Here is a 57,671-nt window from a genome sequence, read left to right as displayed (position 1 = left end):
CCTTATTGACGGTATGAAGGTTAATTCCTACATCCGAAGCGAGCTGGCGGACAGAGGGCAGCAGTTCTCCCGGCTGCAGCTTGCCTGCGGCAATACCTTCGACAATCTGGTGTTCAAGCTGCGTGTAAATGGGAACCTCCGATTGCATATCTAAATGGATGATCAATGATCGCCACCTCCTTGTTATAACTGTTATACTTATAATATAACAGTTACTCTATGTAGTTGTAAAGAGAGTTCTGCATAACAAGGAGCGGTCAAGGAAACCGGAGGCAAGCCATCCGAGAGGTCAATACAAGGCGAAACATCGATGAAACCAAGTATCCGGTAAGTCTCATTAATGGTATATTTATACGTAAAGTAGTGTTAGCCCTACAAGTGCAGCTTGGACACTTTGCCTCAAAAGGAGAGGAGTCGATCATGAAATTGGCCGGATTGGGGGCAGCTATCCCCAGGGAGAAAGTATTGCTGGACAAAAGATATCCTCTTTATATTGCAGAAACGGTGGGTGTGAACACCCACTACCAGAAGCTGCATTGGCATGACGTGCTGGAGATTAACTATATTTCCTCCGGTTGTGGCTACTACATCATTAATGGGAAGTCCTTTGAATTCAAGGAGGGTGATATTCTCCTGATCAATTCCAATGATCTGCATTGTGCCTACGAAATGCGCGATCTGGTCATTCAGGTCATTGAGTTTGATATGGCCTGGTTCGCCGGAAACCTTCGGTACGATCCGGAGATTTTGGCCCCGTTTAAAGAGATGGGCATTCATTTTACAAATCTGCTGGATCGAAATTCGCCGTACATCGGTGAACTGCGTAATTTGCTGCAAGCCGTGCTGAAGGAACATGAGCAGGAGCAACGTTCCTACATTTCAATGGTTCATGCCTTGCTGCTGCAATTCTTGTCCTGCGTAAATCGCTATTTTCGTTCAGATGTGGCGAATCAAAGCCGTTCGGAGATTGGCTCTATGCAGTTGGAGAAGGTGAGACAGATCATTCATGTCATGGAGGAGAAGCTGGCTCATCCCTGGACGCTGGAAGAGTTGGCCGCTTCCGCCTATCTTAGTCCCTCCCGCTTTAGCGATATTTTTCGCCGGGCCGTGGGAAGGCCTCCCCTGGAATACCTCATTCAGCTTCGTCTGGAGCATGCGCTTCGGCTGCTGGAAACTACCCCGCACAAAATTAGCGACATTGCGATGGAATGTGGCTTTCGTAGTTTATCCAACTTTAATCACTTATTCCGCAAGCATTTCGATATGTCTCCCAAGCACGCTCGGGTTCATAGAACTTCAAAATAGAGAAGAGCGCTTTCAATTCCCATGAAAATAACATAAACATAACACTGCAAGTTTCATATTTATGGATTTAACATTACCCCTCCAATTTTCAGTAAAATATCGTTGCTTTTCAGACATTTAACGGGAGAATATAGCCAGATAAGCTTATAAAATAGTCTCAAATGGAAGAAAACCTTACGCGAGAGATAGACGCGTAAGGTCTTTTCTTCAAAAAAAGGAGGGGACGCTGCTGCAACCCAGTATACACAAAGAGCAAAAAGCTTTGAAACGGCTCGGCCGGGGCCGTAATCCCAAGTTGGCGGAGAATTTCCTTAGACAGTGGGATGTTCAGCTAATGGTCTTGCCGGCACTGCTGTTCATCCTGGTATTCAGCTATATCCCCATGTACGGAGTACTGATGGCTTTTCAGGATTACAACATTTTTACGGGCTTCATGTCAAGTCCGTGGGTGGGCTTCAAGCATTTCGAAAGATTCTTTCATGCTCCTGAGTTCTGGAGTGTGATTCGCAACACGGTGGTCATCAGTTTGCTCAAGCTGTTTATCGGATTTCCGGCCCCGATCCTGCTCGCGTTGATGCTGAACGAGGTGCATAACCGAGTGTTCAAACGAACCATTCAGACAATCAGTTATTTACCACATTTTATTTCCTGGGTTATTGTTTCCGGCTTTGTTACCTCGTTGCTGTCAACGGATAATGGAAGCTTCAATATTTTGTTGCAGCAGCTTAACCTGATTGACGAGCCTATCAATTTCTTATCCGTTCCGGAGTATTTCTGGACCATTCTTGTGACGACAGGGGTATGGAAGGAGATTGGCTTCTCTTCCATCGTGTATCTGGCCGCGATTGCCGGCATAGATCCTCAACTGTATGAAGCGGGAGCGATGGATGGAGCCAGCCGGCTGCGGCAAATGTTCTCTATTACGCTGCCTTCCATCTTACCGGTCATTATCATTTTTCTCATTCTGAACATTGGCAATTTGCTGAATGCGGGCTTTGAGGACATCCTGCTGCTGGGCGCCAATCCGGTGTTGCGGGATGTTGCGGATGTAATTGACACTTATGTGTATCGCGTAGGGATTCAGAACAACAGATATTCTTATGCCACGGCTGTCGGATTGTTTAAGGGAGTGCTTAGTGTGGCGCTGCTGGCCGGGGCTAACTATGCAGCCCGCCGGTCGGGGAACAGCCTATGGTAGCCGCCGTTTATCCTGACAAGCACGCCAATCGGAAGAGAGGGAAGACGCAATGAAGCTGACTCAGGGCGACAAGACGCTGTCCGCGGTCATTTATATTCTACTGTTCTTGCTGGGGTTTGCCGCTTTTTATCCCTTCTGGAATGCTGCTGTAATCTCCTTCAATAGCGGGAATGACACGATGCGAGGAGGCATCACCTTCTGGCCCAGGGAGCTTACCTTGGAGAACTATGCAGTGGTATTCAAGGACGACCGGCTGCTGGGCGGCTTTGGCGTATCTGTGTTAAGAACGGTGGTAGGAACCTTTCTGTCGATTCTGGCTACAGCTATTTTTGCCTATGGGATGACCAAAACCTGGTTGATTGGACGCAAGCTCTATATGGTGGTGTGCATCGTCACTATGTTCTTTAGCGGCGGACTCATTCCTACGTACCTGCTGATTCGTGAACTGCAATTGATTGATACGTTTTGGGTCATGATCGTGCCGGGACTGATCAGTGTGTGGAATATGATTATATTCCGTACGTTCTTCAAAGGCATGCCAGCCGGTCTGGACGAATCAGCCCGCATCGATGGTTGCTCCAACTGGGGGGTGCTGTTCCGGATTATCTTGCCGCTGTCCGGACCCGTGCTGGCGACGTTGGCCTTGTTCACAGCGGTGTATCACTGGAATGACTGGTTTGCCCCTAGCATTTATATCTCCAACGTTGATTTGCTGCCAATACAAACGAAGCTACAGCAGATATTGAATTCGAACATCATGCTGGAGCAGATGTCGCAGATGGACTCAGCCGCTGCCAGCCATTTGAACCGGATGAAGACAGTAACCACCAAGTCGTTGTCCATGGCAACGATGATGGTCGCGACAGTACCCATTTTGTGCGTGTATCCGTTTGTTCAGAAGTATTTTGTGAAGGGCGTTATGATCGGGTCTTTGAAGGAATAGTTCCGCAAATGAGGGGGAGTCTTGTATGAAGCATCGGATCCATTGGAAAATCACGAAAAGGCTGGTGCTGCCAGCCATGTTGGCCGCCGTGCTGGCGTTGACCGCTTGCTCGGGCGGAGGCGGAGGAGCAGACAACAAAGCTAATGAAGGGTCGCCGCAAGGCGGAGGAGAAGCTGCGGGAGAATCGGGGCCGCTCACCTTCACCTTCTATGGTCACTATGATTGGTATACGATGCCCAACTGGGGAGAGGACCTGTCCACCAAGTGGATTAAAGAGAACAAACAAGTCACGGTGGAGCCTATCAGTTCCGGCGGTAATGCGAAGCAGAAGCTGAGCACCATGATTGTGTCCGGAGAACTGCCGGATGTGATCTGGATGGAACGGGGAGCGGATGTGGAGAAGCTGCGCTCGGCGGGCATGCTGGTTCCTTTTGATGACTATTTGGAGAAGTACCCCAATTTGAAGAAATGGGCCGGGGACTCGACGCTTGATATGCTCCGGTCACCGGACGGGAAGCTCTACCAGTTCCCTAACTGGTATACGACGCAGCCTAACGGCAATGCAGGGTATCTGGTCAATAAGAAGATCTACAACGAGCTTGGCGCCCCGCCTTTGGAGACCACCGATGATCTCTATGCTTATCTGAAGCAGGTGAAGGCCAATTATCCGGGTGTCGTACCTTTGGAAGTGGGCCAGGGAGGTTCCGGTATAGAGATACTAACCTCGGCGTTTGGCGAGAACTATCCTTATACCTTTACCGCTATGAAGGGTGTCCCTTCGGGGAATCAATTGAATTCGCTTTTTACTGACCCCGTGTTCAGAGAAGGCATCGGATATGCGAATAAGCTGTACCGTGAAGGCTTGATTTCGCAGGATGCATTCACACAAAAGCTGGAGCAGGTCGAGCAGAAGGTGCGGAATGGACAAATCGCGGTGTATGTAGCCTCAAGTCCAACAGAGTATGGGGCTATCGGCAATGCCCTGCTGTCCGCAGAAGATCCGGAGGCCGGCTATATCATGGTATGGCCTATCCATAAGGCAGGGCTGGATAAGAACAAAATTTATCCCGGCGATTACAAGCAACAGGGCTGGAACGTTAATGTGATTACCCGCTCCGCCAAGAACCCGGAAGCAATCTTCGCCTTCCTCGATTGGATGACGGGTCCTGAGGGACAACGAATCATCATGTGGGGACCGGAGGGTTTGTATTGGGACGGCGTGGATGAAGAAGATGCTCCTAAGTTCACGGAGAAGTTCACTTCAGATCCGAAAGGCCGCGATGAATTGATGAATGCTACGGTCAACTTTCAATGGGTGGGCAATACCGTATACGTGGATAATTCAAAGATGAAGTTTGAATCCACACTTCCTCCAGAAAAGCAGAACTGGGAATCAAGATGGCAATCGGAAATTACTTGGAAGACACAATATAACACGACGGAATTTACCAATCTGGATCCGGCGGGGGACAGTGAGGAAGGAATTGTGGCTCAAAGTGTGCTTGATATCTATACCAAGGCCCTGGCCTCGGCCGTTATGAATGCGAAGTCTGAGGAAGAGGTGGCTGCGACGCTCGATAAGGCTGAAGCGGACGCACAGCAGGCGGGATATGCCAAATTGCTGAAATATAAGACAGAGAGATGGCAGGAGAACTTAAGTAAGCTGAAATAGGAGAGAACAGCGTTGAACTACTATTTGGGAATAGACGGCGGCGGAAGCAAAACCTTGGCCGTCGTCACCGATGAACAGGGCACAATTATGGGGCGCGGGCTGAGCGGGTGCGGCAATCACCAGGTTCAGGCGGAGCTGGCACGACACAGTATTCAACAGGCGACAGACGAAGCTATCAAACAAGCAGGTATTACTCGTAATCAGCTTAGCTATGCCATGTTTGGCCTGGCTGGTGCCGACCGGGAGGCAGATTTTCGGGTGCTGAGACCGATGATTGCAGATATGCAATTTCCACAGCATGGCATCGTATGCGATACAGAGATCGGCTTGCGGGCAGGCACACGGCAAGCGGATGGCGTTGTCCTGGTTTGCGGCAGCGGCACCAACTGCTATGGAATGAACAAGCAGGGTGAATCCCTGCAGGTTGGAGGCTTTGGATACATGTTCGGTGACTTCGGCGGTGGCAGCGAGCTGGCGGTGGAGGTATTCCGCACGGTAATTCGCGCTTGGGAGGGGAGGGAGAACTCGACCCTCCTCACCGAAGCCGTTCTGCAAACGCTGGAGTATCCCTCGGTGGAGCGTTTGTTCCATAATTATCTCGACCGTGGCGCAAAGGCTCCGAGACATCTAACCAAGCTGTTGTTCCAGGTGGCAGAGCAAGATGAAGCAGCGAGGGCGATTCTTCAGCGGCAAGGCCGCGAGCTTGGCAAGACTGCAGCCGCCGTTATTCGCAGGCTGGGCATGATGCAGGATCACTTCGACCTTGTTCTGGTTGGTAGCGTACTGACCCGAAGCGATCACAGATTCATCACACCTCAGATCGAGGAGATGATCAAGCCGTTAGCTCCCGGGTGCCGCTTGCGGCGGTTAACGATGGAACCGGTGGCGGGTGCTATTCTGCTAGCTATGGAGAAGTCCGAGCATCCCGTGGAGGATGGGGTGTATGACCGACTAAATGAAGGGTTGTCAGTAAAGGAGGAGCAAGCATGAAGCGGGAACTGAAGATCGCAGTCATCGGAGGAGGCTCGTCGTATACACCCGAGCTAATTGAAGGCTTCATTCAAAATTATGAGACTTTGCCGGTCAGCGAAATTGTACTTGTGGATATTCCGGAAGGAGCGCACAAGCTGAAGATCGTTGGGCAGCTGGCGGGGCGTATGATTGCAGCATCAGGACTGCCCATTAAGCTGGAGATGACAATGGATCGACGCTCTGCACTGATCGGAGCGACATTCGTCACCACCCAGATGCGGGTGGGGCTGCTGCAAGCACGGGCCTGGGATGAGACAATTCCGTTGAAATACGGCATGATCGGTCAGGAGACAACGGGACCAGGCGGGATGATGAAGGCTTTGCGGACGATCCCTGTGCTTCTGGATATCTGCAAAGACATAGAAGAGCTCTGCCCGGATGCCTGGATGCTTAACTTCACGAATCCGGCGGGGATGGTGACCGAGGCGATTCAGAAGTATTCCCGTGTTCGTTCCATCGGCCTGTGCAATTCACCGATTGCGGCCTATAAATGGCTGTCCTCCTTGTACGAAGTACCAATTGAGCGTATCCACTGCGAGTTTGTGGGTCTTAATCACCTGCATTGGATCAGTCAGATTACTATTGATGGCAAGTCCAAGCTGGCGGAGCTGCTGGCCAACAAGGAAGGGTACTCCGCGCGCAATGTTCCGCAGTTTGCCTGGAACGGCACTTTGCTCCAATCCCTGAAGGCTATTCCATCTTACTATCTGAAGTATTTCTATTTGCAGCGAGAAATGCTGGAGGAACAGCAGCAGGCAGCCTCCCGTGGGGAGACGCGCGCCGAGACGGTTCAACATCTGGAGGATGAATTGTTCGAGATCTATAAGGACCCTGAGTTGAAGGAAAAGCCAAAACAATTGGAGCAGCGGGGAGGAGCCTACTACTCTGAGGCTGCTGTAAAATTAATGAATTCTCTGTACAATAATTCCAGGGACATCCAGACACTGAATGTCGCTAATGGAAATACCTTGGATTTTCTCCCGAAGGATGCCTTTATTGAGGTGAATTGCCAAGTAACGAGTGAGGGGCCTCTGGTTCAGCCGGTCCAGGTTGTTCCAGAAGCGGCAAAGGGGTTGATTCGATCTGTAAAAACCTATGAGCAATTGGCTATCGAAGCGGCCGTTACCGGGGACCGGGGAATGGCACTACTGGCTTTGACACATCATCCGTTGACCTATTCCGTAAATGATGTTGAGAGAATGCTGGATGAAATGCTGGAGCAGAACCGGCGTTATCTCCCGCAGTTTTTCGCCAGAATCCATTAGGAGGGATAATTAAGATGAAGAAGATGATGTCCAAGAAGATTCGCGGTATGTTGAGTGCAATGATGCTAGGCGTAAGCTTGCTATTGGTCATTCCTGCTTCGGCGGCAACCGGGTTCACAGAAAATTTGAATGCCTTTGATTCCAGTAAGTTCTATCGTTCAGACTGGTCGAACGGCTCGGACTTTGGCGTACGCTGGAAGCCGGGCAACATTGAGTTTAACAATGGAATTATGGCCCTTCGTCTTGATAATGCAGGGTGTCCCTCTACCTGTGACGGCAAGCCCTTTGCCTCCGGGGAATATGTTGCCCAGGAACGCTACGGTTATGGACGTGTTGAAGCGCGGATGAAAGTAGCGAAGGGAACAGGACTTGTAACTTCCTTATTTACTTACTACAATCCTAGTCCAGATCCTAATATCTCGTTGGCCCATGAAATTGATATTGAGATTCTTGGCAAGGATACGACGAAACTGGAAACGAACTATTTCACGGACGGTGTTGGCGGACACAGCACAATTATTGATCTTGGGTTTGATGCTTCCCTTGATTTCCATGATTATGCCTTTGAGTGGTCGCCAAGCTACATTAAATGGTATGTGGACGGACAGCTGGTCCATACGGAAAATGGCTCTCGCGGGCCGCTACCTTCCCTTCCTGGACGTATCATGGTGAACATGTGGGCGGGAGCAAATGCTGCAGAGCAATACTGGACAGGTAAATTTATTTATCCGGGTTCCCCGGTGCGGGCGTATTATGACTGGATCAAGTTCACACCGGCCAGCTAGGATGCAGATCCACTCCCTGAATCGAACGCTGATTCGAAAGATGACTTTCTGAATAGCCTCTTAGAGGTAAATTAAAGCCTCCTCTTTTGGTGACAGGTGAGTACACCGTTTACCAAAGAGGAGGCTTTCTTTGTTGCAGCTTTACTTTTAACTATTGTGAGTTGCTGTCTTTAATCATTTGGCGAAGCACCGTTTGGAGAATACCGCCGTTATGGTAGTAATCTACATCAACCATGCTGTCGAGGCGGGCCGTGACATGGAACTCAAATTGCGTTCCGTTCAGGCGGGTAGCGATAACCGTAAGCTGCTGTCCCGGCTTGACTTCGTTGGACAACCCTACGATATCGAACGTTTCTGTTCCATCGATTCCAAGCGTCTGCCAGCCGTGTCCTTCCTGGAATTGAAGGGGAAGGACGCCCATGCCGACCAGGTTGCTGCGGTGGATCCGTTCGAAGCTTTCGGCAATGACAGCTTTTACGCCCAGCAGGAAGGTTCCCTTGGCTGCCCAGTCTCTGGAGCTGCCTGTTCCATATTCTTTGCCGGCGATGACGATCAGGTTCTGACCGTCGGCCTGATAATTCATCGAAGCATCATAGATCGACATCAGCGTGTCGGTCGGCAAATGCTTCGTGACGCCGCCTTCGGTTCCCGGAGCAACCTGATTCCGAATACGGATATTGGCGAAGGTTCCGCGCATCATGACCTCATGGTTCCCGCGGCGGGAGCCATAGGAGTTAAAGTCTTTGCGAGCTACGCCGCGGTCGCTCAAGTACACTCCGGCCGGGCTTGTCGGCGAAATGTTGCCGGCAGGCGAGATATGGTCGGTTGTAACCGAGTCTCCCAACAAGGCAAGCACACGCGCCTGGCGAACATCTGCAATGTCCTGAAGCCCGTCGCTGATCTGCTCGAAGAAAGGCGGGTTTTGAATATAGGTAGACTTTTCATCCCATTCATACAGCTCGCCTTCCGGCACCGGAATGGAATTCCAACGTTCATTTTGTGTAAATACGTTCTCGTACTTGGAGCGGAACATTTCCGGGCTGACAGACAGGCCGATAGCATCCTTGATCTCCTTGGATGAAGGCCAGATGTCCTTCAAGAATACGGGTTGATCATTCTGGTCATAGCCCAGAGGGTCATTTTGCAGATCAATGTTCACCGTACCTGCAAGGGCATAAGCTACGACGAGAGGAGGAGATGCGAGATAGTTCGCCTTCACTTGAGCATGCACGCGGCCCTCGAAGTTACGGTTACCCGAAAGCACGGCAGCAACGGTCATATCGTTCTCCGCGATTGCTGCGCTGACTTCGTCAGGCAAAGGACCGGAGTTGCCGATACAAGTGGCGCAGCCGTAACCAGCCACATGGAAGCCCAGCGCTTCAAGCGACTCGATCAGCCCGGCTTTCTCCAGATATTCGGTAACAACAAGCGAACCAGGCGTCAAGCTGCTCTTCACATAGCCCGGCTTCTTCAAGCCGCGTTCTACAGCCTTTTTCGCCAGAAGCCCTGCGCCGATCATCACGCTTGGATTCGAGGTGTTCGTACAGCTCGTAATCGCGGCGATAACTACCGCACCTGTCGTCAGTTCGCTGGCAGCTCCGTTCGGATGCTTGACGGTAACCTTCTGCTCGATTTTCTCATCGCTCAGACCATATCCGCCCTTATCTACCGGCGTACGGATAATACTGTTGAAGCTATCCTTCATCTCGGTCAGCTCGATCCGGTCTTGCGGACGCTTCGGTCCGGCAAGGCTCGGCACAACGGAAGCGAGGTCAAGCTCAATCAGATCGCTGAACAGCGGGTCTGGTGTATCGCTTGTGCGGAACATGCCTTGCGCTTTATAGTAAGCTTCCACAAGGGCAATTTGCTCTTCCGAGCGTCCAGTGCTGCGAAGATAAGCAAGCGTCTCTTGGTCAACGGGGAAATAACCGATCGTCGCGCCATACTCTGGCGCCATGTTGGCTACGGTTGCCCGGTCGGCCAGACTGATATTGGCAAGACCAGGTCCATAGAACTCGACGAACTTACCGACAACGCCTTTTTTACGCAGCATTTGTGTGACCGTCAGCGCCAGATCCGTTGCGGTCGCACCCTCTGACAAGCTGCCGGTCAGCTTGAAGCCGATAACCTCAGGCGCAACAAAATAAAGCGGCTGGCCCAGCATTCCTGCCTCGGCCTCGATACCGCCAACGCCCCAGCCTACCACGCCAAGGCCGTTGATCATCGTCGTATGGGAGTCCGTACCTACCAAGGAATCCGGGAATACGACAGTCTCGTCGCCGATCCGCTTGGTTGCGGCAACAGAGGCGAGATACTCCAGGTTCACCTGGTGAACGATCCCGGTGGCAGGAGGAACGGCACGGAAATTGTTGAAAGCCGTCTGCGCCCAACGGAGGAAGCGATAACGCTCTTCATTGCGTTCGAACTCTACCTTCATATTATATTCAAGTGCTTCAGGTGTACCAAAAGCGTCCACCATGACCGAGTGGTCGATAACAAGGTCGACCGGAACGAGCGGATTAATCTGCTTGGGATCCCCGCCGGCCTTCTTCACGGTGTCACGCATCGCAGCAAGGTCAACAACTACGGGCACGCCTGTAAAATCCTGCAGCACGATCCGTGCCGGGATGAAAGGGATCTCCTTGTTGTCGTCTCTTCCTTCGCTCCATCCAGCGATTTGCTTCACATGTTCTTCCGTAATAGCTCTTCCGTCATATTGGCGCACAGCAGCTTCCAGCAGTACTTTAATGGAAAAAGGAAGCTTGCTGACCGGGCCAAGTCCCTGCTCTTCTAATGTGTTCAGATCATAATAGCGGTAGCTTTTTCCGCCGATCTCCAGCTTGCGGCTGCTGGAGAAAAAATCTTGATTGGACATGAAACGAACCTCCTTGTTTCACTGTGTGAAACATGATTTCAAAAAACTCATTAAATTAAGTATACCTGTCGCCAGACGGCTAGTAAAGTGTTTTTTGCCTTAGAATATGCTGTGTTCAGTCTCTCCAAACATACTTGCCGGCCCTGTTTCATATATTAGTTGCAATGGACTTCATGAACGGTGCATCAGGCTCCAGTTTTATTATAAAGGAGGTCAGGACGATGGCAGAGAATTGGATGAGGGCGTTGTCTCAGTATGTGAACCAGCAAAATCAGGACGAAATTGACTTCGGGAGCCGCGTAGAGGAAGGGATCGTTACGGATCTGGATTACTTGCTTAGGCTGGGAGAACGAAAGCGCAGGCTGGCGGATTGGTATGGCGAACGTAAAGCCGTTCCTCTTCGCTGTGAGACGAGAGCAAAGCTGCTCCGTGAGATTGAACATAGAGAGGGAGAAGTAGAGGTTGAACTCCAACTGTTAAGAAAAACCGATTATGAGCGTGGAGGGGTGCAGCATCGGGAGGAAGTGATCCATAAGCAGCGCCTGACGCTTCAACACGAAGATGGCGATTGGATGGTGGCACGAGTGCTTCAGCCCATTCCGGAGCGGAGCTCTCCCCGAAATTCCGACGCCGCCGTGGAGTCGGCCAAGTCCGGTGCCGGGGCCAAGCCTTATTTAAACCGGGAGCTGTTGAAAAGCGGCTTCCGCAGCACCCCTTACCGGAGACAGGATGCCGTATTGTATGCAGATCGCTGGTGGGACGACTTTAATCCGCAATTCGCCGCATTTGAGGTTGATTGCACCAACTATATCTCCCAGTGCCTCTTTGCAGGTGGAGCGCCAATAAATTATACTGGAAAAAGAGATTCAGGCTGGTGGTACAAAGGTTATGTCGGCGGGAAGGAAGCCTGGAGCTACAGTTGGGCAGTCTCCAATGCACTGGAACGTTATTTGAGCGGCAAATCCGGTTTAGCCGAGCCTGTTGATAGGCCGGAACAGCTTGAACTTGGCGACGTCATCATCTACGACTGGGATGGCAATGGCGCTTTTCAGCACAGCACAATTGTAACGGCTTTTGATGCCGGCGGAATGCCGCTGGTGAATGCTCATACTGTACCAAGTAAGCATCGGTACTGGGATTACCGGGATTCCTATGCATGGAGCGACAACACGGTATATCGCTTTTTCCATATTGTTGACCGGTTCTGAGCAGGATAAAAGAGCGGCGTAAGCCGTTTTTTTCTTAATCTTTAAATTGATGAAAAGAGGTTGCGCATGGGACAGGAAAAATTGACGGTAGGTTTGATTTACGGCGGGAAGTCGGGGGAACACGAGGTATCGCTGCAGACCGCCTTTGCGGTGTCCAAAGCTTTTGATTACGATAAATACGAGATTATTCCTTTCTATATTACCAAGCAAGGAACCTGGAAAGTGGGTCAGACAATGACAGCCCCTTTCCGAGCCCTTGATCAACTGGAGCTTGATAACGGGGCGGACGATACAGGAGCCGCGGTTCAGATGCTTTTCCAAGGCTTGACCTCCGGGGAGCGGGCAATCGATATAGCCTTCCCCTTGCTCCATGGGACGAATGGAGAAGACGGAACGATTCAAGGCCTGTTCGAAATGGCCAATTTGCCTTATGTCGGAGCAGGCGTATTAGCCTCGGCAGCTGGGATGGACAAGGTCATCATGAAGAAGCTGTTTGCCGAAGCGGGTCTCGAGCAATGTAAATACTGCTATTTCACCGCTTCGGAATGGGAGAGCAGACAAGAGGTTCTTGTACATGGAATCGAAGAGAAGCTGGGGTATCCTTGCTTCGTTAAGCCGGCCAATCTGGGATCCAGCGTCGGCATCTCCAAAGCCAAGACCCGGGATGAGCTTGTTCAAGCGATTACGTTCGCACTTCGCTACGATGTGAAGGTTATTGTGGAGGAATTCGTGGATGCCCGCGAGGTTGAAGTCGGAATCCTGGGCAACGACGAACCGCTTGCTTCCGTTCCGGGAGAGATTGTCTCCTCCAGTGAATACTATGATTATTCAGCCAAGTACTCCGACGGCAAGTCACAGATGATTATTCCGGCGCAAATCGACACGGAACTGGCTGACCGGATTCGCGAGGTGGGCGTTCAGGCCTTTAAAGCCATCGCAGGCAATGGCTTGTGCCGGGCGGACTTTTTTGTGAAGAAATCCGACAACACCATCTGGATCAATGAAGTGAACACCATGCCAGGCTTTACGCCGTACAGCATGTATCCGCTCTTGTGGCGCGAAACTGGCGTGTCCTATGAAGCGCTTTTGGACCGATTGATCGGGCTTGGACTCGAGCGGTTTGAAGCAAAGCAGAACCTTAACTTTGAGAACGGCATCTAATTCTGGAAAGGCGGATGAGCTTATGGGCTTTCAAACAGAATTCAATTCAGTATGTAAATTCAAAAATGAGCAAGAGCTGTACGAGCTTCTTGAGTATGGACGCGGTAAAATGCTCAAAACCGGGCTGCGCGTATTTCCCACCGGCCAGAAGGTCATTGCTTATACGCCGGAAAACAAGGCGGTAGCTATCGTCAAAATAACTGCCAGTGTGGCGGAGATTAACTTCAATGGAGAGGAAGTTACCTCGGTGGAGCTGCAGCTTGTCCGGCTGCTGACCGAGGAAGAGTCCAAAATTCAGACCGATCTTGCTTATGAAATGTTCTTTGGAGACGCGGAGGGCAAATGATCGTCCGATTCGGCTATGTCGCGATGTCGACGGTCGTAGAGAAGGCATCGCCATCAAGAACAATGACTTACAAGACCTTTAGCGGTCTGCTCGACCGTGAGGCAGCGATTCGCCGATTGGAGGCCCTTGGGGCAGAGAATCTTCATAATACGCTCAGGCTGCTGCGTCATAATGCGGCGAGCGATATTAAGGTGTACCGCTTCTCCTCGAAGCTGATTCCGCTGGCCACGCATAGCGCGCTTGCGGATTGGAATCCTTATGCTGCCCTCCGGGAGCCTTTTGCACAGATCGGGGATTTCGTTCGCAAGCATGAAATGAGGGTGTCATTTCATCCGGATCATTTTACCGTATTCAGTACGCCGCGTCCGGAGGTGCTTCAGAGTTCGATCCGGGATCTGGGCTATCACATCTCGATGCTGGAAGCGATGGGGCTGGATGGCAGGTCCAAGAATAATATCCATGTGGGCGGTGCTTATGGAGACAAGCGCTCGGCGGCAGAACGCTTCATTAGCCATGTATCGGATCTCCCTGAGAGCTGCCGTAAACGGCTGACATTGGAGAACGACGATAAAACCTTTAATGCTCGGGAAACGCTGGAAATTTGCGAGGTGCTGGGGCTTCCGATGGTGCTGGATATCCATCATCAATGGGTGAACAATGAAGGAGAGCTGCCGTCAGAGCTGTGGCCCCGGATTTTAAAGACCTGGTCCGGTCCGCTCGCTCAGGCGGATTCTCCGGAGAATGATCCGCTGCCGCCCAAGATTCATGCGTCGAGTCCGAAGAGTGCGAGTGACCCGCGCGGCCACGCTGATCATGTGATAGCCGCTCCTTTGCTTGAATTTCTTCGCAGTATTGCCGGCATGACGGAGCGAATGGATGTAATGCTTGAGGCCAAGCTGAAGGATGGTGCGCTGTTTGCGCTTATGGAGGATTTGGCCCGTTACCAGGGGGACGGCGTGCGCATTCTGGATCAGGCTTCAGTGGAGATCATGCCTTAAGTTGAATTGAAAAGGCGACGCAGAAAAGGCATAAGTGTGCAGTGTACTGTAGTATTTACTTGCGGCAGGGTTGATATTTCAGGATAATTAAGGTAAGTTGAACAAAACGTAGCAGGGTGCTGTGATGCATCCTCTAGTATATGAAGGAGGCTATATCTGTATGGGAGATTTGTTGAACGGTAAAAATGTAGTTGTCATGGGCGTTGCCAATGATCGGAGTATCGCCTGGGCGATTGCACAGAGTCTGGCGGCTCAAGGAGCACGTCTTGCCTTTACATATGAGAATGAAAGAGTCGAAGGACGGGTGCGCAAGCTGGCCGAGACGATTCCGGGCTCGCTGCTTGTACCGTGCAACGTGACGGTCGATGAGGATATCGACAAGCTGGCGGAGCTGCTGTCCGCTGAGTTCGGTGTACTCCATGGCTTGGTGCACAGTATCGCATTCGCCAAGGCGGAGGACCTTTCCGGAGAGTTCGTGGATACCTCCCGCGAAGGCTTTGCGCTTGCGCATGATATCAGCGCCTATTCGCTGGTTGCTGTATCTCAGCGCCTGTCGAAGCTGATGACCGAAGGCGGAAGCATCATGACCATGACCTACCTGGGTTCGGAACGTGTCATGCGTAATTATAATGTTATGGGCGTAGCCAAGGCGGCGCTGGAGGCATCCGTCCGGTATCTCGCCAATGACCTGGGACCACGGAATATCCGTGTGAACGCCGTCTCGGCAGGACCGATCCGGACGCTGGCAGCGAAGGGGATCAGCGATTTCAATTCCATTTTGAAGCAGGTTGAAGAGAAGGCTCCGCTTCGGAGAACGACGGAAACTGCTGAGGTCGGAGATACCGCGATGTTCCTGATCAGTCACTTGTCCCGCGGAATTACCGGTGAAGTAATCTATGTAGACGGTGGTTATAATTTTATAGGAGCTTAACCTGTTGTTCCCTTGCTTTAAATTATGATGAAGGTAGTGAATAGCTGTGGAATCAAAACCTGTTACTCCCTATGTGGTAGGCAGTAAAAACCCGCTTGCGGTGGCCATTAATTGCGCCGCCAAAGCCGGGGAATGGATCAAGAGCCGATTGGGAGATATTAAAGCTGTTAATGAAAAATTCTCTCCGCAGGATCTGGTGACTGATGTCGATAAAGGTGCTGAGGCGATGATCCGCAAGCTGATCCTGACGCATTTTCCTTCCCATGACATTTTGGGTGAGGAGGGGGTTGCCCCGGGTGCGGCGGCTTCGGCGGCTGCATGGCAAGAGGCGAGCAGCAGTGAGTTTTTGTGGATCATTGATCCGCTGGACGGAACGACTAACTTCGTGCACGGCTTCCCGTTCTTCTGCGTCTCCATCGCCCTTGCTTTCAAGGGTGAAGTCATTATTGGCGTGATTTATGATCCGATCCGTGATGAGATGTTTGTTGCAGAAAAGGGAAAAGGCTCTTATATGCACGGGCATACTAACCGGGTATCTGCAGACGCACGGCTGGAGGAAAGCATTATTGCTGTGGGCTTTAATCCGGACCGGCAGGCGGCTCCGATTAATCTTAAGGGGATAACGGCGTTATCCGGCAAGGCGCGCAGTCTCCGTGCCGGAGGATCGGCCGCCTTGCATTTGGCTTACGTGGCTGCAGGCCGTCTCGGCGGTTATTATGAGGTGAATCTCAATGCCTGGGATACGGCGGCAGGCGCGTTGATGGTGGCGGAATCGGGAGGCAAGGTGACCGATACAGCCGGGAATCCTTACCATGTCGGCGCAAGAAATCTGATTGTCAGCAACGGCACCATTCATCAGGAACTGATGGAGGTCATTGAGGCTGCCGGTGCAACCGGGAATTAACTGATCAGAAAGGGGTATACAGCCATGCAAGACAGAAAGGATCTTGAGAAAGAGCTTGAAAGAGAGCTTAGCGAGATGCTGTCGGATCAAGTGGTTGATAGCGAGGAAGAACGGCGGAAGAAGGAGCGAAGCCGCCTTGCACCCAAGTATGAAGTAAGGATTCAGACCCAGCTTGATCCGATCGTTGAGGAGACCCTCAAATATCGCAGCATGGGCAAGGAAATCGATGGGCGGTATGATGGTTATTTGAAGAGGGCTGGTGTATCAGACAGGAAGGAAGAGAACTAGACAGCTTAGAAGTGTCATAATTTCACTCTGTTTACGGCGCCCCTTTCGGTTTGAAGGGGTGCTTTTTTATTCTGCAGGAGAGGCGGGGAACTGATGAAGAAGAAATCTAAAGTCCATAGCAAAGGCCGCATGTTGCTGACAGGCATGCTGTCGCTGGCACTGCTGGCTGGCGGAGGCACAGCGTCATTTGCCGAGACAGCAGCAAATGCTGCGGAAGCTGGAAGTCAAACAACAATCAGGCAAGGCAGCCTTCAGACTATCGTGGCCGTTGGAGATTCCATTACTGCGGGATACGAGCCGGGGATGACGGAGGGCTCTGCTGTGTATGGTTATGTAGACCGGATCAAGGAGCAGGCCTTGTTCCATAACAGAACGGAAGTCACGAATTACGGTATCCTCGGACTGACAAGCACCGGACTGCTGAATTACCTCAAAGCTATCCAAGAGGGCAGTGCGGTAACCGCAGACACCATCCAGCCGGGGATATCCGATCCGCGTATCAGCGTCTTTGCATCCGGAATACCGGGAACCAAGACCAAGCTTGCCCAAGCGGACACGATTCTGATCACCATCGGCGGAAATGATGTATCGCAGCTGATTGAGCAATCGAAGAGTCTGAGTGCAGAGCAGTTAGAGACAACGGCAAATGAATTACTTACAGTCTATAAGACAAACATTCAAGAAATTCTCTCCGTTCTGACCGTAATTAATCCCGATGCGCAGATTATCCTGGCAGACCAGTATCAGCCGGTTCCGAAGATTGCCGGAGAGAGCCAGTATGTCATGCTGAGCGAGGTTGCTGCCGGCTTCACGCAGGCGGTCGATGAGGCGGTTGCGGCCCTGGCTCAAGAGGGCAAGTCCGTGAAGGCGGCGCATGTTGCAGAAAGGTTTGTTGGCAAGGAACTGTCCTATACACATATCTTCAATGAAGATGTGCACCCCAACCAATCCGGGTACGAGACAATTGCCAAGGTCATGGCGGAGTCCATCTGGGGCTACTACCGTATAACAGAAGCCCAGAAAGGAAAGACGGAGCTTTCAGTAGTTGTCAGTGGCGCAGAATTGCAGACACCCTATAAGCCGATTGTGAAGAACGGTCAGACCTTTATTGTATTGCGGGACATTACAGATGCAATCGGAGGCACTTCGAAATGGGATTCCAAGAGCAGCACGGCAACTGTTTCGTATAACGGTAGCGAGGTTGTGATTCCGATCGGCGCCAAGACAGTCACTGCAAACGGCATCTCATTAGAGACAGCAAGTCCGGCATTTTTGCAAAAGGCAGGTACTGAACAGAAGACTTATGTTCCTCTAGCGCTACTCGTGAAGGGGCTCGGACTCGATGTGCAGTACAGCAGCAAGATGAAGACGGTATTTATTAACTTATAATCTACAGGTGATTGTGCTATATAATTTGAACTAATGACGTACATTGGAGGCAACGTGTAAAGTATTCTTACAGAACACTTTACACTTATGCCTTTTCAGTGTAGCTTCCAATAGTTCAATTTCTACAGCACTCCACTTTACTGCTGCTTTACTGCTACGATCCGCAAACGCACGTAATCCGCGTACCATTCTCCGTCCCGGAATAACTCCGTTTTCGCCAGCTTCGCTACCTTTTGAAGCACATGGCCTTTTTCGGCCTCCTCAAATCCTGCGAGAAACGGACCGGCGGCAAAGCCATTCAGCCAATGAATTAGGCCATCTTCGCCTGCTCCTAACTTGGTGGGCCGGTCGAAATGCGCCGCATAAGCGATTCGGAATCCAAGCTCTTCAAGCAATACGCTGTATTCTCCCAAGCTGGGAAAATACCAAGGGTTAAGCGATCCGGCGTCTATTCCGTAATCTTGTTCCAGGATCGTCCCCAAGCTTTGGACAATCGCAGCTACATTTCCTTTTCCCCCGAATTCGGCAACGAATCGTCCGCCGGGCTTCAAGGCGTTCCAAACTGAAGAGGCTGCGCTCCGGCCATCCTTCATCCAGTGCAAGGCCGCATTCGAGAACACGGCATCAACCGGACTCTCCAATTCAAAATGCTCGGCATTTCCCACTCTAAAGTTCAGATGGGGATACTTATTCCTTGCCTGATGTATCATCGGTTCTGCCAGATCCATGCCCAGCACTTCCGCGCCGGACTTGGAAATCTCTTGAGTCAGATCCCCGGTACCGCAGCCCAGATCGAGAATCCGTTCGCCTGGCTTGGGGCTAAGCAATTCCACGACACCTTTTCCGTATTCCGCTACATATCCCAGTTTTTCATCATACAATCCGGCCTGCCAAATCTGCTTACCGCTCATCTCCGCTTCCTCCCCGGTCATGTCATGTCTCCATTATGCGGCACAGGCATGAATTGGTGAAATATATAGTTCAAATCATTTTGATAGGTTTCTCCTATAGCTGCCGGATTTAGTTGTCATGTTGCTTTTTTCTACTGCAATCCAGAGAAATCCAACTTCGTATGATCGCACATAAGGTCATTAGAGTTGGACATTGGGCCGGTAAGTCCTCTTGGGCTAATCTGTAGAAGTAAACTGTGTAAAGGAGCGGGAGCAGAGCATGCCGAAAATTGCGGACAAATATTTGGTGGTTGATCCCTGGAAAGTAGTGGAGGAAGGCTTTGATCCGGGGCGCAACCGGGTTTCCGAATCGATATTTTCGCTAGGGAATGAATATATGGGCGTCAGAGGATACCCGGAGGAAGGGTATGGCGGGGATACGCTGCTCGGGAGTTATTTTAACGGGCTATATGAAGAGAGTCAGGTGGCGGCCCACTATAAAGGAATCATTAAATCGCTGCGCTTCATGGTCAATGCGGTTGATTGGCTATACACCCGAATTACAGTGGATGGCGAGACACTGGACTTGGCGGCAAGCCGGTTCTCGGATTACCGCAGGGAAGTGGATTTCAGAACAGGAATTTACCGCCGGGAGTTGACCTGGCATCTGCGGAGCGGCAAGAGCCTGAAGCTTGCGTTCGAGCGTCTGGTCAGCATGCGGAACTCGCACCTCGGCGGTCAGCGGATCACGCTGGTACCGGTTGATTTTGACGGGGAGGCAACGATTCGGACGGGGCTGGACTTCTCGGTGCTGCATGAGGATCAGGGCCGGCGTTATTGGTCGGTGCTGAAGCAGGAAGAGGAGCAGGGAATCGCGGCGATCCTGGGTCAGACTGAAAATACGGGGAATCGGTTATTCTCCGGTTTTCGGGCAGTGTCGCTCGACGAGACAGGACGTCAGCCGGTGCTTGAGGACGGGCTGATCGGTTATGATCTGAAGCTCAAGCTAGAGCAAGGCGTCTCAGCCGTGATGGATAAACTCGTCATCAATGTTGCGGAGAAGGATCAAGGGCTGGACGACAATGCGGTATGGCGGCAAGGCATGGACCTGGCTGAGGATATCCGCGGGAAGGGATATGACCATGCGGCTGAGGAACAGCAAGCCTATTGGCAGCATGTTTGGGAGACATCGGATATCGAGATTGCAGGCGATCCGGACAATCAGCAAGGGATCCGCTTCTGTATTTTTCAGATGTATCAGACCTATCACGGCGACAATCCCGGCTTCAATATCGGGGCGAAAGGATTGACAGGCGAGGCCTATCGCGGGCTGGCCTTCTGGGATACGGAGTCGTACTGTCTGCCGTTCTATATTTTCAATAATCCGAAGGCGGCGAAAAGCCTGCTGGAGTTCCGCTACAAATCGCTTCCTCATGCGCTTCAGCGGGCCAAGGAGCTGGATTGCGAAGGGGCGTTTTATCCGATTGCGACGATCGACGGCACCGAGAGCTGCGATCTTTGGCAGCATTCGAATCTCCAGCTTCATGTAGGTACTGCAGTCGCTTACGGGCTGCGCCACTATGTAACAATTACCGGGGACACGAGTTTTCTTCATGATAAAGGAGTCGAAATGCTGATTCAGATCAGCCGCTTCTATGCCACTCGCGGACAATTCGGACAAAAGAGCGGCGAGTATGGATATTTCGGCGTCATGGGTCCGGACGAGTTCCAACTGATGGTCAACAACAATTGCTACATCAACTGGATGGCGAAGAAGCTGTTCGAATATACGCTGGAGTCAATCCAGGGCATGCGGGATTCGGAGCCGGAGAAGTTCGGGCTTCTGGCGGAGAGAATCGGGTTAACGGATGAAGAGCAAGCAGATTGGAGGCATAAAGCCGATCATATGAAAATCCCCCGCGATGAAGTCACTGGCGTGTACGAAGAACACGATGGGTTCTTTGACATGCCGCATCTGGATATTCATTCGATCCCTGTGACGGAGTTCCCGCTGTACTCACACTGGTCTTATGATCGGTTGTACCGGTATGACATGATCAAGCAGCCGGATGTGCTGATGTTCATGTTCCTGTACAGCAGTCAGTTCACGCGGGAAGAGAAGCGTGCCAATTATGATTACTATGAGCCTAGATGCATTCATGAATCTTCCTTGTCGCCATCGATCCATTCGATTCTTGCCGCCGAGATTGGGCGGCCGGAGGAAGCCTACCGGTTCTTTGAATTTGCGACCCGTCTGGATTTGGATAACTATAATCGTAATACGCGGGAAGGTCTTCATACGACCTCGATTGCAGCGGCCTGGATGAACATTGTATACGGCTTTGGAGGCATGCGATCCGACGGCGACAAGCTGCAATTTGCACCGAGTATCCCGGAGCAATGGACTCATTACAGCTTCCCGATCACCTTCCGTGGAAGCAGACTGACCGTTGAAGTGACCAAGGATGAAGCGGTGTTCCAACTCGTGTCAGGAGAACCGATGGACATTGCGGTATATGGCCGGAGCCTAACCGTAAATGGTTCAGAGCTTAGAGTTCCTTTGGACCAAGTAAAGGTGGGGTAGTATGAAGCTTGTAAATCAAGACTGGCTGATTCGGGAGAACGGCTTTGACCGGAACAGGATTGCTGCCGACGGCAACAAGTTTATGATCGGCAACGGCTATATGGGCTGTAGAGGCACGATGGAGGAGTATACACGGGGCGAGCTGGCGGCGGTAACGCTGGCAGGGCTGTATGACCAGGTAGACGGCAAATGGCGCGAACCGGTCAATGCACCGCATCCGCTGTATGCGGTCATTGAATTCGAGGGGCAATCGCTGTCCGTGCTGGACTGCGAGCCTGTGGAGCACGAGCAGGCACTGGATATTCGCAGCGCGGTACATCACCGCCGTACGGTATTTAAGGCGGATAGGGGAGCAGAGCTGGTTGTAGAGTCGGAGCGGTTCTGCAGTGCAGAGCGGCTGAATGTGATTGCGGGACGGTTAAGCGTGACATGCAGCGCTGACGGCCAATTAACGATTCGTACGGGCATCGACGGGGAAGTATGGGATATCAACGGTCCGCACCTTGAGAAGCTTGAGGCAGCGGAGCGTCAGAACAGCCTGCTTGTAACCGCAGTTACCCGTGAGCTGCAGGTGCCGCTTGCGGTGGCGGAGCGGATCAGCTCGAGCATGGAAGCCGAGGGCCGAGAGGCTGTGACAATGGAGGTTCGCTATGACCAGCAATCGGGCTCGGTCTTCCGGACGATCTCTTTTGCATGCCGGGCAGGCAAGACCTATACATTTGATAGATTTGCCGCCGTATGCACAGGTCTGGATGAGGAGGAGCCGGGCGCTGCAGCGCTGCGTCTCTGCCGCGAAGCGGCCGGTACCGGCTATACCGGTCTGCTTGCTGAGCATGAGGCATGCTGGGAGCGGAAGTGGGCTTTGGCGGACGTGGTGATCGAAGGCGATGACGAGGCACAATTAGCGCTTCGCTACAGCTTGTACCAGCTGTTGATTATTGCACCTGAGCATTCAGAGAAGCTGTCGATTCCCGCAAGGGGACTATCGGGGCAAGTGTACAAGGGGGCGGTTTTCTGGGATACGGAAATGTTCATGCTTCCGTTCTTTCTGTACACGCAGCCGGAGACGGCGCGGAATCTGGTGATGTACCGGATTCATACTTTGGACGGAGCGCGGCGCAAAGCGGCCGAATACGGCTATGAAGGCGCGTTCTATGCCTGGGAAAGCCAGGAGACCGGGGACGATGCCTGCACACTTTTCAATGTAAACGATGTGTTTACGGGACGGCCGATGCGTACCTATTTCCGCGATAAACAGGTGCATATCAGCGCGGATGCAGCTTATGGAATTTGGGAGTACTATAAATTTACCGGGGATGAAGGAATCCTGCTGCAGGGCGGGGCGGAGACCGTATGGGAATGTGCGAGGTTCTTCTATTCCTATGCGTACTATAACCCGTTAAAACAAAGATATGAAGTGCTGGATGTCACGGGTCCGGATGAGTATCATGAACGGGTGAATAATAATGCGTTCACCAATGCTATGGTAAAACGGACGCTCTTCATAGCGCTGGAGGCGATGGAGATCCTGCATGCCGCTTGTCCGGAGCAATATGAGGCGTTGGTGCAGAACAGTGCCATCAAGCCGGAGCATATTCGGGATATGCATGACCGTCTGTATGTGCCTGAACCGGATTCCGAGACCGGGCTGATTGAGCAGTTTGATCGCTATTTTACGCTGGAGGATGTCCCGCTTCATGAGCTTAAGGGCAGGGTGCTCAACAAGCATGAATATTGGGGCGGCGGGAACGGATTAGCAACGACAACGCAAATTTTAAAGCAGGCGGATATTGTGCTGATGCTGCATTTATTCAAGGACGCCTACGATACGGTGATTAAAAAAGCGAACTGGGCCTATTACGAGCCGCGCACCGAGCATGGATCGAGCCTTAGCGCATGCATCTATGCGATGGTTGCCGCCGACACGGGCTCTCCCGACTGGGGCTATCCATACTTTATGCGGACGGCAACGATCGACCTGACGGGGGAATCGAAGCAATATGTCGGGGATTTGTACATTGGCGGGACCCATCCGGCTGCGAATGGCGGTGCATGGATGGCTGCTGTCCAAGGGTTCGCCGGTATCCGCTTTGACGGGGAGTGCGCAACGATTTCTCCTTCACTTCCAGAAAAGTGGCAGGCGGTTCAAACCAGGCTGATTTTGCGCGGACAGCAAATCAAGGTACGGGTTGGCAGGCAACAGGTGGAATTGGAGGCCGATGCAGGGAATACAAGCGAGGTTCGTGTTGCTGCGTATGGACAAAGTCTGACGCTTGAACCGGGTGTTTCTGCTGTTCTGCGAATGGGGCAGGAGTAATCCACTGAGCAAGCGCGGAGCAGGATTAGCCGTGGTTAGGATGGAACCTGATAAAGACTGAAAATAGATGGTCCAAGATAAGGAGAGAACAACATGCTGGAATCAATGAAGGGTGCGATCTTTGATCTGGATGGCGTAATCGTGGATACGGCCAAATATCACTACTTGGCCTGGCGAGCACTAGCGAACCGTCTGGGCTTTGAGTTTACAGAAGCGGACAACGAGCGCTTGAAGGGCGTCAGCCGGATGCGGTCACTCCAAATCCTGCTGGAGGTAGGCGGGATGGATCCGGATGAAGCAGAGCGTGAGCAAATGGCAGAGACGAAAAATAAGGAATATGTAGACTATATCTCCCGGCTGGAGCCATCGGAGCTGCTTCCCGGGGCAAAGGAATATTTGATGTTCTTGAGAAGCCGTGGAGTGAGGATCGCCTTGGGCTCAGCGAGCAAGAACGCGGCGTTTATTCTGGAACGCCTCGGGATTACCGAGCTGTTCGATGCCGTTGTTGACGGTACTAAGGTGGCTAAGGCGAAGCCAGATCCTGAGGTGTTCTTGACGGCCAGTGCGGAGCTTGGCCTGGATCCGGCGGACTGCGTCGTGTTTGAAGACGCAGCCGCAGGGGTTGAGGCAGCCAAGGCAGCTGGCTGCCGCGTGGTCGGCATCGGCAGTGCCGACATTCTTGGAGCCGCCGACCAGGTCGTCGGCGGGCTGGACGCGCTGCTGCCATAGGTGGCAGTGCTTGGTGTGTGCTGTGATGGTTTTGAAGGAGGCTGTCCCCAAAGTAAGATTCTGTACACCCTTAATAACAAAATAGAGTGATATTCATATAGAAACCAAGGAACTTAGCGGCCTTCTCTCGCTTAATTCCTTGGTTTCTTGCGTCCACTGCGGCTATAAGGAGCGAGGGAACTCCACCCGACCTCAAAAGCTTACTCTTGGCAAGCCTCGAAGCTTTAGTGACATTCTGCATTAAAATCACTGCTCGACCACCCACGCCAGCAATTTTAGTGACATTGTGCATTAATATCACCGCATGACCACCCACGCCAGCAATTTTAGTGACATTCTGCATTAAAATCACCGCTCGACCACCCACGCCAGCAATTTTAGTGACATTGTGCATTAAAATCACCGCATGACCACCTACGCCAGCAATTTTAGTGACATTCTGCATTAAAATCGCCGCACGACGCCCACACCAGCAATTTTAGTGCTTATCGGCACTTGTTTCGCAACGCATGGCGTAACCTCACATTGAAGAAGGTAAGAACCTTCACACGTTGCCCCTCCCCTGTATGTTCATGAGTTCAGCTTATACACTTCCCCCGCAATTTTTTTACTGGCAAGCCCCGATAAATCGTTTACACTTTAGGAGAATGCCTCGCTGGTCTCCGGGCAGGAGCGGCCATCGGAGAAATAGACATGATGTGCGTAGAAACACGCATATTGACCCTTTTTTATTCTTGCTATAGTTAGATTGCCGGGGGGAAGGAACGTGAGAAGAAAACTGCGAAATCCGTTAAGCAAGCTGAACGTCAAGCAGCAGCTCGTGCTGATGTTTATCGTGCTGACAATTCCTTTATTCGTCCTGAATGCATACGGCAATGACCGGGCAGGGCAAATTCTGAAGCGTCATGTTACCAACGCCTATATCGAGCTAAGCAAGCAAAATTTCCGGCTGATTAACCGGGATATTGAGGCTGTAAACAAAGTAACGTCGACCGTCTTCCAGAATCAGTTGTTGCAACAATTGAATCCGGTTTCATCGGATAAGACCGTGCTTGAGCGCGTGAAAAACTACGAAAAGCTTGAGGATATTCTTACCACGTACTCTCAGGAGACGGATGACCGTGAACCGATCTATTATTCACTCTATGTTTATGATCCGAACAATACATACTTTTTTGCACCATTCTATCCGGGACCGCGAGTGTCAGGGGTGTATTTCTTCTCGGACGAGGAGAAGCCGGAATGGTTTGAGGAAGCGGTAGCCAAGAAGGGGAAGGGCTATTTGCGGATAGTTGAGCATCTGTCGCAGCCTACTGAAGGGCAAAGCAGCCAGAAGACGCTTGCTTATATCAGAGCGATCAACAGCATCTACAAGAACGGGACCATCGGCGTGCTGGTGGTGACCAATCTGGACGCCCGGGTAGGAGAGTCGCTGGAGACGGTAAGCCTGCCGGAAGGAGAGCTTTTTTTCACCGATTGGAACAACCGTATTCTGAGCTCGACCACCGGAGAGTGGGGCTCTGTGCTTGAACTGCCTGAAGAGGCGAAAACGGAGGACATGACATCTGCGGTAAAAGACATCATTACCAAAGACTATATCTATGTAATGAATGTGAATTACGTGCTTCAGCAAAAGCTGGTGTACAAGGTGCCGCTTCAAGCCCTGCTGCAGCAACAGAACGAAATCAAGCGGCTGATCCAGCTTATCTCCATTGTGTATTTTGTAGCAAGCCTGGTCTTCTTGCTCTATTTCTGGCGCTCTCTGATGACGCCGATCCAGCGGCTGGTCTATTTCGTCAGACGTTATGAACCTGGAAATGTGGTGCCCGAGACCCCGCGCAGAGGGAGAACGGATGAGGTCAGTGTGCTGATTTCGACGATCTATGAGATGGCGCGCCGCCTGAACTCACTGGTGCATTACAAATACACGATGGATCTGAAGCAGAAGGAGTCGCAGCTTCAATTGCTGTATCAGCAGATCAATCCCCATTTACTGTACAACACGCTGGAGAGCATCTATTGGAAGAGCAAGCTTGAAGGAAATACAGCCTCAGCCGAAATGATCAAGGAGCTGTCCAAGCTGATGAAGATCAGCCTGAGCCGAGGGCGCGAGCTCATTACGCTTGAAGAGGAAATGGAGCATGCCACAGCCTATATCAAGCTTCAGCAGCATCGGCATGACTATCAGTTCCGGGTTAGCATCGACATTCCGGAGGAGTATCGGCAGGTTTTGATCCCTAAAATTACGCTTCAGCCCCTGATCGAGAATTCGATGATTCACGGAGTGCGTCATATGGGAGAAGACGGCATGATCGGCATTACAGTCCGTGGAGATCAGGAGGACATATTCGTAACGATTGAAGACAATGGCTACAGGCCCGTTGATCTGGAGAAAATTTCACGCTTATTGGAGGAGGAGACACCCGACCCGTCACTCGGATATGGTATTCGCAATATTCATCAACGCATTCGTCTTCATTTTGGCGAGGGGTACGGTCTTGGCTACGCTATACGCTCCGGAGGAGGTTTGCTCGCCACACTGCATATTCCACGAACCCTGCCAGAGGAAGAGTAGACAGACAGGAGGGAACACACATGTACAATATTTTGGTAGTAGATGACGAGCCCTTGATTTGCAAAGGCCTTGCAGGGCTGCTAACAAGCTCTGGCCTTGCTATAAATACAATATTCACAGCCGGCAGCGGACATGAAGCGCTGGACTATATTCGGATGGAGGTCATCGATCTCTTAATTACCGACATTCAGATGGGGGAGATGAGCGGGATCGAGCTGATGCATCAGGCCAAGATTATTAAGCCTTGGGTGCAGACCATCATTATCTCTGCTCACGAAACGTTCCAGTACGCCCAAATGGCGCTGCGTCTTGGAGCGCGGGACTATTTAATCAAACCGCTGAACAGCGAGCAATTTCTTGATTCGGTTCGCAATGCCTTGCTAAAGATGGATAAACCGGTGCCGGTCATGACTGACTTTCTGGAACGGCCTGCAGAGCATTTTCATGTGGAGGAGCCGGAGGATGGAAAGAATGAAGAGCTTACAGCCTTATTAAACGGTTCCCCAACCAATATATTAATGAACAGGTGGGGGTTAACCGGACCCTATTTTTCATTGATCAAAATCAAAATGGACCTTTCCCGCAGGGCGGAAGAAACGGCTGAGCTGCTGGAGAAGAGCAGGAAGGATTCCGGGCTGTTCCGATATGCTGCGCTCAATGTGGCCAAGGAGCTGCTGTATCAGGAATGGAATGCGGTCGTCTTTTATCCCGCTGATCTGGAGATCGGCATTCTGCTGCAGTGGAGCGAACAGGAATATGCAGAGCTCGATGTCAACAAGATCAGTCAGCTGGAAATGATCGGACGCAGCCTGCACTATCATATCGAGAAATATTTGGGTATCTCCGCCGTGATTGGAATCAGCCAGATTTTGAAGGGAGCAGAGTTCCTGCATATTCTCAATCGTCAGGTTGATAAGGCGATCTCTTGGGGAACCGGCCAGGAAGACTATCATGTGTTCTATTACGGAGACTTTAACTGGAATAATTATGCCCAGGATCCTTCCGCCGAGGAGCTGACTACGCAGAACAATGTCATTGTGGCGCAGGCCAAGCGATATATTGAGGAAAATTATAATCAAAAGGGACTCACGATTCATGAGATGGCGAAGAAGAACCACGTCAGTCCGAACTATTTGAGCTATTTGTTCAAGAAAAATACAGGCTACAACCTGTGGGAATATGTCATTAAGCTGCGTATGGAAGAGAGCAAATCGCTGATACTGCACACCGATCTGCGGCGATATGAGATCGCTGAGCGGGTAGGTTATGAATCTCCGGAGCATTTCAGCAAAATCTTCAAAAAGTACTTCGGTGTCAGCCCAAGCGATATGAAAAAATAGCAGTAAGATCGGTTATACATCACATAGTTTTAGACATGTTCGCAGCCCCTGTCCTTTTCTAAAATGGAAGCTAGACATTATAGAGGAATGAGGGAGCATCATGGAAGAAACGATAATTTCTCCGGGAAGCACGCATCAGGAACCGGAGTACAAGACGAGGACGCGAAAGAAGCGGCTGACTAGCTTGAAGAAGTACATGTGGGGATATTTATTCCTTGCACCGGCTATCGCCATCTTCATCGTCTTCTTGTGGGTCCCTATCATCAAAGGGATGGTGTATAGCTTCTACAATATTGATTTTGTTAATGGCAATATCTTCGTAGGCATGGATAACTATATTAAAATCCTCAATAACCCTGACCTGCTGCTTTCCGTCAGAAATACGCTGTATTACATGCTGCTAACGTTGATTATCGGATTCTGGGTTCCTATTGCCGCATCCATCGCAATTTCTGAATTGAAATTGTTCCAGGGCTTTGCCCGGATCGCGGCATATCTGCCTTACGTTGTGCCGGGCGTTGTGCTATACGGCATGTGGCGCTGGATGTATGATCCGGTCGGTCCAATCAACGCCGTGCTCGGCTGGTTCGGAGCAGATCCGACCTCGTTCATCTCCGATAGCCGCTACTCGATGATCGCGCTTGTCTTCATGGAGACGTGGCAGCAATTCGGCTCAGCCATGCTGATCTACCTGGCCGGGGTGCTTAGCATTCCGCGCGACTGGTATGAAGCAGCTGAGATCGACGGTGCCGGCGTATGGAGCCGGATCAAGTATATAACGCTTCCGTCGATGCGCAGTCTGATTGTGCTTATGCTGATCTTGCAATTAATCGGTACTTCCCAGGCCTATCAATCCCAGCTAGCCATGCTGGATGGCGGGCCGAACAAAGCCACCTTGACTTATGCCCTCCTGACCGTCAAATATGCGTTTACCCAATTGGACTATGGTGCCGGTACGGCGCTCGGCGTGCTGATGTTCGTCGTGTTGAGCGTACTCGGAATTGTTCAATTCAAGCTGACGAAGGAGGACTACTAACATGAAAGAAAGAGGCATCCTGTCGGCTTCGGATTTGCAGAAGCCACTGAATAAAGTTGTATACGGATTTATGGTTCTATGTATTGCTTTTATGTGCTTTACGATGCTGTACCCGATTGCCATGACGATGTTCAATGGACTGAAAAGCAATCAGGAGGTCAACACCTTCCCGCCGCGATTCTTCCCGTCGGTCTGGCATTGGGAGAATTTCTCTAAGGCATGGAATTATATTGAGCTGCCGATGTTTTTGAAGAATACGATGCTCATTTTCGTCGGTTCTCTTCTCGTCACTATTCTGGTGCTGGGCTTGGCAGCCTTCAGTATCTCGCGGATCCGGGCTCCCTATAGCCGGGCGGTCTACTTCTTCATTCTGATGACGCTGTTCATTCCGGCTTCCAGCTATATGATTCCAAACTTCGTTAACCTTAAGGACCTAGGCCTGTTGAACTCGTATTGGGCGTTCTGGCTCCCTGCGGGTGCGAATGCGTTCTACTTTTTGCTGATGAAAAATTTCTTCGATGGGATCCATCCGGAAATATTCGAAGCGGCGCGGATTGACGGGGCATCAGAAGTGACCAGCTACCTGCGGATTGCGGTTCCGCTGTCGATTCCGATTTTTGCGACACTATCGATATTCATCTTTTCCTCCGCATGGAATGACTGGTTCTGGCCATCGTTGGTCATGCATACCGAGGACAAATATACGTTAGCTACGGCCGTCTATAAATATGTCATCAATGCAAGAAGCCTGGATAGCAGCGTTAAATTCGCACTGTTATTCATGGTCATGATTCCGCCGATCTTTGTCTTCCTGGTGTTCCAGAAGTTCATCATGCGAAGTGTCAGTCTATCAGCGGTGAAGGGATAAGCGTATTCATAGATCGTAGCCTTGCACATGATCGCCATATGAATACACATCGTCTAGCGAAGCAATCATCCTTAAGATAAAGATGTAATCAAGAACATCCTATTTGATGAAAAGGGGAGTATCCATGCGCAAGTTTACTACTTTACTGATGTGTCTAATGCTGTTCGGTACGCTGCTCGCCGGCTGTGGCGGCAACAAAAACAATGCGGCCAACAGCCCGGCGAATGATCCGGCGGTAAATTCAGGCGGAAACAGCAACAATTCGGCTCCGGAGCAATCCGCTGAGGAGGACATTACTCAGAAGAAGATTACGATCAAGGTTCACTATCCTCTGCCGGATGAGACCACGCTTCGTGATCAGGAAGACGATAAGATCGCACGTTTCCAAGCCAAGTACCCGAACGTAACGATCGTAAAGGATGATTGGCAATACAGTGTCAATGAAATCGGCGTGAAGATGGCTTCCAATGAAGCACCTACCTTCTATAACACTTGGGCTACTGAAGCGAACTTCCTCGTTGAACGCGGTTGGGTTGCCGATATTACAGACCTGTGGAACAACTGGGAGTACAAGGATCAGATCAACCCGGTTCTGCAAAATCAATTCATTGTAGACGGCAAAGTGTTCGGGGTTACCCAGAACGGCTACATTACTTCCACGGTTGTGAACAAGAAGCTGCTGGAAGGCAAGGGCTTGACTATGCCATCGCTGGACTGGACTTGGGATGATATGTACAATGTTGCCAAGGATGTAGCGGATCCGAAGAAGGGCATTTCCGGTATCGCACCAATGGGTAAAGGGAATGAAGCAGGCTGGAACTGGACGAACTTCCTGTTCGAGGCCGGTGGTGAAATTGAGACAACTGTCGATGGTAAAGTAACAGCTGTGTTCAACTCCGAAGCTGGTGTGAAGGCTCTGGACTTCTACAAGAAGCTGAGATGGGAAGCGAATGCGATCCCTCAAGACTGGGCGCTTGGCTGGGGAGATGCGATTAGTTCATTCCAGCAAGGGCGGACAGCAATGGTTATTGCCGGAGCGTTCGACGTCATTCAAGCAGCTCTGAACGAGGGCGGCATGAAGCCTGAGGATGTAGTGGCTTATCCGATGCCGGCTGCCGAAGCAGGCGGCAAGCATTACGGGATTTTAGGCGGCAATTATCTTGTCATCAACCCGAACGCCACTAAAGATGAACAAGAAATGGCATTCCGTTATATCACGTTCGACTACTTTACCGATGATGCCCTGAAATCTGTTGAAGACACGATTCAAGCGCGCAAAGCGGAAGGCAAATACTTTATTCCTACTCCGCTCGAATACTTTAGCGAGGATTCGGATTACGCCAAGAAAATACAAGCGATTTATGATAAGTACGACAATGTGTACAAATATGATCCAGACCTCTTTGGCCTGCTGGAAGGCAAACCGGAAGCCCAGTATGGCACACAGGACTTCTACGCTACGATGTCCAATGTAGTACAAGAATCCTTCTCCAAGAAAGGCACGGATTCCAAGCAACAATTGGATGTAGCCGCAAAATTTGTGCAAGAGAACTACTTTGACAAGATCGAAGTAAAATAATCGGCGATAACACAAACGAGGCTGCCCCGAATGTCCGATATGGACTCGGGGCAGCCTTGTTGTACTGCAGTTAAACAAAAGAAGGTGCGCTAGGAGGGGCAACGTGTGAAGTGTGCCTTCGATCGCTGTTGTTCGCGGATTTCTTTAATTGGACTAAGTTCCCACAAGGGAGAAATCTGCTCACAAAGGCGAACGCTCCGCTTCTACAGCACACTTCACACTTATGCCCTGACTACTTCGCTTTTGCAGTTTAACTTCAAATACAATGCAGTTTGCACAGGGCTGTGTTGCAAGTTGTGCTGCAATAAGCTTGCCGCTTGCGGCACACAACCAGGCTACTGCATGCAAGCCAAGTCTCCTTCCAACTTCACCCTCCGCCAAGCTCGCCTGGGCAAAGCACGCGAATGGAAGCCTGCGCGATTTATTTTACGCAAGGCTCCGATGACACACTGGACACTTGGAGTTGGCGTCCAGTCGCACGTTGCTTGGGCCCTATGCCTAACTCGCTTGCCTGACCGACACACCAGTCTTCCTCCGAACTTTACTCACCTTACTTGATCAGCCTCATTACAGTCGCGCTCCAGTGAAATTTCTTACCTTAAAATCTTCATTTGACGCTCGAACCCAATTTTAGTGAAAAAATTTACCTTAGATCGCCAGTAACTAGCCAAATTTACGATGTACCCAACTTTAAGCGAAAAAATTTCACTATATCCCCATTTTCACTATATCCCCCGAATTTAAGGTAACTTTTTTCACTGCAAGGGTAAGATCCATATTCTTGCGATCGACCGATTACCGCCATGCTGCGAAACACCGCGTGCTGGAAGCCGCACTCGGTGCGAGGTATTCTTTATGCGTATTTGGTCGGTATTTTGCAGAATCTACTGGAATAGCCCCTGCTCTGTGGACTTGTTAAAATTGGGGTACCCCAATGATGACGAGTTGTTGCATATTTACTTTTTATACTTCAGCATTCGGAGCCTTTTATGCCGGATGCGAGCATGTATATGCATATCGAGGGATACGAGGATGCTGCCATAGCTGCCCTACATCGGGAGCATACACTCGGAGCGGTCGCCTTTGTGAGCGGATTTCTTCCTTGTTATGGCTTATTCAATCAAAGAAATCCGCGAACAACAGCGGTCGAAGGCAAGCTTCACACGTTACCCCTGACACGCAGAACCATTGATTTCCTTAAAGGAAGCTTCCGCAGCCTCAAGCGTGAAGTCGATATCTTCCTCCGTATGGGCCGTAGTCAGGAACCAGGCCTCATACTTGGACGGCGCGAGATTCACGCCCCGGTTCAGCATCGCCCGGAAGAAGGCGGCGAACATCTCGCCGTTCGTGTCCTGGGCTTCGTCGTAATTGGTTACCGGATGATCGCAGAAATGCGTCGAGAAGGAGCCGCGGATCCGGTTAATTGTCAGGGGAATGCCGTATTGGCGGGCAAATCCGGCAAGACCGTCCGTCAGCTTGATCGTCAGGCGCTCCATTTCCTCATACATACCCGGCTGCTGAAGCACCTCCAGGCAGGCGATGCCCGCGGAGATGGAGGCAGGGTTGCCCGCCATAGTTCCAGCCTGATAAGCCGGACCGAGCGGGGCAACCTGCTCCATTACCTCCTTGCTGCCGCCGTACGCGCCAATCGGCAGACCGCCGCCGATGATCTTGCCGAGCGCGGTTAGATCAGGCGCGATCACTTCATGGTTGTCCAGTCCGGCATAGGTCTGAGCCGAGCCGTAATGGAAGCGGAAGGCCGTAATGACCTCATCATAGATGACCAGCGCCCCGTATTGGCGAGTTAAGCGGCAGAGGTCCTCCAGAAATCCCGGCTTCGGCATAACCATGCCGAAGTTGCCGACGATCGGCTCAACCATGACTGCGGCCACATCGTCGCCCCACTTGTCCAGGGCTTCCTTGAGAGCTGGAGCATCATTGAACGGGACCGTAATGACTTCATGGGCAATGCTGGTCGGAATCCCGGCGCTGTCCGGAATGCCAAGGGTGGAAGGTCCCGAGCCTGCGGCGACAAGCACCAGATCGGAATGGCCGTGGTAGCAGCCGGCGAATTTAATGATCTTGTTGCGCTTGGTATAGGCACGGGCAACACGGATCGTAGTCATTACGGCCTCTGTACCGGAATTGACGAATCGAACCTTGTCCATGGACGGAATAACTTGCTTCAGCATTTTGGCCATCTTGATCTCCAACTCGGTAGGTGTTCCGTATAGTGTGCCGTTTGCCGCAGCTTCCTGAATGGCACGGGTTATGTGGGGATGAGCATGGCCGGTAATGATCGGGCCATAAGCCGCCAGATAATCGACATAACGGTTATCGTCCACATCCCAGAAATGGGCTCCCTGGGCCCGTTTCATAAAGACAGGTGCTCCGCCGCCCACCGCTTTGAATGAACGGGAGGGACTGTTGACGCCGCCTACAATATGCTTCAAGGCTTCTTTATATAGTTGCTCAGAATGTATACGGTTCATAGGAATCTTCCTTTCAATAATAGGCTCGGACAGCTGGAATGCCGCTAAGGCATACTCCAAAAGAAACCGGCCCTTTACGGGCCGGTAGAGCTGCCTATTTAAGTCTTCGCTGCTGTCCGAAGATTAATTTGCACTGCTGCTAGAGCCATTGCTGCGATTCGTATCGGCTGTATCTGACTCCGAATCTGAGTCAGTCTCGTCATCCGGGGCAGTTTCGTCGACGGCGGGCTGGAGAGCCTTTTCGAACACTTCTTGCACGTAATCCTTCAGCTTATCTTCATCCCGCACTCCTAGTACTTGCGCCCCGCCAACACGCTTCTCCTCCAACAGCTCCATCGGAGGAATCTGTTCACTGGAGGCCATGCTGCTGTCGTAACCGACGGTGGCCAGCTTCCACATATCATTCACTGTCAGATTTGTATCGATGTAAGGATTGATTTTTTCCAAGATAGAAGGCAGCTTCATGATCGAGGTGGTGGTCTTCAGCTTCTCAGCCACCGCCTTCAGGAAATTGCGCTGACGCTCGGTGCGTGTGAAGTCGGACATCGCATCATGCCGGAAACGAACATACTGTAATGCTGTGTTGCCGTCCAGATGCTGCTGGCCTTCCTTCAGGTTGATATCATATTCATGATTGTCTGCCTTGCTGGTATAGCGCATATCCTTTTCGACATAAAAATCCACGCCGCCAACGGCATCAACAAGCTCAATAAAGCCCTGAAAATCAGTATAGACATAATATTGAATGGGAATCCCTAACAACTCGGATACAGCAGACATCGCAGTATTAGGACCATAGGTAATGGCGGCATTAATCCGATCCGAGCCGTGCTCCGGAATTTTGGTATAGGTATCGCGCATAATGGAAAACAGGTGAATTTGCTTGGCTACAGGGTCGAGGGAAGCAACAAGCATCGTATCGGAACGGGGGACTTCCCCTTTATCCAGCCCGCGGGCATCGACTCCCATAAGCAGAATATTGACTCGTTCTGTTCCTTCCCATTTTGGCGGCTCCGGGATTTTGGTCTCTGTAGGTGTTACCTTATAGAAGGGTGACTCTTCACCCGTCTTTTGAAAATCCTCTACCTGGTTGTAAATCGAAGTAACGTAATAGGCCGCCAATGCGGCGATCGCGACGAATACTCCAACTACGGACCAGAGAATCGCCCTTTTCGTTCGTTTTGTCATTTTGCTCGTCCTTTCAGCGGGAAACGATGAAATCATGCCGATTGCCCTAAATAGTAAAAAAGTTACTCTTCATATCATTACATTATAATTTCTTTTATAATTACAATCAATTTATAAGAAGTTTACAGCAATTTTGTCGAAGGAGAGAGCTACATGTCTGAAGCAGGATTTCAACTGAATGATCCGGTTCCTGATTTTCGTCTGCCAGCTAGCGGAGGGGAAGAGATCTCATTAAGCGATTTTAGAGGAAAGAAAGTTATTATTTATTTTTATCCGAAAAATATGACGCCAGCCTGCACCCAAGAGGCTTGTGATTTCAGGGACCGTACCGGAGAGCTCCATGCCCTGGGGGCAGTGGTGCTGGGGATCAGCACGGATCCGGTGCGCTCGCACGACCGTTTTCGTGAGAAGCAGAAGCTGTCCTTTCCGCTATTGTCCGACGTTGATCATCGGGTCAGCGAGCTCTTCGGAGTATGGCAATGGAAGAAGCTGTACGGGCGGGAATATGAGGGCATTGTCCGCTCGACCTTTCTGATTGATGAAGAGGGGAGACTGATTAAAGAATGGCGGAAGGTGAGGGTGAAGGGGCATGCAGATGAGGTTGTCGAGGCGGTAAAGTCGCTCGGTTAAAAAGGTAGTTCAAAAAGTCATCTTTTGATCACGAAGTGTTCCAAGGGGTTGATTCGACATCGAATCTTACGTTCACCCTCGAAGTCCGAGCGGATGCTTACGAGGTATGCTTCCTTTGGAAGCATTTCACTCATGTAGGTTCTGCCTACACTCCGTTCCTCCATCTTCGGGTTCTCGCAACCTTCTCGGTGCTGAAAAGCTGACTTTTTGAACACGCATTTAAAAAGTAAATTGAAGATTCTATTTTCTTCGCTGCATTCATACAATCTACCAGAAAGTCAAACTATTGCTATAAACGGTGGAGGATGAACGCATGAGAAGAATGTGGATGGCATTTCTGTCTATAGTTATAATCGTTTTAATTTCTGTACCGGGGGTCAGGGAGATGGGCTTCTCTCCTGCATCCGCACAGTCCCGGGCACTGGCTCCGCCTGTAAGTCTAATGGAAGAGAAGCGTGCAACAGCAGTCACCTCCATGGAGGTGAAGACAGAGCCTGCGCCTGCGGCGATGCTTACCGCCGTCTCCTCTTCAAGCCAAGAATCTGTGCCCTCTATCGAGCAAAAAAAGGAGAAGGTTGTCTATCTGACCTTTGATGACGGTCCCAGCAAGCTGACGGATGAGATCCTGGCTATCCTGGAAGAGCAGAAGATTAAGGCGACGTTCTTTGTTTTGGGAGAACATGCCCAAAAATCCCCGGAAATCATCTATCGTACGGCAGAGGCAGGACATGTCATCGGCAATCATACCTATAACCATAAATACAGTGAGATGTATGAAAGCTTCACCGCGTTTTGGAATCAAATCAAACGAACGGAAGAAATACTTAGAGAAATTACCGGTACCCGGACTTCGCTCGTCAGAGCTCCCGGAGGAACGTATGGGCATTTTGATTCCACCTACTTTCAATTAATGGAGCAGGGGGGATATCAGGTGTTCGATTGGAATGTAGATAGCGGCGACTCTAAACGCAAAGGCGTTCCGGCAAGCGAGATCATTGAAAACGTAACCTCAGAGAAGCTGGAGAAGGAAATGATTGTCCTGATGCATGACAGCGCCGGGCATGAAGAGTCGGTCAAGGCGCTCCCGGAAATTATTGATTTTTACAAGCAGAAGGGCTATTCCTTCGAGGTGCTGTCGCCGGAGCAGAAGCCGGTGCAATTCAGTCTGAGCAAGAAAATGACGGACAGAGCGGCACCTGCCCAATCGTGGATCGAGAGCCATGTGCTTCCCAATGCGGCTTTATTCGGGCCAGGCCAGCCTTTGTACGTAGAGGCCGGAGGGGTGCAGACCAAGCTGGCGGCGGGAGAATATAAAGTAGATCAAGGTCAATTGATCGTGCCGCTCCGGACAACGCTTGAACGCCTTGGGGCGAAGGTGAGCTGGAACGCAGACAGCCGGAATGTGATTGTGGTCTGGGGAGAGCTTCATCTGACGCTGGACCCGGAACGCGGAACGGCGCGCCGGGAAAGCGCAGAAGTCCCGCTGGAGATTGGAACAGACAGGTTCCGAAATCAAGGAGGAGCCCTGTGGATGTCGCTTCGCTCTCTGCTGGAGCTGACGGACCATCCTATTATTTCCGTTACCAATACGGCTGAAGAAAGAAGAGTACAATCGCTATAGAGCAGAAAGACTCTTTTCATATAAACCTCTCTCCTGACAGGTCTATGAAGACTAGTTGTTGGTCACACTGGTTAATAGATTTGTCTTGTTGGAGGGATGAGGAATGATTCAAGATCAGGCCCGTGAGGTTCTGGAGCTGTTGGTTCAGCGGGTAGAACGGGTTGTTGTCGGTAAAAAGAAGGAGATCGAGCTGGCGGTCATTGCGATGCTATACGGGGGACATATTTTGTTGGAGGATGTGCCGGGAGTAGGCAAGACGCTGCTCGTTCGAACACTCGCTGCTTGTGTAGGGGGCAGCTTTGGAAGAATACAGTTTACTTCCGACCTGCAGCCGGCTGATGTCACGGGCGTCACGGTCTATCAGCCGCTGACAGGCAGCCTGGAATTCCGGCCGGGGCCGATTCATGCCCATATTGTATTGGCTGACGAGATTAACCGCGCTGCGCCGCGGACGCAATCGGCCTTGCTGGAAGCCATGGAGGAGCGGAAGGTAACGGTGGATGGTGTGACCAGAGAGCTGCCGCAGCCCTTTTTGCTGCTTGCCACACAGAATCCGCTGGAGTATGAAGGAACTTATCGGCTGCCTGAGGCGCAGCTGGACCGTTTTCTGATGCGTCTCTCGCTCGGTTACCCCAAGCCTGAGCAAGAGGTTGAAATGCTAAGTAGAATGCAGAACCCAGGCGTGGAACCGAAGCCGGTTATTTTACCGGAGGAGATCAGACTAATGCAGCGGCAGGTTCGCATGGTGCTGGTGGATGAACGGATCAAGGAGTATCTGGTCTCCGTAGCGGATGCCTCGCGGCGGCACCCGAAGCTTGCCCTCGGGATCAGTCCGCGCGGCACCTTGTGCTGGATGGGGGCTGCCCAGGCGATGGCCTATTATCGGGGACGAAGCTATGTGATTCCCGATGATGTGAAGGAGGTTGCCGAGGCCGTACTGGCACATCGGATTGTTCTGAAGCCGGATGCGGGCTTTGCGGGGATGACCTCGCCCCAGATGGTTGCCGAACTGGTGAAGCAGGCGGATGTACCGCTGTTTCACCGCGCTTCCGGAGGTGCCTCATGAGGGAGAGCGGACGGGCTTGGGTGATTGGTCTTGCTGTGCTGGGTATATTCACCGCATTGTACATTTATCGCGGCGGTGAGACCCTGTGGTTCCTCCTTATACTTACCGGCTTCATTCTTCTGCAGGGCTTAGCCTTTTGCTGGCTTGGTCCAAAGCATATGCAGGCTTCTCGAAGCTGGAAGCCCTATTATGCGCAGGCTGGAGAACCCTTAGAGATAGAGATCGTGCTTGTGGTTTCGGGAGGAATCGTTCCGTTATCCATGCGGGCTCAGGATCGCTGGTCGGTATCCGGGAACGAAGAAGGGGCTTCTTCCGTGATTCTGACCGGGGAAGGAGAGGTCACTGGCAAGCTGCGGGGATGTATCGGGCAAAAACAGCGATTTTCCTGCACGTATATGCTTCAACCTTCGGCTCGCGGACATTATAAGGCGGGAGAGCTTGCCGTGATGTGGAGCGATCCCTTCGGGTGGTTCAAACGCAAAAAGCGCGTAGCGGTGAACGGTCAGGATATCCTGGTCATTCATCCTGCGCCATTGCCGGTTTCATTGGAGAGTGAGGCAAGGCCCTGGGGCGCATGGGAGAGCCAGCAGGCCATGGGCAGATTTCTGCCGGCTCCGATGGAAGAAGCTGATGGATTGAGAAAATACCTCCCCGGCGATTCATTCAAGTGGGTGGAGTGGAAGCATTCCGCCAAGCGGGGGGAGCTGCTTACCCGAGTATCGCGCGAGCCGCTGGCGGAGGAGCACTATCTGTTGCTGGACACGTCCCCGAATGCTTATCATCTTGAGGAGACTGGAAAGAGCGGAAGAAGGGAAGCAGTCCAGGGATTTGAGACGGCTATCTCTGCGGCATCAGCTATTTTGCATCGGGAGCTAGGCCCTTCAAGGCGAGAGGTCTCGCTGAAGAACAAGCAGGCTGCATCGATATGGTTTATATGCGGCAATCGGACTCGCCAGGATCTGGAGAAAGAGCCGCTCCAAGGGGGGGCAGGCTTGGTAAGCGGTTTGAATAGGCTAGCCGGTCTATCCTTGGATAGCGGAGGGAAAGGTCTCAAGGCTGCTTCTATATTACGGTCGCTTCCTCGCTCTTCGAAGGGGTACCGGCTTACCCTGATCACAGGAAGATGCACGGAGGAAATAACCGACGCAGTGCTGCTGGCGGCATCTCGAGGGGGATACTTTGAAGTCCTGCTTGCGGCAGAATTGATTATGGATATGGAGGAGACGGCTCGTATCGAGCAGCTTAGGAATGCAGGGATTCGCGTGATCGTGCTGGTGCCGGATGTGGATCAGAAGCAGCCTTTAATAAAGGCGCTGCCTGCGAATACCCAGTCCTCAAAAGGGGGTGCCGGACATGTCATCGCTTGAGACACCCGCAAGCTTCCCTGCCGTTGCTCCAAACGGTGCGCAGAGGCTGGACCTGTCCGCAGAGAGCGCAGTGCAGGGGAAGGCGTTACGGGCGCCCGATCCTCTTCGAGGGGGGCAGAAAATCCTTTTGTCGGCACTGCTGATGGCTTTGTTCTGCGAGTGGTTGTATCCGATCAGACAGCTGATGGAGGAAGAGTCCGGACGATGGTTTCCCTTGTTCGTTGGCTTGACGGGACTGCTGCTGATCTTGGGCTGCTTACCTGTATACAAGTCTTTATATGGGATTCTGGCAGTTAGTCTTATCGGAGGATCGTTCTACTATTTGTACGGGAATGGAGCGGGGGCAGCCTGGTTACAGAAATATGGCGCCTTGCTCGTAACGGACCTGGAAGAGCTGGTGCGGACAGGCAGGCTGTATGGAGTCAGCGGGGAGTCCAGGACCCTTTTGCTGCTGATTGGCTGGGTGCTGCTGGTCGCATCGGTTCAAATGCTGGCTCTTGGGCGGCATAGCATCCTGCTTTTCTTCTCTGCTTCCGTATTATATTTGCTTGTGTTGGAGCTGGTTCTTGATACGAATTTCCTGCCCGGAATGATTCGCACGATAGTCTGGGGCTTGTTGCTTCAAGGCCTGATTACCGGCTATCTTCAGAGGCCCGCCGGGATGATCCGGGGAAAAGGACCAGGGATTGCTACTTCGATGTTATGTGTGCTCGCTGCCTGGTCAATAGTCCAGCTGTTGCCAGCCCAGCCCGTAAGGGACGTCTCCTGGGACAGAATTGCCCAGACGGTTGAACGCTGGAGTAAATCCTACAGCGGAATGGACCGGGCGGCAGCTCCTGCCTCGGTCTCCGGATACGGGCGGGATGATTCACGGCTGGGCGCTCCGCTTGAACTGCGGCGGGAGGTTTATTTTACGGCGGTATCACCGGTGAATGCCTATTGGCGAGGGGAGAGCAAGAGCGTCTATACCGGACATGGCTGGACCTCCTTACTGCTTGCGCCAGAGCCGGTTCCCGAGTCATTCGGAGCAGCCGAAGTTGTCCAGCAGATCAGGTTTGCGAAGCCGGTAGCTGAAACCCAGCCTATCTTCAGCGCCGGAACTCCCATCGGTGTAACAAGCGTATACACCGGCAAGCAGCATACGAAGACAGCAGCCGAAGGATTGGAGCTGCGTTATGATCCGGGCATGACGGCCATGTTTTTTGAACAGCTCTCCTCAGAACAGCAGATGTATGGGTATGAGCTGGTGGCCAGGGTTGCGAGCGTACCGGATGAAAAACTGATCCAGGCGAGGGGGGGAGATCCGGAAGAGATTGCTGAGCGAGAGCTGCAGCTGCCCGCCACCTTGCCGGATCGGGTAAGGAGCTTAGGGGTCGAATTGACGGCCGGACATAACAGCCGGTATGAGTCGGTGCAGTCGGTGATCCAATATTTGAAGGAGAACTATACTTACAGTCTGGCTTCGGAGGTTCCGGTAGAGGGACAGGATTTCACCGATAATTTTCTGTTTGAGCAAAGACAGGGATATTGTGACCACTTCTCAACGGCAATGACGGTGCTGCTCCGCAGCGGAGGGATTCCGGCCAGATGGGTCAAGGGCTTTGCCCCGGGGACGGCTGATCCTGCAGATCCGCAGCGTTATTCTGTCAGCTATGCCGATGCGCATTCCTGGGTGGAGGTTTATTTTCCTGAAGAGGGCTGGGTTTCATTTGATCCGACACCGAGTTACGGCATAGGTCAGGCGGCAATCGGTGCAATGGCCGGCACGGATAGCAGCAGCTATTTGACGAATTTCCAATGGAGCAAGCTGTGGGAGCAATTTTATCAATGGAGCGGAGAAGGGAAGGGTGCGGTTCAAAAGCTCCTTGCCCATTTAAAAGGGCATCTGTTTCTATGGAGCGGTGCAGTGATGGCAGGGGGCTTTCTGCTCTTGATAATTCTACTGTATGGCCGAAGCGGTTATCGCCGTTCCATGTATATGCTGTGGCCCTATTTTTATAGCAGGGCAGGCTCCTTTCCGAACCGTACAGAATTGTTGAACGCTGCGGATCGAGCCTGGAAGGGCCTGTATGTCCGCTTTGGAGGTAAAGCCCAAGGGACCACCGCAAGGGAATATTTGCTGTCGATCAGTGTGGCTGATGCAGAACTTGCTCCTCATTTGGAACGGTTCATTGCCATGTGGGAAACGCTTTATTATGGAGACGGAAAATTGGATCGCAGCACAAGCAGGGATTTTCTGGATCTGTGCCGTTATCTGGCATTCGGCAAGTCCTGAGTTTCCAACCCGATTTCCTTGACGATCACTTTTGTACTTTCGTATAATTAGTCTCATGAATTGAGGGAGGCTCGGACATGAATAAGCCAAATGAACTGATTGTCGTGCTGGATTTCGGCGGACAATATAATCAACTGATAGCTAGACGGATTCGCGATTTGGGTGTGTACAGCGAATTGCTTCCGTATAATACGCCGGCAGAGCGGCTTCGGGAGCTTGCCCCGAAAGGGATCGTCTTCTCTGGCGGTCCATCAAGCGTGTATGCTGAGGATGCTCCGCATATTGATCCGGCGATTTACGAGCTTGGTCTGCCGATCTTCGGGATTTGCTACGGGATGCAGTTGATGGCGCATCAGCTCGGAGGGAAGGTTGAACGTGCTGCCAAGCGTGAGTACGGAAAAGCGGACGTTGATTTTGCCGAACACTCCGCTCTGACAAGAGGGCTGGATGCGAAGCAGACCGTCTGGATGAGCCACGGGGATCATGTCGTTGAGCTGCCGACAGGCTTCATTGTTGACGCCTCTACGGATCATGCGCCAATTGCCGGGTTCTCGAATAGCGAGAGCCGCTTGTATGGCGTGCAGTTCCACCCGGAAGTGCGTCATTCGGTGCATGGCAACGAGATGATCAAGAATTTTATCTATGAAGTGTGCGGCTGTGAAGGCAACTGGAGTATGGAGACCTTCATCGAGGATGCGGTTCGTGATATCCGGGAAAAAGTAGGCAGCGAAAAAGTCCTCTGCGCGCTTAGCGGCGGGGTAGATTCTTCGGTTGTTGCTATGCTCATTCACAAAGCGATCGGCGACCAGCTTACTTGTATGTTTATCGATCATGGCTTGCTGCGCAAAGGTGAAGCAGAGAGCGTCATGGAGACCTTTGTCGGCAAATTCGATATGAAGGTTGTTAAGATTGATGCCCGCGAACGTTTCCTGTCCAAGCTGGCGGGAGTCGATGATCCGGAGCAAAAACGGAAAATTATCGGCAACGAGTTCATTTATGTATTTGATGAAGAATCGGCGAAGTTCGATGATTTCAGATTCCTGGCACAAGGCACGTTGTACACGGACATCGTAGAGAGCGGTACAGCAACCGCTCAGACGATCAAGTCCCACCACAATGTGGGCGGATTGCCTGAGGACATGAAGTTCTCACTGATTGAGCCGCTGAATACCTTGTTCAAGGATGAGGTTCGTAAAGTAGGCGAAGAGCTTGGATTGCCGGGCGAAATCGTCTGGAGACAGCCGTTCCCTGGACCGGGTCTGGCCATTCGCGTGCTCGGTGAAGTCACAGAGGACAAGCTCAAGATTGTCCGCGATTCCGACTTTATCCTGCGCGATGAGATCGCCAAGGCCGGGCTTGACCGCGAAATCTGGCAATACTTTACGGCATTGCCGAACATGAAGAGCGTCGGCGTGATGGGCGATGCCCGTACGTATTCCTACACGGTAGGCATTCGTGCCGTAACCTCCATCGACGGCATGACCGCGGACTGGGCACGTATCCCATGGGATGTGCTGGAGAAAATCTCCGTGCGCATCGTCAACGAGGTGGAGAACGTGAACCGGGTGGTGTACGACGTAACCTCGAAGCCGCCGGCTACGATTGAGTGGGAATAGTAACAGGAGCCTTGAAAGCCTTGGTAACCCAAAGCTTTCAGGGCTTTTTTATAATTTAAGTCAAATAATATTATGCATTTCCTTTAATTACAGCCCTAAAAAATACGTGCGACAAGTTGTTGATTTTGTAGGATATTCCGTATAAATTGTAGTCTCTTCAAGGTGAAGAACAGTGTTTTATACGAAAAACCATACAAATATTTGGGGAGGTCTATTCCATGATTTTGTATGTTTTTTCGTACAACGTGGCTTGTTTACACCATAAAGTAAAAGAACTTATATGAAAAATCGTACAAAAGTGGATATTTCGGCTCCCTTTTGAAGCTTGCAATTACCGGGCAAAAGCAATATAATTGACACGTCAATTGTTGATTCGTCAACTGTTGACCTGTCAAGCGTATGAAGGGGTGATTTTAATACTACTGAAGGATATAAGTCACTTGTTTTATCAGATCAAAATTTTGGATCAAAAAATCAATAAGCTGTTCGAGGAACAGGTTGGTTTTAGTCTAACTCGCTATGAGATGCTGATGATTTTGCATGACAAGGCGCCTTGCTTGCAAGGGGAACTGCAGAATCATCTGCAGATTGATCAAGCAGCAATTACAAGGCAGTTGCAGATCCTGGAGGACAAGGGGTATGTTGCGAGGAAGCGCAACCCTGAGAATAATCGCGAAGTGATAGTTGAACCGACCAGTAAGGTCGTTGCAGCTATTGATGAATGTGAAGCAAACTGCAGCCGACAGAGCCTGATGGATATTATTAATCTCTCAAGTGAAGAAGTCGCCCAATTAACGCATTTGCTTGAAAAATTTGAACAAGGCTTAAATCATATTAAATGAAAGAAGGAACCGTACATGTCAGAATTTACAACCAATGATTTTAAAGAAATTGCTTTTGGAAGAAAGTCCGTACGCTTGTATGATGAAAACGTCAAAATAGATCGTAAGGAAATGCTGGAGATGATCTCGGAAGCAACCCTGGCTCCTTCCTCTGTAAACATGCAGCCGTGGCGCTTTGTGGTAATTGAATCCGATGATGCTAAGGCCAAGCTAAGACCCTTAATACGTTTCAATACTCGACAAAATGATACCTCCTCCGCGATGGTGCTCATTTTTGGCGATTTGCGCTGTTATGAAAAAGCGGAAGAAATTTACGATCAAGCTGTAGCTGAAGGGAAAATGCCGCAGGAGGTTCGTGAAAAACAGCTTTCCACGATTGTTCCCTACTATCAGAGCCTTTCCAGACAGCAAATGAATGATATTGTGAAAATTGATTCCAGCCTTGCTGCGATGCAATTTATGCTTGTTGCTCGCGCTCATGGCTATGATACAAATCCGATTGGCGGCTTTGAGGCGGATCGACTGGCTGCGGCCTTTGGTCTGGACCCCGAACGTTATGTTCCGGTCATGATCGTGTCTGTAGGTAAAGCTGCAGAGGCGGGATACTCATCCGTTCGTCTGGCTCCAGAAGTAGTAACGGATTTCAAATAATCAGCCTCCTAACGCAAGTTGAGATTCAACGATCAAGCAGCGGATATCCTTGAACCAAGGGGTGTTCGCTTTTTGTTATCCTCCTGACCTGTGAAATAGAATAAACACTTCCATTCAATGATTTATGAAAAATTACGAACATTGTAATGATTATTCCAATAAATCATTCGTTTTTGCCGTTGACAAATCTGCTCCAAAGGGCCTAGAATGAATCATGTGATAAGTCTGAACGACAGACTTGATCGGAAATTTCGACAAATAACTTAATATGCTTTTCGTATAATTCCGGGAATGGGCCCGGAAGTCTCTACGAGGTCACCGTAAATGATCTGGCTACGAAAGGAAGAAGTGCTGGACAGGGCGATATCAGGAATTGCGTATACCGATTCTTGGAGTTATTCCCGATTCACTTCTTCTGGCTGACACGGTACCCGGGGATAGAATTTGGCCTCGGGCTTTTTGTCGTTCGTTCCGATTCGATATTTAAGGAGGAGTATTGGAATCATGGATCGTTTTTTCAAGCTGAAACAGAATGGTACGAACGTTCGTACAGAAGTTATGGCCGGTATCACTACGTTCATGGCAATGGCTTACATTCTCACAGTCAACCCTAACACGCTTACAGCTTTTGGTCAGATCGAAATGGGCTGGTATTCTGTTTTCCTGGCAACAGCACTCTCGGCTGCTATCTTTACGATCGCTATGGGTCTCTTCATTAACTTCCCGGTAGCCCTTGCTCCAGGTATGGGCCTGAACGCTTATTTTGCTTCTGTTGTACTTTCCTCGGCGGCTACTGATAAACCCTTTACATGGGAAATGGGCTTGACGGCCGTATTTATTTCAGGTCTGATCTTTATCCTGTTGACGTTGACGAAGGTTCGTCAGATGCTTCTGGATGCGATTCCGGATTCCTTGAAACATGCAATTACCGTTGGTATCGGCTTGTTCATCACGATTATCGGGCTGAAGAACAGCGGACTGATGTCCATCGGCGTGGAGGCAGGACAAGATATTCCTGCAAATACATTTACAAGCATGCTCTCGTATGAGACGGTAATTTCCTTGGGAAGCTTCCAGGATACCACCGTACAATTGACTTTGATTGGCCTCGTCCTGATCGGTATTTTGATGGTGCTGAATGTGCGCGGCGCTATTTTGTTCGGGATTTTGGGAACGACTGTCGTTGCCATGCTGATGGGCGCGGTTGACTTCAACTCGGTATCGGCTAGTGAGGCGAAATGGATTCCGGACTTCTCGCAAATTAATTTTATGTCCTTTGACTGGGACGGTGTCTTGCATACAGGTATTATTTCGGTGGTTGCCACCTTTACCTTTGTTGAATTGTTTGATACCTTCGGTACGCTCGTCGGAACGGCTAACCGTGCAGGAATTATGAAGGATCCAGTAGAAGGTAAAAAACGTGTAGGTAAAGCGATGCTGGTTGATGCGGTTGCAGTTACTGGCGGCGCGATGTTGGGGACTTCCACAACAACCGCCTATGTTGAAAGTGCGGCCGGGGTTGCAGAAGGCGGACGTACAGGCTTGACCGCCGTAACGACAGGCGTGTGCTTCTTGCTGGCGCTGTTCCTGGCACCGATTGCGGCCTTGATTCCAGGATCTGCTACCGCTGCTGCTTTGATTATTGTAGGGGTATTGATGATTCAATCCATCAAGGAAATTGACTTCCAGGACATGGTCGTAGCCATTCCGGCATTCCTGACGATCGTAATGATGCCTTTCTCCTATAATATTGCGAACGGGATTTCGATGGGGATTATCTTCTATGTAATTCTTGCCACAGTAGCTAATCTTCGCGGCGGCAAAAACTCGAAATATGAAGTTCACTGGCTGATGTGGGTGCTCTTCGTACTGGTTATTCTCCGTTATGTGTTCGTTGGCGGACATTAATAGGTTAGCTTTACTTTAATGGGATAATTTACAGCCTAATCATTTTACGGCGCATCCAGCATAATATGGATGCGTCGTTTTTTATCGTTTTTTGTAGAAATTTGTTGACAAGATTACTTCAAAGTTTAATAATAAATATTAATTCCTACTTAAATGATAGGATATTGCACCACAGAAATCTCAGATTTTGAATTAAAGAAGGCGGGGCTATGTTCAAGGAAATCAATCTGCATTTCAGGACTTTGGCTGAGGCGCAAGCCGGCCAATCTCTCGATTCGATTGCTGTGATCCATGAGCGGTTCGAGGATCGGGAAGTCACTTTCTTACGTCTGCAAGGCTTGAAGGAAGGTCCGACCGTGTGGCTGCAGGCCGCACTTCATGGCGATGAATACGACGGGATCCTGGCATGCATGCATTTGTTGGAGAAGGTAGATACCGGACTGCTCAGCGGCACAATTGTCATGTGTCCTGTAGCGAATCCCGAGGCTTTCTTGGCCAAGGCGAACGGAAATCCGGCGGATGGGGTTAATATGAACCGGATTTTTGGGAATCCTTCACAGGATAGTTACTCTTATCGCTATGGACGGTGGCTCCTGGGACATATTTTGAGCCAGGCGGATTACTTTATCGATTTGCATGGCGGCGGCCATTATTTGGAGGTTTGTCCGTTCGCGATGGTTGCAAGCAATCGTCCCGAAGCCTTCGAGCGGGCGATGCAGCTGCTTCGGGATGTGGAATTGACGGCAATCTATGAATGCAGCGAGCAAAGCAAAGGCATGTTCATCAATGAGGTATGCCGTCACGGGATTCCGGCCGTGCTTCTGGAAAGCGGCGGCGGCTTAAGCTGGGAGGAAGAGGCCGTGGCACAGCATGTGAAATCTGTGCTGGCTATGCTGGGGCGAGCGTCGATGCTTCCAATGGCCCCCGCGGATCATCCTTCTGAGGCAACCCCCTATTGTGTGAGAGAAATCACCGAGCTTCGGTTCGAGGTCGACGGCTTGCAGCTTGAGCGTGCTTCTGCCGGCCGCATCCTGGATAAGGGAGAGCTTTTGCTGGAACTGGTAAGCTACCCTGAATTTCAGCGCAAGGTGATTGCAAACCCGCTTGATCGGGCATTGGTATTATCCATTCATACTGCGGCTTCTCTGAAAAAAGGCGAATATGCAGTCATGTTAGGAAAAATAGAGAAAAATTACACCTGGAAGGAATGACGGAGATGAAGAGAACCAGATTGTTAGCTTTACTGCTTATTTTGACGATTGTTGCGGCGGGATGCTCTACCGGAACAACCCCAAAGGAGGCTGCACAAGACGGATCTCTGGAGATTACGATTGCCAGAGCCTTTGACGTAAACGGACTGGACCCGGGCTTCCTGACGGAAAATGCCCAGGTCGTTGACAATATTTTTGATACCTTGGTGAAGCGCGATGAAAATGAACAACTGGTGCCCGGATTGGCAACCAGCTGGAGCCAAGTGGATGAGAACACATGGGAATTCAAGCTGCGTGAAAATGTGAAGTTCACAAATGGAGAGCCATTCAATGCTGAAGCGGTAAAATACTCGATTGACCGGGTGTTGAATCCGGACAATAATGCGCCGACTTCCGGATACATTTCTACCATTCAGGAAGTGCAAGTTGTGGATGAGCATACCGTACATGTGATCACGAAGAACCCGGATCCATTGGTGCCTACTCGTTTCAACCGTTACCCGACCGAGATCGTGCCTCCTAAGTATGTTGAAGAGGTGGGTCAGGAGCAATTTGCCCAGAAGCCGATCGGCACCGGTCCCTACAAATTCGTAGAATGGAATAAAGGCAGCAGTGTAGTCCTGGAAGCAAATGCGGACTATTGGAACGGAGAGCCGGAAGTGAAGAAGGTTACCTTCCGTTCGATCCCGGAAGCCTCCACAAGAGTGAGCGCCCTGCTGAATGGTGAAGTTGACCTGATCACCGCCGTATCTCCAGAAGACCGCGAGAAGATTGAAGGCTCCTCCAGTGCCAAGCTTTCTTCAGTAGAAAGAGCAGGGAACACCGTGTATGTCGGATTTAAGACCGATGTGGAGCCATTTAATAATCAGAAGGTAAGACAAGCCTTGAACTATGCGATCGATACTCAATCTATCGTAGATAATGTGCTGCGCGGTGCCGCTGTACAAACCGAAAGCCTGATCGGACCGAAGGACTTTGGCTATGCAGGCGAGTTCGATACTTATGGTTATGATCCTGAGAAAGCCAAGCAGCTTCTGGCCGAAGCAGGATATCCCGACGGATTCTCTGCGACGCTTGATACGGTAAACTGGTACATCAAGAACACGGACGTGGCTCAGGTTATTGCCGAGCAGTTGAAAGCCATTGGCGTCAACATTACCGTTAACAATGTGGAAAGCTCGGTGTACCGTACCCTGGTTCCATCTGGCGAACAAAACAGTATGTATGTTCTTGGCTGGAGCAGCACGAATACGCTGGATGCCGATGCGGCCATCTATGCCATTCTGCATTCGAGTGAGTCATACTCCACCTACAACAATCCTGAAGTGGATGCCAAGCTGGAGGAAGCCAGAGGGACTACGGATGAAGAACGCCGCAAAACACTGTACAAGGAAATTGAAGAAATTGTGCTTGAAGACGCGCCAAGAATTTTCCTTTATCAAGAGAACCAGTACTATGGTGTATCGAACAAGCTGAACTGGGAAGGGCGTATCGATGGTTCGATTCCGGTTGTCACCATCAAGGCAGCCGATAGTCAATAAGGGCGGCATGCCCGATTAACAGCCTGACTGCGGGATGGGAGTGTGTATGGATTGAAACAATATATAGTCAAGCGGTTTCTGCAATCCCTTCTTGCCATACTGGGCGCGGCGACGGTCGTATTTTTCATTATCCGTTTATCCGGTGATCCTGCCCGTCTGATGCTGCCTCCGGAGGCCAGCGAGGATCAGGTTGCTGCTCTAAGGGAAAGCCTGGGGTTCAATCGCCCTTTGCTCGTGCAGTATTTTGATTATCTAAAGGATATGGTGACCGGGAACTTCGGGAATTCGCTGTATTTCAAGGAATCGGCGCTTCAGCTTGTGCTGGAGCGTATGCCGGCAACGATGGATTTGGCTGTATCCGCCATTATCATTGCAGTTGTGGTTGGCATGACGGCCGGTGTAATTTCTGCATATAAAAAGAACACCTTTATTGATTACCTAATCAATATATGGATATTTATCACACAATCTCTGCCTGTTTTTTGGGTAGGGATTGTGTTTATTATGATTTTTGCGAATCAGCTGCATCTCTTTCCTACCTCGGGGAACAATGGCCTGATCTCACTGGTGCTGCCCGCACTGACTCTGGCCGCTTATCCGATCGCTCCGATCGCCCGAACGATGCGCTCCTCCTTGATGGATGTGCTCCAGCAAAGCTACATGGTTACGAACAAGGCGCAAGGCTTCTCCAAACGCCGGATGGTGCTGAAGCGCGGGTTGAAAAATGCGCTGCTGCCGGTAGTTACCGTGATCAGTCTTGAGTTCGGAGTGATGATTGCCGGAGCGGTAGTGACGGAGACGATCTTCTCCTGGCCTGGTGTCGGACAATTGATCATGCAGGCGGTCAGCAATCGGGATTTTCCGCTTGTTCAGGCAAGTATTTTGATCATCAGCATCTTGTACATTTTGATTAGCTTTATTACGGATATGATTTATCTCTGGATTGATCCAAGAATTAAAGTGCAATAAGTAAAGAGAGGAATGACTCATGAAGAAGAGACTCGTACTGCGCGGGAATTGGAAGGGGATCATTAGCAGCGGGCTGCTGGGCATCATTTTCATCGTGACCATATTTGCCCCCTGGTTCTCACCTTATGACCCGTATCAGCAGTCCTTGCAGGATATTCTGATTTCACCATTAAGTCACTACACCTCTCATTCCGGGATCAGCCTGCTGGGAACAGACCAGTTGGGGAGAGATGTGTTAAGCCGCTTGCTGTATGGAGGACAGCTTTCCCTGTGGATGAGTATTGTATCGGTGCTGTTCGCCGGAATCACGGGCAGTGCGATCGGTATTATTGCCGGATATTTCGGAGGCAAAGTGGATGCGGTCATGATGCGGCTGGCAGATATCCAGCTCTCGATTCCGAGTATGCTGCTGGCGATCGTTATGGTGGCGGTGCTGGGTTCAGGGCTTACGAACATCGTAATCGTATTATCCATTACGGGATGGGTCACCTTTGCCCGTGTGGTTCGAAGCCAGGTGCTCTCCTTGAAGGAAATGGAATTTGTTGAAGCGGCCAAAGCGATGGGAGTTCCCAGCATCGTGATTATGTGGCGGCATATTCTGCCGAATACGTGGTTTACCATTCTGACGCAGGCCTCGCTGCAAATGTCGCGGATGATCCTGCTGGCTGCATCGCTCAGCTTCCTCGGTTTGGGTGTGGATGTGTCGACACCGACCTGGGGCGGTATGATCAACGACGGGAAGAGCTACATTGGCTCGGCCTGGTGGCTGTCTACGATTCCCGGTCTGGTCATTGCCTTTGTGATTTTAACCATTAATTTGTTTAGTGACTGGCTGCGGGAGAAGTCGGAAGGATAAGGAGGATGCGGCATGTATCTTGTTACAAGAGCGCAGGTGAGGGCAAGCGGAATCGCCGATGCGTCGGTGGCACAGGAATTGGTGGAACGTACTTTTATTGAAAAAAGAGCGGCCCGGGCAGCATTCGCGCAGGAAGTGTCCATGATCCCACGGCAGTTGGAGTCGGGAGCCTTCTATTCCTTGCCCGGCTACTTAGCTGGTGAACAGGTAGCGGGGATCAAGTGGACAACCCATGTCCCGAAGGCATCCAGACAGGGTTCATATACCAATCCGGTCATTGTCCTTAATGATTTGCAATCGGGGGTGCCTACGGCTTTGGTGGAAGGGCAGTTGATCAGCGGCCTGCGAACGGCGGGGGTATCCTCGACGGCCCTGAAGTATCTGGCAGACGCTGAGGTTCGGTCTGTCTTGATCTGCGGCTCTGGGTTTCAGGCTGCACATCAATTGGCGGGCCTGCTTCCGTTTCTTCCTCAATTGAGGGAGGTCCATTTCTGGAGCCGACATCAGGAGCATGCTCAAGCCATGCACGAGCGGTTTGCCGAGCAATTGAAGCAGCGCAGCATTGCAGGGATACTACATCCAACGCTGCCCGACCGATTGGATTTTGCGCAAATCGTCATGGGGGTAACCTCTGCTGCCGAGCCGTATTTGAAGGCGGAGCATTTTTGTCCCGGCCATTTCTATGTACACATTGGCATGAATGATATTGAGGCTGCAGCCATTCAATCCTTCGATCACATCGTGTGCGATGATTTTCGGGTAGGAGTGAAGACGAGCAGCCAATCGCTGTTCCGGCTGGCCCGGACGGATGCTTCGATCGAGGAAAAGGTGACGCTGCTGGAAACATTGCTTCCGCAGGATAAGGGGGAGCGCGCAGTTGCGATGAGCCCGATCAAGCAGAATAAACAGCAAAAGCTGATGTTCAACGGCTTTGGACTGCCGATCTTCGACCTGGCCCTGGCTGCCGAGGTGCTGCGGCGGCTTCAGCAATCGGGAGAGGCTCATCTGTCCCGGTTTGACTTGTATGGGGAAGAGGTGACGTCAATATGAGCAAGGAGAAGTTGCTTGAAATACAGAATTTGAGCGTCGCATTTACCAAAAACCAAGTGACAACGCCGATATTCTCCAGCTTGTCCTTCGATATTTACCAAGGGGAGACCGTCTGTCTGGTCGGGGAGTCGGGCAGCGGTAAAAGTGTGACAGCTAAAGCGATCATGCAGCTGCTTCCAACCGAAACAGCCAGCTATCCCGAGGGAGAAATTTGGTTCAACGGACGGAATTTGCTGACTCTTCATGAACAGGAAATGGAGCGAATTCGCGGCGATCAGATAGCCATGGTATTCCAGGATGCCCTGAGCGCCTTGAATCCTGTATATACAATAGGAACGCAGATGGTAGATCTGATTCGGCTTCATTCGAAGGAGAAGGTGAGCAAGCGGCAGGCTCTGGAGCAGGCCCAGCAGTTGCTGGAGCAAGTGGATATCCGGCATGCGGACGAGGTCGTGAAGCAGTACCCCTTCCAGCTCTCGGGCGGAATGAGGCAACGGGTGATGATTGCGATGGCGCTCTCTACCCGTCCGCGTCTTTTGATTGCAGATGAACCGACCACGGCATTGGATGTAACCGTACAATCCAATATTCTGAAGCTGATCCGCCAGCTGAAGCAGCAGTACGATATGACCATCATGTTCATTACCCATGACCTTGGCGTAGTGTACGAAATGGCGGATCGCGTGCTCGTACTGAGACAAGGCGAGCTGGTTGAAGCCGGTACTCGGGATGACATCTTTACCCGGCCAAGCCATGCCTATACCAAGCAGTTGCTGAACAGCATGCCTCGTATTTATTATCAGGGGCAGACCCCCGGGGCTAAGCCTTAGCTTCCGGTGAGCACCTGAGATGAAAATGGACACGGAAAGGGGGGAGACAGCATGGAGCAGACCTTATTGGAAGTATCACATTTAAATAAGATCTATAAGAGGAAGGGCGGACCGGATTTCAGCGCCGTTAAAGATGTATCATTCACCCTGGCCCAAGGGGAGACGCTGGGCATCGTCGGGGAGTCGGGAAGCGGCAAGACAACCGTCGCCAAGATGGTAGCCGGGATGCTGCCCGCAACCTCCGGTTCGCTCGTGCTGAACGGGCAGGCCATGGAGAGTCGCCGGAGCAAGGATATGAAACGGAATATCCAGTATATTTTCCAGGACCCTGTGTCCTCGCTAAATCCGCGTCTTAAAATCAAGGATATCCTGGCAGAACCGCTCAAGCTGTATTTCAATCTGCGCGGAGAAGCTCTGAATTCACGCATCAATGAACTGTTGGATGATGTCGGGATTCCGCAATCCTATCGTGACAGGTATCCGAAAGAACTGTCCGGGGGGCAATGTCAACGGATCGGAATTGCGCGGGCGTTAGCTGCAGAGCCTTCGATTATGGTGTGTGACGAGCCTACCTCTGCGCTGGATATGACGATTCAGTCTCAAATTCTGGAGCTGTTGCAGGAATTGCAGCGGAGCCGCGGGTTTTCCTATATTTTTATCGCACATGGCCTTGAAGTTATCTATACGATCTCCAATCGTGTGCTTGTCATGAAGCAGGGGGAGGTCGTGGAGACGGGCGCTACAGCGCAAGTGTTCCATTCACCTGAGCATCCCTATACCCAAACCTTGATTCAGTCGATCCCCAAGATCGAGCTGCCTTACTTCGAATATTAAACAACAGGAGGAATGCAAAATGAGTATCGTACCGTTGCCTAATCTGGAGGAAATGCCGCAAGAAGCCAGAGAGTTTGTCACGAAGCGGCTGGAAGAGAATAAGAGAGTTACAAATATGGTAAAGACGCTTCTATATTCAATGCCGTCTTTCCGTGCAATGGAATTCTATCCGGTGCGGGACGAGTTGGAGAAGATCATCGGCAGCCGGGCTGTTTACTTTTATTGCTATGCAATTTCTACTGAAAATGACTGTCTTGTCTGCTCGACCTACCATGCCAAGCTGCTGAAGGATTTGAATATCGCCTTTGACGAATTTGAGTTTACAGAGGTTGAAAATATTCTGATTGCTTACGGAAGAGGACTCGTGAACGACCCGAACCATATTCCTGATGAGGTGTACGAAGGCTTGAAGAAGCACTTCAGTAATGAGCAGATTGTGCTGATTACGACCGTAGGCTGCAAAATGATCGCGTCCAATACATTTAATTCAGCCCTGAAGGTGGATCTGGATGAATATCTGTATGCCGTGGAATTTGATAAAAAGGTCCTGCCGAGCCATGAGTAACATTACAGCTTTATGACTAGGAATGAGCACAGCACCTCCATTCAGGATAGATGGGGGTGCTGTTTTATAGCTCAGGAGCAGTTGACAGCAGGTCATTCCACCTTATATCCCAATCGCTCCAGATAGCGCATTAATTTTTGTGTTTTAAGCTTGACCTCGGCTTGTTCCTCCTTAGAAATTCGATCCCAGTGCAGGCTTTGATCTGCATCTGTAACGAGCGACTTGTAAGTCCACATGGCTTGGTACAATTCGTTAAACTCCCGGAATTCGTCCTGACTCAATTGTGCCTCGGCTACTTTCAGCGCTTCTTCCCAAAAGAGGACATCATCCATCGAAGAGGCTGAAGCTTGCTTCTCTAACTCGTCAAGCCGCTTTAGGAGAGGCTCCACTTCAGCAGCCAAGGCTTTATAACGCGCCTGATCCTGCTCATTCCATTGCTCTGGATGGACGATTCCATTTTCGTCGGCATAGGTCAGATAGAACTTTCCCAGCTCTTTTAAAATATCCATAAAAGATGAGAATTCAGCCTCACTGAAATACTGTTTGCTGTGAAGCAGTTTTTCTTCTAAGGCCTCATATTGCTGCTGGGTACCCCCGAGCTTGAGCATATTGTCTTGAGAGCCGTAAATGTAATCGGCCAAATAGCTATAGCCTGCATAGACTCCTGTAGGAATCGCTAATAGAGCCGTAATGATTGCGATCATTCCCCACTTCTTCATTCTGTATCCCCTCGGTTCTGTCGCAAGCTTTTGCAGCAAGTGAGGACGAATATGCTGCGGAGCTGTCCAATCCTTCGTATGCTCATGCAAGACTGCCTGCACTTTTTCCTCCAGGTTCATGATTAATCCTCCACCTTTCGTAACGTTGAATTGAACAGCAGATGTTTTTTTCTGAGCTTTGTTAGTCCAGCATGAATGCGGGATTTCACGGTTCCGAGTGGAAGGTTGAGCAGTACGGAAATTTCTTCCTGAGAATATTGGTTGAAATAATGCAAAATAATCACTTGTCTCAATTTGAAAGGAAGCCGGTCTACTTTATGAATCAAGGGCTGATGGGACATTTTGTCTGTCAGCTCAATGGAGAAGTCTGCTTGTATTGCTTTTAAAGTCTGTGCTCGCTCGATCAGCCTCCAATATTTCCATTTTTTTCTGCGGCATGTCTGAACCTGCTTCATTGCGATTCCCATAAGCCAGGCATGAAAAGGACGAGTAGGATTGTATTTGTCTAAAGAGCGATGTGCTTGGAGGTAGGTATCTTGTACGATATCGTCCGTCTCTGATGCATTGCCCATAAGCAATCGAACCGTTTTGTACACATCCTCAACGGTTATTTCGTAAAGTTCACCATAAGCCTCCATGCTACCGGCCTGTGTCTGCTCAATTAATTGCTTAATCTTGTTCATGAATCATTTCCGCCTCCCCCTGTGGCCTTACATGCTATATTCTATATTCGCAAGTTTTAAGAATATCGTTCGATTTTTTTTAGCTGTCACAGAGTATCCTCTAGCTGAACGCGGATTACTCAATTTTATCTGCTTGGCGCTGAGGCTAGCCAACTGAACTATCAAAATCAAGCTGCGAAAGTAGAGTGAATAACGGCGAGTATTCTGAACGGTTGCTACGCGCTACTCATTTAAAGATATCGTATGATGTATCGTAAATATTTATTTTCGAAATACCCTTGCATTTATTTGATAAGGATGCTATATTATAAAAGTTGCCGCTGATGAGGTGGTAACGAAATATGAACCGAAGTTGATCTTTGAAAACTGAACAACGAGTGAGTATTAAATAGATGAATTCCAATCGACCATATGTCGTTTGAGATTCTATCTTGAGAGAATTAATTTTCTCGTCAGTTTTGAAATGAGCAAGTCAAACACTTTATTGGAGAGTTTGATCCTGGCTCAGGACGAACGCTGGCGGCGTGCCTAATACATGC

General features: G+C 50.8%; 48 protein-coding genes and 1 riboswitch (1 of these 49 running past the window's edge). Of the genes, 40 read left to right on the top strand and 8 right to left on the bottom strand.

The window, feature by feature from the left end; genetic code table 11:
* On the bottom strand, window positions 1-166 hold the 5' portion of the coding sequence (locus KI362_RS20335) for a GntR family transcriptional regulator (protein ID WP_301629954.1). It extends 233 nt beyond the left edge of the window; 166 of the gene's 399 nt are visible here — the first part of the coding sequence; the start codon lies at window positions 164-166; the stop codon falls past the left edge of the window.
* A gap of 254 nt (window positions 167-420) precedes the next feature.
* Between KI362_RS20335 and KI362_RS20330 the strand changes: the two genes are divergently transcribed.
* From KI362_RS20330 to KI362_RS20300, 7 genes are all read left to right on the top strand, one after another.
* Window positions 421-1,305, top strand: a complete 885-nt coding sequence (locus tag KI362_RS20330) for an AraC family transcriptional regulator (protein WP_301629953.1) — start codon at window positions 421-423, stop codon at window positions 1,303-1,305.
* 334 nt (window positions 1,306-1,639) lie between these two features.
* Window positions 1,640-2,503 (top strand): ABC transporter permease, encoded by an 864-nt coding sequence (locus tag KI362_RS20325; protein ID WP_301630026.1) that lies wholly within the window; start codon window positions 1,640-1,642, stop codon window positions 2,501-2,503.
* A gap of 49 nt (window positions 2,504-2,552) precedes the next feature.
* Window positions 2,553-3,446 carry a carbohydrate ABC transporter permease gene (locus tag KI362_RS20320; RefSeq protein WP_301629951.1) on the top strand — a complete coding sequence of 298 codons (894 nt, stop codon included), beginning with the start codon at window positions 2,553-2,555 and terminating at the stop codon, window positions 3,444-3,446.
* A 25-nt stretch (window positions 3,447-3,471) separates the two neighbouring features.
* Window positions 3,472-5,118 carry an extracellular solute-binding protein gene (locus KI362_RS20315; protein WP_301629949.1) on the top strand — a complete coding sequence of 549 codons (1,647 nt, stop codon included), beginning with the start codon at window positions 3,472-3,474 and terminating at the stop codon, window positions 5,116-5,118.
* Window positions 5,119-5,130: 12 nt separating this feature from the next.
* Window positions 5,131-6,108, top strand: coding sequence for an N-acetylglucosamine kinase (locus KI362_RS20310; protein ID WP_301629948.1), 978 nt, complete (start codon window positions 5,131-5,133; stop codon window positions 6,106-6,108).
* Window positions 6,105-7,415: a 6-phospho-beta-glucosidase gene (locus tag KI362_RS20305; RefSeq protein ID WP_301629946.1), complete on the top strand. Its 1,311-nt coding sequence runs from the start codon at window positions 6,105-6,107 to the stop codon at window positions 7,413-7,415. Before KI362_RS20310 ends, KI362_RS20305 begins: the two co-directional genes overlap by 4 nt.
* Window positions 7,416-7,429: 14 nt before the next feature.
* Window positions 7,430-8,200 carry a glycoside hydrolase family 16 protein gene (locus tag KI362_RS20300; protein WP_301629944.1) on the top strand — a complete coding sequence of 257 codons (771 nt, stop codon included), beginning with the start codon at window positions 7,430-7,432 and terminating at the stop codon, window positions 8,198-8,200.
* A 151-nt stretch (window positions 8,201-8,351) separates the two neighbouring features.
* On the opposite strand, the gene acnA is transcribed toward KI362_RS20300, so the two are convergent.
* A complete protein-coding gene (gene acnA, locus KI362_RS20295; protein ID WP_301629942.1) occupies window positions 8,352-11,075 on the bottom strand; it encodes an aconitate hydratase AcnA in 2,724 nt (907 codons plus the stop codon).
* A gap of 221 nt (window positions 11,076-11,296) precedes the next feature.
* Between acnA and KI362_RS20290 the strand changes: the two genes are divergently transcribed.
* The 8 genes from KI362_RS20290 to KI362_RS20255 all read left to right on the top strand — a co-directional run bounded on the left by KI362_RS20290 (window position 11,297) and on the right by KI362_RS20255 (window position 18,300).
* A complete protein-coding gene (locus KI362_RS20290; protein ID WP_301629940.1) occupies window positions 11,297-12,283 on the top strand; it encodes an amidase domain-containing protein in 987 nt (328 codons plus the stop codon).
* Window positions 12,284-12,349: 66 nt separating this feature from the next.
* Window positions 12,350-13,444, top strand: a complete 1,095-nt coding sequence (locus tag KI362_RS20285; protein WP_301629938.1) for a D-alanine--D-alanine ligase — start codon at window positions 12,350-12,352, stop codon at window positions 13,442-13,444.
* Window positions 13,445-13,466: 22 nt separating this feature from the next.
* The gene (locus KI362_RS20280; RefSeq protein WP_044480157.1) at window positions 13,467-13,790 is read left to right on the top strand and encodes a hypothetical protein; all 324 of its coding nucleotides are present in this window, start codon (window positions 13,467-13,469) and stop codon (window positions 13,788-13,790) included.
* Window positions 13,787-14,788, top strand: coding sequence for a UV DNA damage repair endonuclease UvsE (gene uvsE, locus KI362_RS20275; RefSeq protein ID WP_301629935.1), 1,002 nt, complete (start codon window positions 13,787-13,789; stop codon window positions 14,786-14,788). The genes KI362_RS20280 and uvsE overlap by 4 nt, the downstream gene beginning before the upstream one ends.
* 160 nt (window positions 14,789-14,948) lie before the next feature.
* Window positions 14,949-15,719 carry an enoyl-ACP reductase FabI gene (gene fabI, locus KI362_RS20270; protein WP_301629933.1) on the top strand — a complete coding sequence of 257 codons (771 nt, stop codon included), beginning with the start codon at window positions 14,949-14,951 and terminating at the stop codon, window positions 15,717-15,719.
* A gap of 46 nt (window positions 15,720-15,765) precedes the next feature.
* Entirely contained in the window at window positions 15,766-16,623 is an 858-nt protein-coding gene (locus tag KI362_RS20265) for an inositol monophosphatase family protein (protein ID WP_301629931.1), read from the top strand.
* A 24-nt stretch (window positions 16,624-16,647) separates the two neighbouring features.
* Window positions 16,648-16,911, top strand: coding sequence for a hypothetical protein (locus KI362_RS20260; protein WP_044480150.1), 264 nt, complete (start codon window positions 16,648-16,650; stop codon window positions 16,909-16,911).
* A gap of 93 nt (window positions 16,912-17,004) precedes the next feature.
* On the top strand, window positions 17,005-18,300 hold the full coding sequence (locus KI362_RS20255; protein ID WP_301629928.1) for a stalk domain-containing protein: 1,296 nt from the start codon (window positions 17,005-17,007) through the stop codon (window positions 18,298-18,300).
* A 137-nt stretch (window positions 18,301-18,437) separates the two neighbouring features.
* Here KI362_RS20255 and KI362_RS20250 read toward each other — a convergent pair whose 3' ends face one another.
* A complete protein-coding gene (locus KI362_RS20250) occupies window positions 18,438-19,211 on the bottom strand; it encodes a methyltransferase domain-containing protein (RefSeq protein WP_301629926.1) in 774 nt (257 codons plus the stop codon).
* Between the two features lie 259 nt (window positions 19,212-19,470).
* On the opposite strand from KI362_RS20250, the gene KI362_RS20245 reads away from it, so the two are divergent.
* The 3 genes from KI362_RS20245 to pgmB all read left to right on the top strand — a co-directional run bounded on the left by KI362_RS20245 (window position 19,471) and on the right by pgmB (window position 24,820).
* Window positions 19,471-21,774, top strand: coding sequence for a glycoside hydrolase family 65 protein (locus KI362_RS20245; RefSeq protein ID WP_301629924.1), 2,304 nt, complete (start codon window positions 19,471-19,473; stop codon window positions 21,772-21,774).
* Between the two features lies 1 nt (window position 21,775).
* Complete coding sequence (locus KI362_RS20240; protein ID WP_301629922.1) at window positions 21,776-24,091, top strand: glycoside hydrolase family 65 protein; 2,316 nt, start codon at window positions 21,776-21,778, stop codon at window positions 24,089-24,091.
* 93 nt (window positions 24,092-24,184) lie between these two features.
* The gene (pgmB, locus tag KI362_RS20235) at window positions 24,185-24,820 is read left to right on the top strand and encodes a beta-phosphoglucomutase (protein WP_301629920.1); all 636 of its coding nucleotides are present in this window, start codon (window positions 24,185-24,187) and stop codon (window positions 24,818-24,820) included.
* A 70-nt stretch (window positions 24,821-24,890) separates the two neighbouring features.
* On the opposite strand, the gene KI362_RS20230 is transcribed toward pgmB, so the two are convergent.
* Window positions 24,891-25,265 carry a hypothetical protein gene (locus tag KI362_RS20230; RefSeq protein WP_301629918.1) on the bottom strand — a complete coding sequence of 125 codons (375 nt, stop codon included), beginning with the start codon at window positions 25,263-25,265 and terminating at the stop codon, window positions 24,891-24,893.
* Between the two features lie 321 nt (window positions 25,266-25,586).
* Between KI362_RS20230 and KI362_RS20225 the strand changes: the two genes are divergently transcribed.
* From KI362_RS20225 to KI362_RS20205, 5 genes are all read left to right on the top strand, one after another.
* Window positions 25,587-27,395 carry a cache domain-containing sensor histidine kinase gene (locus KI362_RS20225; protein ID WP_301629916.1) on the top strand — a complete coding sequence of 603 codons (1,809 nt, stop codon included), beginning with the start codon at window positions 25,587-25,589 and terminating at the stop codon, window positions 27,393-27,395.
* Between the two features lie 20 nt (window positions 27,396-27,415).
* Window positions 27,416-28,735, top strand: a complete 1,320-nt coding sequence (locus KI362_RS20220) for a response regulator (protein WP_301629914.1) — start codon at window positions 27,416-27,418, stop codon at window positions 28,733-28,735.
* Window positions 28,736-28,931: 196 nt separating this feature from the next.
* A complete protein-coding gene (locus KI362_RS20215; protein ID WP_374705691.1) occupies window positions 28,932-29,771 on the top strand; it encodes a carbohydrate ABC transporter permease in 840 nt (279 codons plus the stop codon).
* 1 nt (window position 29,772) lies between these two features.
* The gene (locus KI362_RS20210; protein ID WP_301629913.1) at window positions 29,773-30,639 is read left to right on the top strand and encodes a carbohydrate ABC transporter permease; all 867 of its coding nucleotides are present in this window, start codon (window positions 29,773-29,775) and stop codon (window positions 30,637-30,639) included.
* Window positions 30,640-30,763: 124 nt separating this feature from the next.
* A complete protein-coding gene (locus tag KI362_RS20205; protein ID WP_301630024.1) occupies window positions 30,764-32,218 on the top strand; it encodes an ABC transporter substrate-binding protein in 1,455 nt (484 codons plus the stop codon).
* Between the two features lie 1,166 nt (window positions 32,219-33,384).
* On the opposite strand, the gene KI362_RS20200 is transcribed toward KI362_RS20205, so the two are convergent.
* Complete coding sequence (locus KI362_RS20200) at window positions 33,385-34,710, bottom strand: glutamate-1-semialdehyde 2,1-aminomutase (RefSeq protein ID WP_301629912.1); 1,326 nt, start codon at window positions 34,708-34,710, stop codon at window positions 33,385-33,387.
* A 123-nt stretch (window positions 34,711-34,833) separates the two neighbouring features.
* The gene (locus KI362_RS20195) at window positions 34,834-35,898 is read right to left on the bottom strand and encodes an LCP family protein (protein WP_301629910.1); all 1,065 of its coding nucleotides are present in this window, start codon (window positions 35,896-35,898) and stop codon (window positions 34,834-34,836) included.
* Window positions 35,899-36,051: 153 nt separating this feature from the next.
* Between KI362_RS20195 and bcp the strand changes: the two genes are divergently transcribed.
* The 17 genes from bcp to KI362_RS20110 all read left to right on the top strand — a co-directional run bounded on the left by bcp (window position 36,052) and on the right by KI362_RS20110 (window position 55,730).
* Window positions 36,052-36,528, top strand: a complete 477-nt coding sequence (gene bcp, locus KI362_RS20190; RefSeq protein WP_301629909.1) for a thioredoxin-dependent thiol peroxidase — start codon at window positions 36,052-36,054, stop codon at window positions 36,526-36,528.
* Between the two features lie 313 nt (window positions 36,529-36,841).
* On the top strand, window positions 36,842-38,149 hold the full coding sequence (locus KI362_RS20185) for a polysaccharide deacetylase (protein WP_301629907.1): 1,308 nt from the start codon (window positions 36,842-36,844) through the stop codon (window positions 38,147-38,149).
* A 103-nt stretch (window positions 38,150-38,252) separates the two neighbouring features.
* A complete protein-coding gene (locus tag KI362_RS20180; RefSeq protein ID WP_301629905.1) occupies window positions 38,253-39,215 on the top strand; it encodes an AAA family ATPase in 963 nt (320 codons plus the stop codon).
* Window positions 39,212-40,582: a DUF58 domain-containing protein gene (locus KI362_RS20175; RefSeq protein ID WP_301629903.1), complete on the top strand. Its 1,371-nt coding sequence runs from the start codon at window positions 39,212-39,214 to the stop codon at window positions 40,580-40,582. Before KI362_RS20180 ends, KI362_RS20175 begins: the two co-directional genes overlap by 4 nt.
* Window positions 40,569-42,857, top strand: coding sequence for a transglutaminase-like domain-containing protein (locus KI362_RS20170; protein WP_301629902.1), 2,289 nt, complete (start codon window positions 40,569-40,571; stop codon window positions 42,855-42,857). Before KI362_RS20175 ends, KI362_RS20170 begins: the two co-directional genes overlap by 14 nt.
* 77 nt (window positions 42,858-42,934) lie before the next feature.
* Complete coding sequence (gene guaA, locus KI362_RS20165) at window positions 42,935-44,473, top strand: glutamine-hydrolyzing GMP synthase (RefSeq protein ID WP_301629901.1); 1,539 nt, start codon at window positions 42,935-42,937, stop codon at window positions 44,471-44,473.
* A 440-nt stretch (window positions 44,474-44,913) separates the two neighbouring features.
* Complete coding sequence (locus tag KI362_RS20160) at window positions 44,914-45,315, top strand: MarR family winged helix-turn-helix transcriptional regulator (protein WP_301629899.1); 402 nt, start codon at window positions 44,914-44,916, stop codon at window positions 45,313-45,315.
* Window positions 45,316-45,330: 15 nt separating this feature from the next.
* The gene (locus KI362_RS20155) at window positions 45,331-45,966 is read left to right on the top strand and encodes a nitroreductase family protein (protein ID WP_301629897.1); all 636 of its coding nucleotides are present in this window, start codon (window positions 45,331-45,333) and stop codon (window positions 45,964-45,966) included.
* A gap of 255 nt (window positions 45,967-46,221) precedes the next feature.
* A riboswitch (purine riboswitch) is annotated at window positions 46,222-46,322 on the top strand.
* 148 nt (window positions 46,323-46,470) lie between these two features.
* Complete coding sequence (locus tag KI362_RS20150; RefSeq protein WP_301629895.1) at window positions 46,471-47,874, top strand: NCS2 family permease; 1,404 nt, start codon at window positions 46,471-46,473, stop codon at window positions 47,872-47,874.
* Window positions 47,875-48,083: 209 nt separating this feature from the next.
* Window positions 48,084-49,085 carry a succinylglutamate desuccinylase/aspartoacylase domain-containing protein gene (locus tag KI362_RS20145; RefSeq protein ID WP_301629893.1) on the top strand — a complete coding sequence of 334 codons (1,002 nt, stop codon included), beginning with the start codon at window positions 48,084-48,086 and terminating at the stop codon, window positions 49,083-49,085.
* Window positions 49,086-49,090: 5 nt separating this feature from the next.
* The gene (locus KI362_RS20140) at window positions 49,091-50,626 is read left to right on the top strand and encodes an ABC transporter substrate-binding protein (RefSeq protein ID WP_212940028.1); all 1,536 of its coding nucleotides are present in this window, start codon (window positions 49,091-49,093) and stop codon (window positions 50,624-50,626) included.
* Window positions 50,627-50,677: 51 nt separating this feature from the next.
* Window positions 50,678-51,595, top strand: coding sequence for an ABC transporter permease (locus tag KI362_RS20135; RefSeq protein ID WP_301629890.1), 918 nt, complete (start codon window positions 50,678-50,680; stop codon window positions 51,593-51,595).
* Window positions 51,596-51,614: 19 nt separating this feature from the next.
* Window positions 51,615-52,451, top strand: a complete 837-nt coding sequence (locus tag KI362_RS20130; RefSeq protein ID WP_044480110.1) for an ABC transporter permease — start codon at window positions 51,615-51,617, stop codon at window positions 52,449-52,451.
* 12 nt (window positions 52,452-52,463) lie between these two features.
* Entirely contained in the window at window positions 52,464-53,501 is a 1,038-nt protein-coding gene (locus tag KI362_RS20125) for a hypothetical protein (RefSeq protein WP_301629887.1), read from the top strand.
* Entirely contained in the window at window positions 53,498-54,331 is an 834-nt protein-coding gene (locus KI362_RS20120) for an ATP-binding cassette domain-containing protein (protein ID WP_301629885.1), read from the top strand. The genes KI362_RS20125 and KI362_RS20120 overlap by 4 nt, the downstream gene beginning before the upstream one ends.
* Before the next feature lie 51 nt (window positions 54,332-54,382).
* The gene (locus KI362_RS20115) at window positions 54,383-55,165 is read left to right on the top strand and encodes an ABC transporter ATP-binding protein (protein ID WP_049894964.1); all 783 of its coding nucleotides are present in this window, start codon (window positions 54,383-54,385) and stop codon (window positions 55,163-55,165) included.
* Window positions 55,166-55,184: 19 nt separating this feature from the next.
* Window positions 55,185-55,730, top strand: coding sequence for a carboxymuconolactone decarboxylase family protein (locus tag KI362_RS20110; protein WP_301629881.1), 546 nt, complete (start codon window positions 55,185-55,187; stop codon window positions 55,728-55,730).
* Between the two features lie 92 nt (window positions 55,731-55,822).
* Here KI362_RS20110 and KI362_RS20105 read toward each other — a convergent pair whose 3' ends face one another.
* Window positions 55,823-56,569, bottom strand: coding sequence for a DUF3600 domain-containing protein (locus KI362_RS20105; RefSeq protein ID WP_301629878.1), 747 nt, complete (start codon window positions 56,567-56,569; stop codon window positions 55,823-55,825).
* A 2-nt stretch (window positions 56,570-56,571) separates the two neighbouring features.
* Window positions 56,572-57,132: a sigma-70 family RNA polymerase sigma factor gene (locus KI362_RS20100; protein ID WP_044480106.1), complete on the bottom strand. Its 561-nt coding sequence runs from the start codon at window positions 57,130-57,132 to the stop codon at window positions 56,572-56,574.
* Window positions 57,133-57,671 lie beyond the last annotated feature (539 nt).

It is taken from the genome of Paenibacillus apis (assembly GCF_018333295.1).
Lineage (GTDB): Bacteria > Bacillota > Bacilli > Paenibacillales > Paenibacillaceae > Fontibacillus > Fontibacillus antibioticophila.
Note: the sequence above shows the minus strand (reverse complement) of the source record. Positions and strands in the feature narration are given on the sequence as shown.

Bases quoted from the DNA above. Each gene is read 5' to 3' on its own strand.
- KI362_RS20330 (WP_301629953.1), top strand. From the start codon at position 421: ATGAAATTGGCCGGATTGGGGGCAGCTATCCCCAGGGAGAAAGTATTG.
- KI362_RS20325 (WP_301630026.1), top strand. From the start codon at position 1,640: ATGGTCTTGCCGGCACTGCTGTTCATCCTGGTATTCAGCTATATCCCC.
- KI362_RS20320 (WP_301629951.1), top strand. From the start codon at position 2,553: ATGAAGCTGACTCAGGGCGACAAGACGCTGTCCGCGGTCATTTATATT.
- KI362_RS20315 (WP_301629949.1), top strand. From the start codon at position 3,472: ATGAAGCATCGGATCCATTGGAAAATCACGAAAAGGCTGGTGCTGCCA.
- KI362_RS20305 (WP_301629946.1), top strand. From the start codon at position 6,105: ATGAAGCGGGAACTGAAGATCGCAGTCATCGGAGGAGGCTCGTCGTAT.
- KI362_RS20300 (WP_301629944.1), top strand. From the start codon at position 7,430: ATGAAGAAGATGATGTCCAAGAAGATTCGCGGTATGTTGAGTGCAATG.
- acnA (WP_301629942.1), bottom strand. From the start codon at position 11,075: ATGTCCAATCAAGATTTTTTCTCCAGCAGCCGCAAGCTGGAGATCGGC.
- KI362_RS20290 (WP_301629940.1), top strand. From the start codon at position 11,297: ATGGCAGAGAATTGGATGAGGGCGTTGTCTCAGTATGTGAACCAGCAA.
- KI362_RS20285 (WP_301629938.1), top strand. From the start codon at position 12,350: ATGGGACAGGAAAAATTGACGGTAGGTTTGATTTACGGCGGGAAGTCG.
- KI362_RS20280 (WP_044480157.1), top strand. From the start codon at position 13,467: ATGGGCTTTCAAACAGAATTCAATTCAGTATGTAAATTCAAAAATGAG.
- uvsE (WP_301629935.1), top strand. From the start codon at position 13,787: ATGATCGTCCGATTCGGCTATGTCGCGATGTCGACGGTCGTAGAGAAG.
- fabI (WP_301629933.1), top strand. From the start codon at position 14,949: ATGGGAGATTTGTTGAACGGTAAAAATGTAGTTGTCATGGGCGTTGCC.
- KI362_RS20260 (WP_044480150.1), top strand. From the start codon at position 16,648: ATGCAAGACAGAAAGGATCTTGAGAAAGAGCTTGAAAGAGAGCTTAGC.
- KI362_RS20255 (WP_301629928.1), top strand. From the start codon at position 17,005: ATGAAGAAGAAATCTAAAGTCCATAGCAAAGGCCGCATGTTGCTGACA.
- KI362_RS20250 (WP_301629926.1), bottom strand. From the start codon at position 19,211: ATGAGCGGTAAGCAGATTTGGCAGGCCGGATTGTATGATGAAAAACTG.
- KI362_RS20245 (WP_301629924.1), top strand. From the start codon at position 19,471: ATGCCGAAAATTGCGGACAAATATTTGGTGGTTGATCCCTGGAAAGTA.
- KI362_RS20240 (WP_301629922.1), top strand. From the start codon at position 21,776: ATGAAGCTTGTAAATCAAGACTGGCTGATTCGGGAGAACGGCTTTGAC.
- pgmB (WP_301629920.1), top strand. From the start codon at position 24,185: ATGCTGGAATCAATGAAGGGTGCGATCTTTGATCTGGATGGCGTAATC.
- KI362_RS20230 (WP_301629918.1), bottom strand. From the start codon at position 25,265: ATGCAGAATGTCACTAAAATTGCTGGCGTAGGTGGTCATGCGGTGATT.
- KI362_RS20220 (WP_301629914.1), top strand. From the start codon at position 27,416: ATGTACAATATTTTGGTAGTAGATGACGAGCCCTTGATTTGCAAAGGC.
- KI362_RS20215 (WP_374705691.1), top strand. From the start codon at position 28,932: ATGTGGGGATATTTATTCCTTGCACCGGCTATCGCCATCTTCATCGTC.
- KI362_RS20210 (WP_301629913.1), top strand. From the start codon at position 29,773: ATGAAAGAAAGAGGCATCCTGTCGGCTTCGGATTTGCAGAAGCCACTG.
- KI362_RS20205 (WP_301630024.1), top strand. From the start codon at position 30,764: ATGCGCAAGTTTACTACTTTACTGATGTGTCTAATGCTGTTCGGTACG.
- KI362_RS20200 (WP_301629912.1), bottom strand. From the start codon at position 34,710: ATGAACCGTATACATTCTGAGCAACTATATAAAGAAGCCTTGAAGCAT.
- KI362_RS20195 (WP_301629910.1), bottom strand. From the start codon at position 35,898: ATGACAAAACGAACGAAAAGGGCGATTCTCTGGTCCGTAGTTGGAGTA.
- bcp (WP_301629909.1), top strand. From the start codon at position 36,052: ATGTCTGAAGCAGGATTTCAACTGAATGATCCGGTTCCTGATTTTCGT.
- KI362_RS20185 (WP_301629907.1), top strand. From the start codon at position 36,842: ATGAGAAGAATGTGGATGGCATTTCTGTCTATAGTTATAATCGTTTTA.
- KI362_RS20180 (WP_301629905.1), top strand. From the start codon at position 38,253: ATGATTCAAGATCAGGCCCGTGAGGTTCTGGAGCTGTTGGTTCAGCGG.
- KI362_RS20175 (WP_301629903.1), top strand. From the start codon at position 39,212: ATGAGGGAGAGCGGACGGGCTTGGGTGATTGGTCTTGCTGTGCTGGGT.
- KI362_RS20170 (WP_301629902.1), top strand. From the start codon at position 40,569: ATGTCATCGCTTGAGACACCCGCAAGCTTCCCTGCCGTTGCTCCAAAC.
- guaA (WP_301629901.1), top strand. From the start codon at position 42,935: ATGAATAAGCCAAATGAACTGATTGTCGTGCTGGATTTCGGCGGACAA.
- KI362_RS20155 (WP_301629897.1), top strand. From the start codon at position 45,331: ATGTCAGAATTTACAACCAATGATTTTAAAGAAATTGCTTTTGGAAGA.
- KI362_RS20150 (WP_301629895.1), top strand. From the start codon at position 46,471: ATGGATCGTTTTTTCAAGCTGAAACAGAATGGTACGAACGTTCGTACA.
- KI362_RS20145 (WP_301629893.1), top strand. From the start codon at position 48,084: ATGTTCAAGGAAATCAATCTGCATTTCAGGACTTTGGCTGAGGCGCAA.
- KI362_RS20140 (WP_212940028.1), top strand. From the start codon at position 49,091: ATGAAGAGAACCAGATTGTTAGCTTTACTGCTTATTTTGACGATTGTT.
- KI362_RS20130 (WP_044480110.1), top strand. From the start codon at position 51,615: ATGAAGAAGAGACTCGTACTGCGCGGGAATTGGAAGGGGATCATTAGC.
- KI362_RS20125 (WP_301629887.1), top strand. From the start codon at position 52,464: ATGTATCTTGTTACAAGAGCGCAGGTGAGGGCAAGCGGAATCGCCGAT.
- KI362_RS20120 (WP_301629885.1), top strand. From the start codon at position 53,498: ATGAGCAAGGAGAAGTTGCTTGAAATACAGAATTTGAGCGTCGCATTT.
- KI362_RS20115 (WP_049894964.1), top strand. From the start codon at position 54,383: ATGGAGCAGACCTTATTGGAAGTATCACATTTAAATAAGATCTATAAG.
- KI362_RS20110 (WP_301629881.1), top strand. From the start codon at position 55,185: ATGAGTATCGTACCGTTGCCTAATCTGGAGGAAATGCCGCAAGAAGCC.
- KI362_RS20105 (WP_301629878.1), bottom strand. From the start codon at position 56,569: ATGAACCTGGAGGAAAAAGTGCAGGCAGTCTTGCATGAGCATACGAAG.
- KI362_RS20100 (WP_044480106.1), bottom strand. From the start codon at position 57,132: ATGAACAAGATTAAGCAATTAATTGAGCAGACACAGGCCGGTAGCATG.